This is a genomic window from Kribbella sp. NPDC051770 (assembly GCF_040681455.1).
Classification (GTDB): Bacteria; Actinomycetota; Actinomycetes; order Propionibacteriales; family Kribbellaceae; genus Kribbella.
This window is the reverse complement of record NZ_JBFAYT010000012.1, coordinates 1-57671: the sequence shown is the minus strand read 5'-3', so window position 1 is coordinate 57671 and position 57671 is coordinate 1. Positions and strand designations below refer to the sequence as shown.

General features: G+C 70.1%; 48 protein-coding genes and 2 pseudogenes (1 of these 50 running past the window's edge). 31 read left to right on the top strand and 19 right to left on the bottom strand.

Annotated elements, in window-relative coordinates:
- The 5 genes in view from AB0M01_RS31885 to rodA are tightly spaced (at most 19 nt apart) and all read left to right on the top strand, a layout consistent with a single transcriptional unit that may run on beyond the window.
- On the top strand, window positions 1-494 hold the end of the coding sequence (locus AB0M01_RS31885; protein WP_273481446.1) for a rod shape-determining protein. It extends 535 nt beyond the left edge of the window; 494 of the gene's 1029 nt are visible here — the last part of the coding sequence; its start codon lies beyond the left edge, outside the window; it ends in the stop codon at window positions 492-494.
- A gap of 11 nt (window positions 495-505) precedes the next feature.
- Window positions 506-1426, top strand: a complete 921-nt coding sequence (mreC, locus tag AB0M01_RS31880) for a rod shape-determining protein MreC (RefSeq protein ID WP_363676122.1) — start codon at window positions 506-508, stop codon at window positions 1424-1426.
- Window position 1427: 1 nt separating this feature from the next.
- Window positions 1428-1961 (top strand): rod shape-determining protein MreD, encoded by a 534-nt coding sequence (gene mreD, locus AB0M01_RS31875; RefSeq protein WP_363676120.1) that lies wholly within the window; start codon window positions 1428-1430, stop codon window positions 1959-1961.
- Window positions 1958-4012, top strand: a complete 2055-nt coding sequence (gene mrdA, locus AB0M01_RS31870; protein WP_363676118.1) for a penicillin-binding protein 2 — start codon at window positions 1958-1960, stop codon at window positions 4010-4012. The genes mreD and mrdA overlap by 4 nt, the downstream gene beginning before the upstream one ends.
- A 19-nt stretch (window positions 4013-4031) precedes the next feature.
- Window positions 4032-5198, top strand: coding sequence for a rod shape-determining protein RodA (gene rodA, locus AB0M01_RS31865; protein ID WP_363676116.1), 1167 nt, complete (start codon window positions 4032-4034; stop codon window positions 5196-5198).
- Between the two features lie 343 nt (window positions 5199-5541).
- Here the strand turns inward: rodA and AB0M01_RS31860 are convergent, their stop codons facing one another.
- Together AB0M01_RS31860 and AB0M01_RS31855 are read right to left on the bottom strand one after the other, a co-directional pair.
- On the bottom strand, window positions 5542-6330 hold the full coding sequence (locus tag AB0M01_RS31860; protein ID WP_363676114.1) for a hypothetical protein: 789 nt from the start codon (window positions 6328-6330) through the stop codon (window positions 5542-5544).
- A gap of 352 nt (window positions 6331-6682) precedes the next feature.
- A complete protein-coding gene (locus tag AB0M01_RS31855) occupies window positions 6683-7141 on the bottom strand; it encodes an Lrp/AsnC family transcriptional regulator (RefSeq protein WP_363676112.1) in 459 nt (152 codons plus the stop codon).
- Window positions 7142-7251: 110 nt separating this feature from the next.
- Here AB0M01_RS31855 and AB0M01_RS31850 point away from each other — a divergent pair, with 110 nt between their 5' ends.
- Window positions 7252-7662 carry a DUF2000 domain-containing protein gene (locus AB0M01_RS31850; RefSeq protein ID WP_363676110.1) on the top strand — a complete coding sequence of 137 codons (411 nt, stop codon included), beginning with the start codon at window positions 7252-7254 and terminating at the stop codon, window positions 7660-7662.
- Window positions 7663-7737: 75 nt separating this feature from the next.
- On the opposite strand, the gene AB0M01_RS31845 is transcribed toward AB0M01_RS31850, so the two are convergent.
- Entirely contained in the window at window positions 7738-8709 is a 972-nt protein-coding gene (locus AB0M01_RS31845) for an asparaginase (protein ID WP_363676108.1), read from the bottom strand.
- Between the two features lie 36 nt (window positions 8710-8745).
- Here AB0M01_RS31845 and pcaD point away from each other — a divergent pair, with 36 nt between their 5' ends.
- Complete coding sequence (gene pcaD, locus AB0M01_RS31840; protein WP_363676106.1) at window positions 8746-9504, top strand: 3-oxoadipate enol-lactonase; 759 nt, start codon at window positions 8746-8748, stop codon at window positions 9502-9504.
- A 107-nt stretch (window positions 9505-9611) separates the two neighbouring features.
- Window positions 9612-11543: a TIGR03960 family B12-binding radical SAM protein gene (locus AB0M01_RS31835; RefSeq protein WP_363676104.1), complete on the top strand. Its 1932-nt coding sequence runs from the start codon at window positions 9612-9614 to the stop codon at window positions 11541-11543.
- Here the strand turns inward: AB0M01_RS31835 and AB0M01_RS31830 are convergent.
- From AB0M01_RS31830 to AB0M01_RS31820, 3 genes are all read right to left on the bottom strand, one after another.
- Window positions 11532-12914, bottom strand: coding sequence for an HAD-IA family hydrolase (locus tag AB0M01_RS31830; protein WP_363676102.1), 1383 nt, complete (start codon window positions 12912-12914; stop codon window positions 11532-11534). The genes AB0M01_RS31835 and AB0M01_RS31830 overlap by 12 nt on opposite strands.
- Window positions 12915-12969: 55 nt before the next feature.
- The gene (locus AB0M01_RS31825; RefSeq protein ID WP_363676100.1) at window positions 12970-15045 is read right to left on the bottom strand and encodes a glycoside hydrolase family 36 protein; all 2076 of its coding nucleotides are present in this window, start codon (window positions 15043-15045) and stop codon (window positions 12970-12972) included.
- 84 nt (window positions 15046-15129) lie between these two features.
- On the bottom strand, window positions 15130-15885 hold the full coding sequence (locus tag AB0M01_RS31820) for a DeoR/GlpR family DNA-binding transcription regulator (RefSeq protein ID WP_363676098.1): 756 nt from the start codon (window positions 15883-15885) through the stop codon (window positions 15130-15132).
- Window positions 15886-16052: 167 nt separating this feature from the next.
- On the opposite strand from AB0M01_RS31820, the gene AB0M01_RS31815 reads away from it, so the two are divergent.
- The 6 genes from AB0M01_RS31815 to AB0M01_RS31790 are packed head-to-tail and all read left to right on the top strand — an operon-like array spanning window position 16053 to window position 22711.
- Window positions 16053-17414: a sugar ABC transporter substrate-binding protein gene (locus tag AB0M01_RS31815; protein WP_363676096.1), complete on the top strand. Its 1362-nt coding sequence runs from the start codon at window positions 16053-16055 to the stop codon at window positions 17412-17414.
- Complete coding sequence (locus tag AB0M01_RS31810) at window positions 17411-18370, top strand: sugar ABC transporter permease (RefSeq protein WP_363676094.1); 960 nt, start codon at window positions 17411-17413, stop codon at window positions 18368-18370. Before AB0M01_RS31815 ends, AB0M01_RS31810 begins: the two co-directional genes overlap by 4 nt.
- Entirely contained in the window at window positions 18367-19203 is an 837-nt protein-coding gene (locus AB0M01_RS31805) for a carbohydrate ABC transporter permease (RefSeq protein ID WP_363676092.1), read from the top strand. Before AB0M01_RS31810 ends, AB0M01_RS31805 begins: the two co-directional genes overlap by 4 nt.
- A gap of 21 nt (window positions 19204-19224) precedes the next feature.
- The gene (locus tag AB0M01_RS31800) at window positions 19225-20571 is read left to right on the top strand and encodes a hypothetical protein (protein WP_363676090.1); all 1347 of its coding nucleotides are present in this window, start codon (window positions 19225-19227) and stop codon (window positions 20569-20571) included.
- On the top strand, window positions 20568-21674 hold the full coding sequence (locus AB0M01_RS31795) for an SIS domain-containing protein (protein WP_363676088.1): 1107 nt from the start codon (window positions 20568-20570) through the stop codon (window positions 21672-21674). The genes AB0M01_RS31800 and AB0M01_RS31795 overlap by 4 nt, the downstream gene beginning before the upstream one ends.
- Window positions 21671-22711 carry a BadF/BadG/BcrA/BcrD ATPase family protein gene (locus tag AB0M01_RS31790; protein ID WP_363676086.1) on the top strand — a complete coding sequence of 347 codons (1041 nt, stop codon included), beginning with the start codon at window positions 21671-21673 and terminating at the stop codon, window positions 22709-22711. Before AB0M01_RS31795 ends, AB0M01_RS31790 begins: the two co-directional genes overlap by 4 nt.
- 72 nt (window positions 22712-22783) lie before the next feature.
- Here the strand turns inward: AB0M01_RS31790 and AB0M01_RS31785 are convergent.
- The 3 genes and pseudogenes from AB0M01_RS31785 to AB0M01_RS31775 form a co-directional block, all read right to left on the bottom strand.
- Window positions 22784-23434, bottom strand: a pseudogene (locus tag AB0M01_RS31785) (M28 family metallopeptidase); the annotation flags it as partial.
- Between the two features lie 503 nt (window positions 23435-23937).
- Window positions 23938-24108 (bottom strand): hypothetical protein, encoded by a 171-nt coding sequence (locus AB0M01_RS31780; protein WP_363676084.1) that lies wholly within the window; start codon window positions 24106-24108, stop codon window positions 23938-23940.
- Window positions 24109-24221: 113 nt separating this feature from the next.
- On the bottom strand, window positions 24222-26549 hold the full coding sequence (locus AB0M01_RS31775) for a M43 family zinc metalloprotease (protein WP_363676082.1): 2328 nt from the start codon (window positions 26547-26549) through the stop codon (window positions 24222-24224).
- 299 nt (window positions 26550-26848) lie between these two features.
- On the opposite strand from AB0M01_RS31775, the gene AB0M01_RS31770 reads away from it, so the two are divergent.
- A complete protein-coding gene (locus AB0M01_RS31770) occupies window positions 26849-27397 on the top strand; it encodes a hypothetical protein (RefSeq protein ID WP_363676080.1) in 549 nt (182 codons plus the stop codon).
- Here the strand turns inward: AB0M01_RS31770 and AB0M01_RS31765 are convergent.
- A complete protein-coding gene (locus tag AB0M01_RS31765; RefSeq protein ID WP_363676078.1) occupies window positions 27390-28379 on the bottom strand; it encodes a GNAT family N-acetyltransferase in 990 nt (329 codons plus the stop codon). The genes AB0M01_RS31770 and AB0M01_RS31765 overlap by 8 nt on opposite strands.
- A gap of 117 nt (window positions 28380-28496) precedes the next feature.
- Here AB0M01_RS31765 and AB0M01_RS31760 point away from each other — a divergent pair, with 117 nt between their 5' ends.
- Together AB0M01_RS31760 and AB0M01_RS31755 are read left to right on the top strand one after the other, a co-directional pair.
- Window positions 28497-31055 (top strand): S8 family peptidase, encoded by a 2559-nt coding sequence (locus AB0M01_RS31760; RefSeq protein ID WP_363676076.1) that lies wholly within the window; start codon window positions 28497-28499, stop codon window positions 31053-31055.
- 104 nt (window positions 31056-31159) lie between these two features.
- Complete coding sequence (locus tag AB0M01_RS31755; RefSeq protein WP_363676074.1) at window positions 31160-32287, top strand: glyoxalase superfamily protein; 1128 nt, start codon at window positions 31160-31162, stop codon at window positions 32285-32287.
- A gap of 282 nt (window positions 32288-32569) precedes the next feature.
- Here AB0M01_RS31755 and AB0M01_RS31750 read toward each other — a convergent pair whose 3' ends face one another.
- The gene (locus AB0M01_RS31750) at window positions 32570-33448 is read right to left on the bottom strand and encodes a prephenate dehydratase (RefSeq protein ID WP_363676072.1); all 879 of its coding nucleotides are present in this window, start codon (window positions 33446-33448) and stop codon (window positions 32570-32572) included.
- A 39-nt stretch (window positions 33449-33487) separates the two neighbouring features.
- The gene (locus AB0M01_RS31745) at window positions 33488-34291 is read right to left on the bottom strand and encodes a lysophospholipid acyltransferase family protein (RefSeq protein ID WP_363676070.1); all 804 of its coding nucleotides are present in this window, start codon (window positions 34289-34291) and stop codon (window positions 33488-33490) included.
- Between the two features lie 345 nt (window positions 34292-34636).
- Between AB0M01_RS31745 and AB0M01_RS31740 the strand changes: the two genes are divergently transcribed.
- The 8 genes and pseudogenes from AB0M01_RS31740 (at window position 34637) to proB (ending at window position 45414) form a co-directional block, all read left to right on the top strand.
- On the top strand, window positions 34637-36943 hold the full coding sequence (locus AB0M01_RS31740; RefSeq protein WP_363676068.1) for a M64 family metallopeptidase: 2307 nt from the start codon (window positions 34637-34639) through the stop codon (window positions 36941-36943).
- A 138-nt stretch (window positions 36944-37081) separates the two neighbouring features.
- The gene (locus tag AB0M01_RS31735) at window positions 37082-37579 is read left to right on the top strand and encodes a DUF1772 domain-containing protein (RefSeq protein ID WP_363676066.1); all 498 of its coding nucleotides are present in this window, start codon (window positions 37082-37084) and stop codon (window positions 37577-37579) included.
- Window positions 37580-37637: 58 nt separating this feature from the next.
- Window positions 37638-38465, top strand: coding sequence for a TIGR03936 family radical SAM-associated protein (locus AB0M01_RS31730; protein ID WP_363676064.1), 828 nt, complete (start codon window positions 37638-37640; stop codon window positions 38463-38465).
- A 143-nt stretch (window positions 38466-38608) separates the two neighbouring features.
- Complete coding sequence (locus AB0M01_RS31725) at window positions 38609-41758, top strand: Rne/Rng family ribonuclease (protein WP_363676062.1); 3150 nt, start codon at window positions 38609-38611, stop codon at window positions 41756-41758.
- A gap of 145 nt (window positions 41759-41903) precedes the next feature.
- Window positions 41904-42221, top strand: a complete 318-nt coding sequence (rplU, locus tag AB0M01_RS31720; protein ID WP_344173618.1) for a 50S ribosomal protein L21 — start codon at window positions 41904-41906, stop codon at window positions 42219-42221.
- A 12-nt stretch (window positions 42222-42233) separates the two neighbouring features.
- A complete protein-coding gene (gene rpmA, locus AB0M01_RS31715; RefSeq protein ID WP_363676060.1) occupies window positions 42234-42494 on the top strand; it encodes a 50S ribosomal protein L27 in 261 nt (86 codons plus the stop codon).
- A 111-nt stretch (window positions 42495-42605) separates the two neighbouring features.
- A pseudogene (gene obgE, locus AB0M01_RS31710) lies at window positions 42606-43988 on the top strand (GTPase ObgE); the annotation flags it as partial.
- Window positions 43989-44301: 313 nt separating this feature from the next.
- Window positions 44302-45414, top strand: a complete 1113-nt coding sequence (gene proB, locus AB0M01_RS31705) for a glutamate 5-kinase (RefSeq protein WP_363676058.1) — start codon at window positions 44302-44304, stop codon at window positions 45412-45414.
- 149 nt (window positions 45415-45563) lie between these two features.
- Here proB and AB0M01_RS31700 read toward each other — a convergent pair whose 3' ends face one another.
- From AB0M01_RS31700 to AB0M01_RS31685, 4 genes are read right to left on the bottom strand one after another with little or no spacing between them, the layout of a single operon-like run.
- Complete coding sequence (locus tag AB0M01_RS31700; protein WP_363676056.1) at window positions 45564-45956, bottom strand: universal stress protein; 393 nt, start codon at window positions 45954-45956, stop codon at window positions 45564-45566.
- Window positions 45957-47453 carry a tripartite tricarboxylate transporter permease gene (locus tag AB0M01_RS31695; RefSeq protein ID WP_363676054.1) on the bottom strand — a complete coding sequence of 499 codons (1497 nt, stop codon included), beginning with the start codon at window positions 47451-47453 and terminating at the stop codon, window positions 45957-45959.
- Entirely contained in the window at window positions 47453-47944 is a 492-nt protein-coding gene (locus tag AB0M01_RS31690) for a tripartite tricarboxylate transporter TctB family protein (protein ID WP_363676052.1), read from the bottom strand. Before AB0M01_RS31690 ends, AB0M01_RS31695 begins: the two co-directional genes overlap by 1 nt.
- Window positions 47944-48948 (bottom strand): tripartite tricarboxylate transporter substrate binding protein, encoded by a 1005-nt coding sequence (locus tag AB0M01_RS31685; protein WP_363676050.1) that lies wholly within the window; start codon window positions 48946-48948, stop codon window positions 47944-47946. The genes AB0M01_RS31690 and AB0M01_RS31685 overlap by 1 nt, the downstream gene beginning before the upstream one ends.
- Before the next feature lie 147 nt (window positions 48949-49095).
- On the opposite strand from AB0M01_RS31685, the gene AB0M01_RS31680 reads away from it, so the two are divergent.
- The 5 genes from AB0M01_RS31680 to AB0M01_RS31660 are packed head-to-tail and all read left to right on the top strand — an operon-like array spanning window position 49096 to window position 54007.
- Window positions 49096-50709, top strand: a complete 1614-nt coding sequence (locus AB0M01_RS31680) for an ATP-binding protein (protein ID WP_363676048.1) — start codon at window positions 49096-49098, stop codon at window positions 50707-50709.
- Window positions 50706-51383, top strand: a complete 678-nt coding sequence (locus tag AB0M01_RS31675; protein ID WP_363676046.1) for a response regulator — start codon at window positions 50706-50708, stop codon at window positions 51381-51383. Before AB0M01_RS31680 ends, AB0M01_RS31675 begins: the two co-directional genes overlap by 4 nt.
- A gap of 8 nt (window positions 51384-51391) precedes the next feature.
- The gene (locus AB0M01_RS31670; RefSeq protein WP_363676044.1) at window positions 51392-52429 is read left to right on the top strand and encodes an Ldh family oxidoreductase; all 1038 of its coding nucleotides are present in this window, start codon (window positions 51392-51394) and stop codon (window positions 52427-52429) included.
- Entirely contained in the window at window positions 52426-52719 is a 294-nt protein-coding gene (locus AB0M01_RS31665; RefSeq protein WP_363676042.1) for a putative quinol monooxygenase, read from the top strand. The genes AB0M01_RS31670 and AB0M01_RS31665 overlap by 4 nt, the downstream gene beginning before the upstream one ends.
- A gap of 43 nt (window positions 52720-52762) precedes the next feature.
- Entirely contained in the window at window positions 52763-54007 is a 1245-nt protein-coding gene (locus AB0M01_RS31660) for a glutamate-5-semialdehyde dehydrogenase (protein WP_363676040.1), read from the top strand.
- Here AB0M01_RS31660 and AB0M01_RS31655 read toward each other — a convergent pair.
- Together AB0M01_RS31655 and AB0M01_RS31650 are read right to left on the bottom strand one after the other, a co-directional pair.
- Complete coding sequence (locus AB0M01_RS31655) at window positions 53997-54680, bottom strand: 4'-phosphopantetheinyl transferase superfamily protein (RefSeq protein ID WP_363676038.1); 684 nt, start codon at window positions 54678-54680, stop codon at window positions 53997-53999. The genes AB0M01_RS31660 and AB0M01_RS31655 overlap by 11 nt on opposite strands.
- Entirely contained in the window at window positions 54677-55534 is an 858-nt protein-coding gene (locus tag AB0M01_RS31650) for a winged helix-turn-helix transcriptional regulator (protein ID WP_363676036.1), read from the bottom strand. Before AB0M01_RS31650 ends, AB0M01_RS31655 begins: the two co-directional genes overlap by 4 nt.
- 85 nt (window positions 55535-55619) lie before the next feature.
- Here AB0M01_RS31650 and AB0M01_RS31645 point away from each other — a divergent pair, with 85 nt between their 5' ends.
- Window positions 55620-56816 carry an MFS transporter gene (locus AB0M01_RS31645; RefSeq protein WP_363676034.1) on the top strand — a complete coding sequence of 399 codons (1197 nt, stop codon included), beginning with the start codon at window positions 55620-55622 and terminating at the stop codon, window positions 56814-56816.
- Here the strand turns inward: AB0M01_RS31645 and AB0M01_RS31640 are convergent.
- Window positions 56749-57198, bottom strand: a complete 450-nt coding sequence (locus AB0M01_RS31640; RefSeq protein WP_363676032.1) for an Lrp/AsnC family transcriptional regulator — start codon at window positions 57196-57198, stop codon at window positions 56749-56751. The genes AB0M01_RS31645 and AB0M01_RS31640 overlap by 68 nt on opposite strands.
- Between the last annotated feature and the right edge of the window lie 473 nt (window positions 57199-57671).

The window sequence follows — 57671 nt, the reverse complement described above, 5'->3', positions numbered from 1 at the left end:
CCATCCGGGTCGCCGGGGACGCGATCGACAAGGCGGTCGTGAACTACTGCAAGAAGGAGTACTCGCTGATGCTCGGCGAGGCCACCTCCGAGCAGATCAAGATGACCATCGGCTCGGCCTTCCCGACCGCCGACGGCCCGGACTCGGAGATCCGCGGCCGGGACATGGTCTCCGGCCTGCCGCGCACCGTGAAGGTCTCCTCGGCCAGCATCCGGCAGGCGATCGAGGAGCCGATCACCGCGATCGTCGACGCGGTCAAGGCGACCCTGGACAAGACCCCGCCCGAGCTGGCCGGCGACATCGTCGACCGCGGCATCGTGCTGACCGGCGGCGGTGCGCTGCTCAAGGGCATGGACGAGCGGCTGCGGCACGAGACCGGCATCCCGATCCACGTCGCGGAGAACCCGCTGGACGCCGTCGTGCTCGGCGCCGGCAAGTGCGTGGACAACATCGAGACCCTGAACCGCATCCTCGTCACCGACAACCGCCGCTGAACCCTGGACCCATGCTCAAAGACCTCGGCACCCCCGCGAGAGGCCTGGTCCGCGCCGCCGGGCTGCCCCGCGAGATCCGCCGGCGCCGGACCGTGCTGGTCCTGGTGATCCTGGCCTCGCTGACCCTGATCGTGCTCGACGCGCGCCGGTCGGCCGGTTCCCCGGTCGACCCGCTGCGGCACGCCGCCGCGGCCGTCTTCGGTCCGCTGGAGTCCGGCGCGACGTCGGCCCGGCAGCCTGTGGACGAACTCCGCGACCGGTTCGCCGAAGTGGATACCTTGAAGAGCGAGAACGAAAAACTTCAAGCGGAGAACGAGAAACTCACCGAAGAACTGCGCACCACCGAGTACGCACGCAACCGCGCCGCCGAGCTGGACCGGCTGCTGAAGGTCGCACCGAAGTACACGGTGACCCCGGCCCGGGTGATCGGGATCGGCAGTGCGCAGAGCTTCAACCACACAGTCACCATCGATGCCGGAACGGCGGACGGAGTACGACCGGACATGACAGTACTGAACGGGGACGGGCTGGTGGGCCGCGTCGTGCGGGCGACCGACGCGACCGCCACGGTGCTGCTCATCGGCGACCGCAACTCGACCGTCGGCGGCCGGCTGAACTCGACGCTCGCGCTCGGCTTCCTGTCCGGCCGCGGCGAGACGTCGGGCACGATGGACTACAAGCTGGTCGACCTGCGGGCCCGGCCCAAGGTCGGCGACCGGATCGTCACCTGGGGCTCGAAGGGCAACGCGCCGTACGTGCCGGGAGTCCCGATCGGCACGGTCACGTCCGTCACGCCGAACCAGGGCACCCTCGGGTCGACGGCGACGGTGAAGCCGTTCGTCGACCCGACCCGGATCGACACCGTCGGCGTCGTCACCGGTCCGCCGGCCCGGCCGCCGCGCGGCGTCGTCACGCCCGAGCAGGGGCGCTGACATGATCCCGCTCCGGATCGCGCTCGCGGCCCTGTTCCTGATGGTCGCCGTCACCGTCCAGACCTCGCTGCTGCCGCACATCGCGGTGGCCGGCGTCGTGTGCGACCTGGTGATGATCGTCGTGGTCGGGCTCGCCCTGGCCCGCGGGCCCGAGTGGGGTGCGATCTGCGGCTTCGCCGGCGGCCTGATGCTCGACGTCGTCCCGCCCGCCGACCACACCGCCGGTCGCTGGGCGCTCGCGCTCGCGGTCAGCGGGTACGTCGCCGGCCTGATCCGCCGCGAGACCTCGGCCGGGCCGGTCGGCCCGGTGGGTGTCGCGGGGACGGTCGTGCTCGGCGCCGCGCTGTCGCTGCTGCTGTACAGCGCGACCGGTTCGCTGCTGCACGACCCGGCCGTCGACTGGAACGAGTTCGGCGTCCGCCTCGGCATCGCCGCCGGGTACGACGTGGTCGGCGCGATCGTGGTGATCCCGATCGTGCTCTGGGTGATGCGCCGGGTGCTGCCCGCCCGCGAACGGCGCCGGGTCCTGCCATGAGTTTCGACAGCTTCAACCCCGCGCCGCTGAAGGCCCGGATGCGCCTGTTCGTGATCGGCGTCCTGGTCTTCTCCCTGTTCTGCACGCTGTTCGGCCGCCTGTGGTACCTGCAGGTCATGGTCGGCGACAGCTACGCGAACGCCGCCGACAACAACCGCACCCGCGACGTGCTCACCCCGGCGCCCCGCGGCACGATCGTCGACGCCGCCGGCCGGACACTGGTCGGCAACCGGGTCTCCCTGGTGATCTCGGTCGACCGGTCGGTGCTGGCCAAGCTGCCCGACCAGCAGCAGGAGAGCGTGCTCGGCCGGCTCGCGAAGGTGCTCGGTCAGAAGCCCGCCGACCTGACCGCGCGGACCAAGCTCTGCGGCGAGCCGGGCGCGTCCAAGCCGCCGGCCTGCTGGAACGGTTCGCCGTACCAGCCGATCCCGGTCGCCAAGGACGTCAGCGAGCAGGTCGCGATCGAGGTGATGGAGCGCCGCGAGGACTTCCCGGGGGTGGCCGCCGAGTCGGCCGCGCTGCGCGCTTACCCGGCGCCGTACGGGGTGAACGCGGCGCACATCCTCGGGTACCTGTCGCCGATCACCACCGAGGAGCTCGACAAGATCGACGCCGCCGGGCAGGACCCGGTGCCGCACCGCTCCGACCTGGTCGGCCGGGCCGGCGTCGAGCGCACGTACGACGCGATGCTGCGCGGCGCGCCCGGGCTGAAGACGGTCAGCGTCGACGCCGTCGGGTACACGACCGGCACCGTGAAGCAGACCGCGCCGGTGCCCGGCTCGACGCTGGTGACCAGCATCGACGCGCGGGTCCAGGCGTCGGTCGAGAAGGAGCTGCGCGGCGCGATCATGACCGCGCGCAAGCAGTACGACAAGATCACCAAACGCAACTACGTCGCCGACTCGGGCGCGGCCGTGGTGATGGACACCAAGACCGGGCACATCGTCGGGATGGCCAGCTACCCGTCGTACGACCCGGGCGTCTGGGTCGGCGGGATCTCGCAGCGCGAGCTCGACGCGCTGTACTCGCCGCAGTCGGGGACGCCGCTGCTGTCGCGGGCGTTGCAGGGTCAGCTCGCGCCGGGGTCGACGTTCAAGCCGATCACGACGGCGGCCGCGCTGGGTGCGGGGTACAGCCAGAAGACGCGGCTGGACTGCTCGTCGTTCTTCGAGGTCGGGAACCGCAGGTTCAAGAACTACGAGTCCGCGTCGTACGGGATGATCGGGTTCGACCGCGCGCTCGCGCTGTCCTGCGACACGTTCTTCTACCGGATCGCCTACGCCCTGTGGCTCAAGGAGGGCGGCAACTCCGGCGACATCAACGCGGTCGACCCGCTGGTCGAGATGGCGAAGAAGTTCGGCCTCGGCAAGGCGACCGGGATCGACCTGCCCGGCGAGGCGTCGGGGCGGATCGCGGACCGCAAGTGGAAGAAGTCGTACTACGACGCGCAGAAGGACTACTACTGCAAGCTGGCCGACGCGCCGCCCGCGGGGACGTCGTCGTTCCTGAAGCAGTTCTCCCGCGAGTTCTGCGCCGACGGGTACCGGTACCGCGCGGGTGACGCGGTGAACTTCGCGATCGGCCAGGGCGACACCACGCTGACCCCGATCCAGCTCGCGACCGTCTACTCGGCGCTGTCCAACGGCGGCATCCTGTGGGAGCCGCGGGTCGCGGCGAAGGTGATCGGCCCGAACGGCAAGGCCAAGCCGATCCCGAGCACGATCGCCGCCCGACTCCCGGTCCCAGCCGCGAACCTGCGCTACATCGACAAGGCGCTGCGCGAGACCGTCCGCTCCGGGACGGCGGCCTGGAAGTTCAACGGCTTCCCCCTCGACAAGATCCCGGTCCGCGCCAAGACCGGCACCGCCGAGGTCTACGGCAAGCAGACGACGTCGTGGCTGGCGTCGTACACGGACCGGTACGCCGTGGTGATGATGATCAGCCAGGCCGGCACCGGCTCAGGCGCCTCCGGCGAGGCCGTCCGCCACATCTACGAAACCCTCTACAACATCAAGCCGCCCGCCCCCCCGGCTGCGAAGAAGACCCCATGACCGCGCCGAAGGTGACCGCATGAGCCTCCTCACCATGCGCCCGGTCCGCTCCCGCACCGACCGCCGAGGCGCCCTCTGGCAAGCCGACTGGGTCCTGGTGCTCGGCGTACTGGCCTTGGCGTTCCTGGGTGCCCTCCTCGTCTGGTCGGCCACCTACCAACGCACGTCCCTCACCGACGGCCACCCGAGGGCCTACCTCTTCCGGCACGCCCTCAACTTCGCCATCGGCGCAGTACTAGCAGTAGGCGCCGCAGTAACAGACCACCGCCGCCTACGCATCCTCGCGCCCCTGCTCTACGTAGCGTCCCTCGTCGGCCTCATCCTCGTCCTGGTCCCTGGCGTAGGCGCCGTCATCAACGGCTCCCGCTCCTGGATCCAGCTCCCCGGCATGTCGGTCCAACCCAGCGAGTTCGCCAAGCTGGCGGTCATCGTCGGCATGGCCCTGCTCATCGCCGAAAAAGGCGAAACCAACCACCGCGAAAACGCCCGCACCATCGACGTAGCCCAAGCCATCGCAGTCGCAGCCATCCCAGTCCTCCTGGTCATGCTCCAACCAGACCTGGGCACAGTAATGGTCCTCGGCTCCATCGTCTTCGGCATCATCGCAGTCTCAGGCGTCCCCAAACGCTGGATGCTCGGCCTGGTCACAGCCGCGGTCCTGATCGCGACCCTGGCCATCCAGTTCAACGTCCTGAAGGAATACCAACTAGCCCGCTTCACCGCCTTCGCCGACCCCTCCCAGGACCCGCAAGGCATCGGCTACAACGTCAACCAGGCCCGCATCGCCATCGGCAACGGCGGCGTCTTCGGCCAAGGCCTCTTCCACGGCTCCCAAACCCAGAACGCCTTCGTCCCCGAACAACACACCGACTTCGTCTTCACCGTCGCCGGCGAAGAGTTGGGCCTGATCGGCGCCGGCGCCATCATCGCCCTCTTCGCCCTCATCCTCTGGCGAGGCCTCAGAATCGCCGTCAACGCCCGAGACGCCTTCGACCGCCTGGTAGCCACCGGCATCGTCTGCTGGTTCGCCTTCCAGGCTTTCGAAAACATCGGCATGACCCTAGGCATCATGCCGGTAACGGGCCTACCGCTCCCGTTCGTGTCGTACGGCGGTTCGTCAATGTTCGCAGGCCTACTGGCAGTAGGCCTACTGCAAAACATTCACCTACGAACGCACGAGATCTAACCCCAACCACAACCGGTCAGCCAACAGCCAACCCTAGCCACAGCAGGCCCACCACCGAAGCCAAAGGTGACAAGGGCAATGGCCCACCCCAAGGTGACGCCTGCTGACTTCTCGCCCAAACAGCAAGCCTGTACCTGGTAGTCGGCCGAGGTAGGCGAGAAGTCCACAGGTGGCACCTACCCGCACTCAACAGCAAACCCGCGGCCGGCGCCGCGAGGCCCGAACCACCCGCACCCGCCCTACGTGCGTCAACCCCAGCCGGTCAGCCGACAAGCAACCCCAGCCCCAGCCAGTCACCCGACCAGCAACCCCAGCCCCAGCCGTTCGCCGTACCGCGATCCCTTCAGCGCCGCTTGAACCACCGCCGCCGCGGCTCCGGAACCTCGAGCTCGAACGACCCGGTCAGGAACACATTCGCACTGACGATCGCTCCCGGCAGCGGCGCCGCAACCTCCGCAGGGAAACACACGTCAGCCTCGAACCCAGCAGTCACAACCCGCGCGACCACAAAGTCCTGCCCAGTCAGCATCGTCGTCCGCCGCTCCGCATACCGCACCCTCCCGTTCACAGCAGCCAGCGGCTGCACCTCACCCCCGAACATCCCACTGGGAATGAACGATTCAGCAGCCATCCGAGGCGGCCACACCCAATCAGCCTCGTAATGCTCAGGCCGCGGCCCAGGATCCCCATCCGACAGCAGGCTCGCCTCCGAGCCCGCGAAAGCCTCAGCATCCGGAAAGATCCGCACCTCCGGAGCCAGCCCGACAACACAAGCAAGCCCAGCATGCTTGCCCTCACCCAGCAGTGCCAGCTCCTCAAGCTCGATCGCCAACCGGGTCACCGTCTCCCCACCATCAACCACATCAGCAACCGCAGCCTCCGAACCCGCCCGCTGCAGATCACCCAGCTGAACCACCCGCTCACCACCGAACGAAGGCGTCACCCGCAAGATCCCGCGCTCCCCGACCACCAAAACCAACCGAGCCCCCGAAGGATCCTCCCACCGCCGCACCTCCAGCCCGTCCTCCGCGCGCCCGACCACCGCGGCCCGCGGGCCGATCCGATCGACGAGATCCGCGAACGCTTCCGGCGAATCCACCCCCAGCCCAAGGCAGTCCAAGTTCGAAGCCATGACCACGACCCTGCCAGCCACCACCCACGAACCTCCACCGCGCCACGATCAAACACCCGTTTTTTCCCGGAACTGTCACGTCCAGCCGCGCTGTCTTGTCTTCATCTCGTACGCCGAACCCCCTTCCCGGCGTACGCCGGTACGCCGGTCCCCTCTGGCGTACCCCGGCACGCCGCTCCGCCGGCGAGCCACCCGCCGCCGGTGCTCGGCGAGCTGACCCCGCCGGTGCGGCGGCCCCAGCTCGACCGGCGGCGGGCACCCAAACCCCAACAACCCCCATCCGACGCTGCCCAGCGCCAGGCGGATCACCGCCCGCCCATCACAGCGCGCCGCGACCACCGCCAGGCCCTGCTCACCGCTGCGGCAGCGGCATCACCGTCGTCCGCCGGTGATGCTCGAACACCACCGAGCTCCGGATGTCCCCGATCTCCTGCCGTTTCGCTAGTTGCAGCACCAGGTCGCGCAGCGCCTGCGTGTCCTTCACCGCGACGTGCGCGAGGAAGTCCGACGCCCCCGACACCATGAACATCGCCAGCGTCTGCGGCAGGCTCTGCACATAGTCCTGGAACGCCGTCGCGACCGCCATCGCCTGCGGGCGCAGCTTGATCGAGATGATCGCCTGCGTCGACCGGTCGATCGCCGCCAGGTCGACCGCGGCGTGGTACCCGCTGATCACGCCGCGCTCGCGCAGCCCGCGGATCCGCTCCAGGCAGGTCGACGGCGCGATGCCGAGCTCGGCGGCCATGTCGCGGTTGGTGCGGCGTGCGTCGTTCTGCAGGATCCGCAGCAGCGCCGTATCAAGTTCGTCCATACCGACCAGTGTGCCGCCTGCGCCGAACTTCGTTCGGTTTCCAAGCGAGTACGGCGTACGCCTGGCTAGCGTTGGCGGTGATCTGTTGGGCAGGTGAAAGGAACGACGGCATGCTGGCGAACAAGATGGTGGTCGTACTCGCGGCCGAGGCTCCGGTCGGGGTCGCGCTGAACACAGCGGCGTTGCTCGGCGTCGCGCTCGGCGACCACCACGAGGACGTCGTCGGGGAGCCGGTCACCGACGCCTCAGGGGCGGTGCACGAAGGGATGTGCGCCCACCCGATCCCGGTGCTGCGAGCGTCCGGCGAGCAACTCCGCGACCTCCGGGCCCAGGCGGCCGCGCGCGAGGGCGTCACGGTGCACGACATGAACCAGGTCGCCCAGCGGTCGCGCACGTACGAGGAGTACGCGGCAACGCTCAGCGGAACGAAGCCGGACGACGTGGAGTACCTCGGCCTCGGCCTCTACGGCCCACGCGCGGCAGTCGACTCGCTGACGGGCGCCCTCGCGCTCTACCGCTAGTCAAGAGCCGACTTTGAGCACCGCTCAGGTACCAAACGAGCGCGGCGACGGCTGAGCCGTGCTCAAAGTCGCGAGTCAGATGGCCGGGTGAATCTTGCCGACCGGCTGCCCGCCGCCGAGGACGGGCACGTGGCGCAGCTCTTCCGCGGCTGACACGTCGGCGCCGCACTTCTCCAGCAGGGTCAGGGCGAGGGCGGTGGTCGCGCGCGGGTTGCCGTCGATGACCTTCACGGCGACCGCGTGGCCGTCGGGGGTGGACATGCCGATGACGCCTTCGGCTCCGCCCTTGGCCAGTACGCCGGGCAGCAGCCGCATCGTGTCGGTGTTCAGGTGGCCGCGGCCGCCGACGTACTCGGGGTGCTCGCGCATCGCGGCGGCGACCTGGTGGTCGGGGGTGCCCGGGGCGGCGGTGGCCAGCAGGCTGAAGGCGCGGGCGAGGCCGGTCAGGGGCATGCCGAGCAGGGGAGCGCCGCAGCCGTCGACGGTGACGATGCCGGTGGTTGCCTCGGTCAACCGTTCGATCTCGCGTTGGATGATCTGCTGGACGGGGGAGGCGGGGTCGAGATAGGTGCTCGCCACAGTGTCGCCGCCCAGCGCGACCGCACCGAGCAGCATCGCCGCGTGCTTGCCCGAGCAGTTCATCCGTACGGCGTCCGGCGCGACCCCCTCGGCGATCAGCCGGAAGCGCGTCTCCTCGTCCTCCGGCCGATCCACTGGGCAGCCCAACGCCGACCGATCGAGCCCAGCCGCCGCCAGGATGCGATCGACCACCGCAACATGCCGGTCCTCACCCGTGTGGCTTCCCGCAGCGATCGCCGTCGCAGGCCCGTCCAGCACAGCCCCGGCGACCAGCGTGCCGACCGCCTGCAGCGGCTTGGCGGTCGACCGCGGCAGGATCACCGCATCGACATCGCCCGCGGCGAACAGCGTCGTACCAGCTGGTGACAGCGCGACCGCCATCCCGAAATGCCGGCTCTCGACGAACCCGTTGCGAACGACAGTGGCGAGCTCGACGACACCGTTCAGACCTGGGACACCCTCAGACATGCCGCGAAAGCTAGCACCGCCCGTAGGGTGAACAGCATGCGGCTCAACCACCAGACGACCGGCCCCGACGACGCGCCCGTGGTACTGCTGGCCTCGTCGCTGGGCACCGACCACACGATGTGGGCGCCTCAGGCCGACGCCCTCTCCAGGACCCACAAAGTGATCGCCTTCGACCACCGCGGCCACGGCGCCTCCGACGCGCCGCCCGGCCCGTACACGATCGACGACCTCGGCAACGACGTGCTCGAGCTGCTCGACGCGACGCAGACCGAGCAGGCGTCGTACGTCGGAATCTCGCTCGGCGGCGCGGTCGGGCTCTGGCTGGCCCAGAATGCCCCCGACCGCTTCCACCGCTTCGCGCTGCTCTGCCCACCGGTCAACCCGGCCGCGAACGCCCAGACCTGGATCGACCGCGCGGCGCAGGTCCGCAAGGACGGCACCCAGGCGATCACCGAGGCGACCCTCGGCCGCTGGTTCCTGCCCGAGTACGCCGAGGCGCACGCCGACGAGGTGGAGACGATCCGCGGCCAGCTGCTCAACACCAGCGACGAGGGCTACGCCGCCTGCTGCGAGGCCCTCAGCACCCTCGACCTGACCCCGAAACTGGCCGACATCACCGCGCCGACCCTGATCGTCACCGCCGAGCAGGACGCGTCCGTCCCGCCGGAGACCGTCATCCCGCTCGCGAGCACGATCCCCGGCGCCCACCTCGAGATCCTCGAGAACGCCGCGCACCTGGTCACCTACTCGCACCCAGAGAGGATCAACTCCCTCCTCCTCACGCACCTGACCTGAGCGCTGCCTCCACGCTCGATATCCACAGCCTCCGGCCGCCGGATGCGGGCTCAACCGGCCCCCGGCGTTAGGCTGGACGTGTTCTGTTCCCGTACGGAAGTGTCCTGATGACTGTCGAGTCGTTGTTCCCGCGCCTGGAGCCGGTGCTGCCGGGTGTGCAGAAGCCGATCCAGTACGTCGGTGGTGAGCTGAACTCGGTCAGTAAGGACTGGGACACGGCGAGTGTGCGCTGGGCGCTGATGTACCCGGACGCCTACGAGGTCGCGCTGCCGAACCAGGGCGTGCAGATCCTGTACGAGGTGCTGAACGAGCGCGAGCACATCCTCGCTGAGCGGACCTACTCGGTCTGGCCGGACATGGAAGCGGTGATGCGGGAGCACCAGATCCCTCAGTTCACGCTGGACAGCCACCGGCCGGTGCGGGCGTTCGACGTGTTCGGGCTGTCGTTCTCCACCGAGCTCGGGTACACGAACATGCTGACCGCGCTCGACCTGGCCGGCATCCCCCTGTACGCCGTCGACCGCACCGAGGACGACCCGATCGTGCTGGCCGGCGGCCACGCCGCGTTCAACCCCGAGCCGATCGCGGACTTCATCGACGCGGCGGTGCTCGGCGACGGTGAGGAGATCGTGCTCGCGGTCTCCGAGGTGATCCGGGAGTGGAAGGACGAGGGCAGGCCGGGCGGCCGCGACGAGGTGCTGCTGCGGCTGGCCAAGTCCGGCGGCGTCTACATCCCGAAGTTCTTCACCGTCGAGTACCTGCCCGACGGCCGGATCCAGCGCGTCGCCCCGAACAAGCCGGGCGTGCCGTGGCGGACGGCGAAGCACACGGTGATGGACCTCGACGCCTGGCCGTACCCGAAGAAGCCGCTGGTCCCGCTCGCCGAGACCGTGCACGAGCGCTACTCGGTGGAGATCTTCCGCGGCTGCACGCGCGGCTGCCGATTCTGCCAGGCCGGGATGATCACCCGCCCGGTCCGCGAACGCAGCATCACCACGATCGGCGACATGGTCGAGAACGGGCTCAAGCAGTCCGGGTTCGAGGAGGTCGGGCTGCTCAGCCTGAGCTCGGCCGACCACAGCGAGATCGCGGACGTCGCCAAGGGTCTCGGCGACCGGTACGAGGGCTCGAACGTCTCGCTGTCGTTGCCTTCGACAAGGGTCGACGCGTTCAACATCACGCTGGCCAACGAGTTCTCCCGCAACGGCCGGCGCAGCGGTCTGACCTTCGCCCCCGAGGGCGGCTCGGACCGGATGCGCAAGGTGATCAACAAGATGGTCAGCGAGGAGGACCTGATCCGCACTGTCGCGGCGGCGTACAGCCACGGCTGGCGGCAGGTGAAGCTGTACTTCATGTGCGGCCTCCCGACCGAGACCGACGAGGACGTCCTCGCGATCGCGGACCTGGCCAAGCGGGTGATCGCGACCGGCCGCGAGGTCTCCGGGCGCAACGACATCCGCTGCACGGTGTCGATCGGCGGGTTCGTGCCGAAGCCGCACACCCCGTTCCAGTGGGCCTCGCAGCTCGGCGTCGAGGAGACCGACGCCCGGCTGGCCAAGCTCGGCGCGGCGATCCGGTCGGACAAGAAGTACGCGAAGGCGATCGGTTTCCGGTACCACGACGGCAAGCCCGGCATCATCGAGGGCCTGCTGTCGCGCGGCGACCGCCGGGTCGGCCGGATCATCGAGGCGGTCTGGCGCGACGGCGGCCGCTTCGACGGGTGGAGCGAGCACTTCTCGTACGAGCGCTGGCTGGACTGCGCCGACAAGGCGCTGGCCGGCGAGCCGGTCGACCTGGCCTGGTTCACCACGCGTGAACGCGAGTACGCCGAGGTGCTGCCCTGGGACCACCTGGACTCCGGCCTGGACCGCGACTGGCTGTGGGAGGACTGGCAGGACGCGCTCGAGGAGGACGGCGCGATCGAGGTCGAGGACTGCCGCTGGACCCCGTGCTTCGACTGCGGCGTCTGCCCGCAGATGGGTACCGAGATCCAGATCGGCCCCACGGGCAAGAAGCTGCTCCCGCTGTCAGTCGTGTAGGCGGTAGATCGTCTCGCTGAGCGTCAGCTGCTCGGCGCTCGCCAGCACCAACCCGTCGATGGTCGCAGGATCCACGTACGGGTTGGGGATCCCGACCGTCCGCATCCCGGCCGCGGCCGCCGCCGCGACCCCGTGCGGGGTGTCCTCAACGGCCAGCGCAGCGCGGCCGGCCAGCGGCGCCCCCTCACCCACCCCCTCGCCGAGCCGGGCCAGCGCGAGCTCGTACACCGCCGGATCCGGCTTGTGCGCCTCGACCTCGTCCCCGGTCGCCACCACATCGAACAGCTCCACCGCGTCCACCCGCTCCAGGTGCCCCACCACCCACGGCCGCGCCGAGCTGCTCGCGATCCCAACGCGCAACCCCAGTTCCCGGGCCTCCAGCAACCACTCCCGAATCCCCGGCCGGAAATCCATCGACGCATGCAGCCGATCCCGATGCGCGGTCCGCCGCGCATGACTCGCCGTACGGTCGAACCCCGGCACCAGCGCCGCCAGCCGCTCGTACCGCGACTCGCTCATGTCACCTCCGTGCCCCGGCCAGAAATCGTCCGCGAGATCGAGCGACAACCCGTGGTACGCCCACTCCGCCTGCCAGCTCTCGACCATCGTCGTCTCGGTGTCCATCAGCAGCCCGTCGAAGTCGAACACCACCGCCTCGATGTCGACGTCGGTCAGCAACCGCAGCCCCAACCGATGGATCTCGCGCGCCGTCAGCCCACACTGCGCCAGATAAGCCCGTACCCCGCCGTACCGCGAATCCACATGCTCCAGCGTCGCCAGAATCGTCGAAGGCAACGACCGCCACACCACCCCCGCCGCCTCCCGCTCGTCAGCAGGCAGCGCCGCGATCCGCTCCAACGTCCCCAACTTCGCCTCACTCAATGCGAAGTCAGCAGCGATGACCTCCCGCGGTACGCCGGCCAACTCCTGCAGCAACGCGACCAGCAACCCGGTCCGATCCTTCCCCGACCGGCAGTGCACCACCACCGGCACCCCCAAAGACACCGCCGCGACAGCCCGACAGACCTGCAGGATCTGCCCCACGTTCCGATCGAGACTCCCGCGATAGATGTCGGCCATCAACGGCTCGTCCTCAGCCACCCGCAGCTTGTCCGCCACCGGATCGATCCAGGGAATCCGCCGATACATCGCGGACCCGTCCAGCGGGTGCGGCTCGGTCATCTCCCAGTCCGACCGCAGATCCAGCACCAACCCAGCACCAACCGCCCGAAACGCCGCCCACCCGTCCGCATCCAACCGATGCAACGAGTCGCTCCGAATCAGCCCCGCCACAGTCGTCCCGCCGTACCGCGTCGGCAACCCGGCGAGATCCCGGGTGTTGAGGCATCCGCTCCAGCTGAGATCTGTCACCCCTCAAAGGCTATGACACCGCCGAGAGGACCCCTCTCTCGGCGGTGCGGCAGGATCACCGGCGTTCGGCGATCACCAGTTGGAACTTCTCGAACGTCAGGTGGACCGTGTTGTGCGAAGCGTCGACCGTGCCCAACGACGCCCCGGTGAACGGGTCGGTCAGGCGATACCGCCCCCGCCCGAGCCCACGCAGCTCGACCGTGCCGTCCCAGGTGTCGGCGTAGAAGGCGTAGTGGAGCGTCGAGTCCTTGGACACGACATGCGCTTCGGGCTTGTCGAAGCCGATGTCGTACAGGTCGCCGCGGTACTCACCTGTGGGCAGCATGTGCTCCTTGTAGAGTGCGACCCATTTCTTCCAGAGGACCTCCTTCTCCGGCGTGAGCACGTTTCCGCGTCCGGGTCGTGTGCCCTCGGGGTCGCTCGGGTAGGTGAACTTGGTCGAGAGGACCGCGCCGACGCCGTAGCTGGAGGCGAAGTCGTTGCGGCCGTCGCTGAGCTCGACGTGGTCGCCGGCGTAGCTGCTGCCGTGGCCCATCAGGGCCTTCATCGTCTTGCCCTTGTGCCGGACCTGGTACGACGACGTCGGGTCGGAGGCCGGGTACTGGTCGACACCGGGCAGGTTGTGGAACGCGAACGCCGTACCGCACGGGCAGAGCTCGACGACGGCGTTGCGGTTCACCCGGTGCACGGCCTCGTGGATCGCCTTCCAGAACGTCGCGACCCCCTCGACCGACTCCTCCGGGCGCGCGTGCTTGTGCGCCGGGTTGTAGCAGGGCGCGACGGCGTTCAGGTGCTGGCCGTCGATCTTGAGACCTTCGTAGCCCCAGCTGCCGATGAAGCGCTTAGCCTGAGAAACGAAGTAGTCGACGGTCGGCCGGTACGCCGGGCAGAGCGTCCAGGCATCCCACCACGTCACCTGCTGCTTGTTGCCCTCGGCATCGAGTAGCAGCATGTCCGGGCGCTCGGCGAAGAGGTTGCTGTCCGGGTCGGCGGCCAGCGGCGCCCACCACAGCCTCGGCCGCAGCCCGGCGTCCCGGATCTCCCGGGTGAACGCCCGCATGTCCGCCTCACCGCGCGGGAACTTGGCCAGGTTGATGTCCCAGTCGCCCTCGTTGGTCTGCCAGCCGTCGTCGAGACCGGCCCACTTCAGCCCGACCTCGCGGACCTTCGGCAGCGTCCCGAGCACCTGCTCCACGGTGAAGTTGCGCTCGTAACCCCACGCGCACCAGATCGGCTCGTACGCCGTGCCGGCGACCTTCGGCGCCCGCAACCCGACGTCGCTCATGTAGTCCCGGTACCGCTGCAGCGGCACGAAGTGGTCGCGCCGGTGCGCGGTCAGGAACGTCGTGTCGGTGGTCAGGTGCTGCCCCGGCCGCAGCGTCCGCGGGGTGTCGCCCTCGATCGCGAGGCTCGCGCCGTCGGTGGTCTTGCGGACCGGCATCCGCAGGATCCGCGCCCGCGGCTCCAGGTGACCCACCGACAGCCCGGCGCCGAGCCGCCACACCGAGGCCATCGGCGTACCGCCGCCGTAGTCGGAGGCGTCCATGCCGAGCGAGTTCGCCTGGAAGAAGTCGTCGGTGACCGGCTGCACCCAGTCGCGCCGGTCTTCGTGCGTGCTGCCGGAGAAGGTGTAGAACCCACCGGGCTTCTGCAGCAACTCGTGCGCGCCGCTGCGCCAGCCGGCGACGTCAACCGAGCGGTGGGACTTGTTGGTGTACGTCACCTGCATCACGGTCATCCCGGGCAACCGTTCGTACGACGTCAGCTCGACCGTCTTCCGGACGCCTTGCGCGGAGTCGCCGTCGACGGTGACCTGGAGGCCGGCGCCGTGCCGCGGATGGCGGATCTTGCGGGTCTTCCGCCCGCGGTAGCGGAAGTCCTCGACGGCCGTTCCGTCCTTCAGCAGCAGGGATTCGCTGGCGTCGAAGCGGGTGACGGTGGACCCCAGGACGGTGACCCGGCTGTGCAGCCGGTCGTCGAGCTCCAGGGTGATGGACGGGTCGCCGACGCCGAGGAAGCCGGGGCCGGGGTGGTGGGGCGCGGGCGTCGCGCTCGCGCTCTCGGTCAGGGTCGGAAGGGCTGCCAGTCCGGCGCCCCCCAGGGCTATTTTCAGTACTGTTCGCCGCAACATGACCAGAAAAGTATGAATGCAAACAACTCTGGTCAAGAGCGAGCATCAAGTGCGCAACACATTGCGCACTCGTGCACCCCCTGCTCAGACAGCGAAAACCTGGACTCCGGCCTGCCGCAGCGCGGCCAGCTGCTCGGGCTGAGCGCCCCGATCGGTCACCACGTCGGTGACGCCCGAGAGCAGGCTGATCCGCGCGAACGTGACCCTCCCGATTTTGGTGCTATCGGCAACTACCACGCTGCGCCGGGCCCTGCTCAGGAAGGCCAGATCGGTCTGCGCCTCCATCTCGTCGTACGTCGTGCAGCCCTCCTCCGGTGTCAGCCCGTCGACGCCGATGAAGGCCAGATCGAGGTGGTAGTTCGACAGCATCGCCTCGGCCGCCGGCCCGACCAGCTCGTACGAAGGCCGCGCGATCCCACCGACCACCACGAGCCGGATTCCCGCGTGCCCAGCCAGCTCGGCGGCGATGTTGATCGCGTTCGTCACCACGGTGATCCCGCGCCGTTCGGACAGCGCGCGGGCGAGCTCGAGCACCGTGGTGCCGCCGGTCATCCCGACCACCGCGCCGTCGGCGATCAGCGCCGCCGCGGCCCGGCCGATGGTGCGTTTCTCGCGCTGGTGCAGCGCCGCCTTGACCCGCGTCGGCACCTCGTCGCCGGCCGAGTTGGCGGTGGCGCCGCCGTGGGTCCGGACCAGCAGCTGGCTGCGGCTCAGCGACTGCAGGTCGCGACGGATCGTCGCTCCCGAGACGCCCAGGGCGGCGGCCAGTTCCGCGACGTCCACCCGGCCCCGTTCCCCGACCTGGTCGAGGATCGAGCTCAATCGTTCTGCCTTGCGCACGACCGGCACTGTAGCAACCTCCGCTTGAGCAACTTTTGCGCACTTGATCATTTTTCTGCGCATGCATTCGAATTCCTTGACCATTTTTGATCACGGAACTACGTTCTCGTCAAATTCAAGCGCTGGGATGCGCAGATGCGCGTCGGCCGCTACCCCGTGGAGAAACCATGCTGAGGATCAAACGCCGGACCGGAACACCGATCGGCACGTCGCGACGGACTGCTCTGGTGGCGGGTCTCACCGGGTTGGCCGTCGTACTCGCGGCCTGTGGTGGCGGTGGCGGCGACAGCAAGGCCAGTGGCGGCTCGACCGAGACCAGCGGCGTGACGATCACCGTCGCGCTCGCCTCGGACCCGCCGCCGAAGGCCGCGCTCGCCGACTTCACCCAGCAGACCGGCATCACGGTGAACTGGGTGAACCTCGACTGGGACAGCCTGCAGAACAAGATCTCCGCGGCCGCCACCGCGAACACCTACTTCGCCGACGCCACCAACGTGGACTGGTCGCGGGTCGGGCAGCTCGGCAAGCTCGGCTGGTACTACCCGATGGGCGACTACGTAGACACCAAGTCGATGGAGGCCGACGTCCCGCAGCTCGCGTCGTTCGTCAGCGACGGCAAGGTGGTCGGCATCCCGTACGACGCCTCGTTCATGGTGACCACGGTGAACACCGAGATGTTCACCAAGGCCGGCGCGAACCCGGCGCCGAAGACCATCGACGAGTACACCGCGGCGCTGAAGGCGATCAAGGCCAAGGGCATCGTGGAGCACCCGCTGAACATCCCGTTCGCCGCGGCCGAGGGGCTGTCGACGTACTGGTACGAGACCACCGGCGCGTTCGGCGGATCGGTGCTGGACAAGGACGGCAAGCCGCAGTTCACCACGCCCGACTCGGCCGGCTGGAAGGCCGCCCAGTGGATGGTGGACGCGCTGAAGACCGGCCTGGTCCCGCCGGGCAACATCAACGTCACCGACTCCCAGGGCCAGCAGACGCTGATGGCCAAGGGCGTCGTCGCGAGCACCTTCTCCGACTACTCCGGAACCGTCGGGACCCTCTACGGCATCAAGGACTCGTCCTCGGTGGTCGGCAAGGTCAAGTACATCCCGACCCCCGGAGCCACCGGCCCGGCCGCGAACCTGAGCAACCCCGACGGGATCGGCATCCCGAAGAAGGCCAAGTACCCGAACGCGGCCGCGAAGTTCATCGAGTGGTTCACCGCCACCGAGCAGCAGGCCGACTTCTCCGGCGTGAACGGCCCGGACAAGACGATGCCGGGCTACCCGATGCCGTCGCACCTGTCCGCGGTGAAACAGCTGACCGCCAAGGGCAGCCTGATCGGCGGCTCCGACCTCGAGCCGATGCTGCAGGGGTCGAAGCCGGTCTTCGAGGGCGGTGCGCCGTCGTGGTACCCGAAGTTCTCCAACGCCGTCTACACCAACCTGCACGCCGCCGCGACCGGTTCGCTGTCGGTCGAGCAAGCGATGAAGGCGATCGGTGACACCGCGACCGAGCTGGCGTCCGGGTCGTGAGCTCGCCGACCACGCACCCGGAGGCGACAGCGGACCGGCCGCCGTCGCCTCCGGGCCGGCCCGCGCCGGGCGTGACCCCGGTACGCCGCTCGCGCGTCGACCTGCTGCCGTACCTGCTGATCGCGCCGGTGATGGTCTTCATCGCGCTGCTGGCGCTGGTCCCGGCGGTGACGACGGTCGTGCAGTCGTTCTTCCGGGTCGACGCGCTCGACCCGCCGACCCGCTTCGACGGGTTCGGCAACTTCGTCCGGCTGGCCGGTGACAAGGCCGTCCAGGGCAGCATCGGCAACACCGTGTTCTACGTCGTGGTCGGCGTCGTGCTGTCGACGCTGATCGGGATCGGCGCGGCCGTCGTGCTGCAGAAGCCGTTCCGCGGCCGCAGCCTGGTGATCGCCGTACTGATCCTGCCGTGGGCGCTGCCCGGGGCGGTCGGTGGCGTGCTGTGGACCGGGATCTTCGACCCGAACGCCGGGCTGATCAACAGCGTGTTGTCGTCGCTGCACCTCGGCGACGGCGACGCCGTCCTGCTCGGGCAGAACCGGCTGCTCACGATCACGCTGATCGAGCTCGTCCAGGTCTGGCAGATCGCGCCGTTGTCGGTGCTGCTGATCCTGGCCGTGCTGCAGCTGATCCCGGACGAGCTCTACGAGGCCGCGCAGATCGACGGCTGTACGCCGTGGACGGCGTTCCTGCGGATCACGCTCCCGCTGGCCCGGCCAGGGATCGCGGTGACCATGGTGCAGGCCGTGATCGCGACGCTGAACGTCTTCGACCAGCCGTACGTCCTGAACGGCGCGGCGAACACCGGAGCCTCGATCACCATGCAGACCTACTTCATCAGTTTCCAGGATCTCGACTTCGGTGGAGGCTACGCGTTGTCGCTGCTGATCACGATCGTCACGCTGGTCATCTCGCTGCTGGTGATCCGCCTGGTCTACCGCCGGGTGGAGCTGTGAAGCGCCGGACCCGCGGCCTGCGCGGGTTCGGGGTCGCGATGATCCTGCTCTGGTCGCTGGTGCCGATCTACTGGGCGATCAAGACCAGCCTGCAGACCGAGGCCGACGCCCGGGCGAAGCCGGCGCACTACCTGCCGACCGGCGCGACGCTGAAGAACTACACCGCGCTGCTCGGTGGCGACGGCGACGTACCGGCGCAGATCAGGCGGTCCGCGGTCAACATCGTCGTCGAGTGCGGTGCGGCGACCGTCCTGACCGTGCTGCTGGCGACGCTGGCGGCGTACGCGTTCGCGCGGATGCACTTCCGCGGCAAGACGGTGCTGTTCTACGCCGTGATAGCGACGATGGCGTTCCCGGCGTACACGACGCTGATCCCGCTGTACCGGATCATGAGCACCTTCGGCCTGGTCAACACCTACACCGGGATCGTGCTCGTCTACGTCTCCGGATTCCTGCCGTTGGCCACGTGGATCCTGCACAACTACTTCGCGAGCCTGCCGAGCGGGATCGAGGAGGCCGGTCTGGTCGACGGCGCGCACCGGCTCCAGGTGCTCTGGCATCTGCTGCTGCCGCTGGCGCGGCCGGGCATCATCTCGACCGCGCTGATCACGTTCCTGTTCGCCTGGGGACAGTTCCTGTTCCCGCTGGTCCTGTCCAGCGACCTGTCCACCCAGCCGCTGACCGTGGTGATCGCCTCGCTGCAGGGCCGGCACGTGGTGCCGTCGACGCTGCTGAACGCCGCCGGCGTGCTGGCGATCGTCGTACCGGCGGTGCTGGCGCTCGCCTTCAACCGCTACATCGTCAACGGCCTGCTGGCCGGCAGCACCAAGTGACTTGTCTGAGAGGAACCCTGAGTGAGTGAGAACTCGATCGTCCTGATCGGCGCGGGGAGCACGGTGTTCACACCGGGGCTGATGACCGATCTGGCGTCGTGCCGTACGTTCGGCGGCTGGACCGTGCACCTGGTCGACCTGAACGGTGAAGCCGCCGAGACGATGGCCCGGGTCGGCCGCCGGATCGCGGCCGAACGCGGTGCCGACCTGCGGTTCGTTCCGCACGTCGACCGCCGCGAGGCGCTGCCCGGGGCCCGGTTCGTGACCACCACGATCGCGGTCGGTGCCGCGGCGGGCTGGCGGGCCGACGTGGAGGTGCCGGCCCGGTACGGGATCGCGCAGACGGTCGGCGACAGCGTCGGTCCGGGCGGCGTGCTGCGAGCGCTGCGGCACGTCCCGGAGCTGGTCGCGATCGCCGAGGACGTCGCCGACCTGGCGCCGGAGGCGCAGCTGATCAACTACTCGAACCCGTTGACCGCCAACGTCCGCGCGATCACGGCGCGGACCGGAGTCAAGGCGGTCGGGCTCTGCCACGGCACCATGCACACGTTGTCGAAGCTGACCGCCGATCTCGCCGTACCGGCGGGGGAGGTGCACGCCGTCTTCGCGGGACTGAACCACCTCTGCTGGCTGCTCGACCTGCGCCGCGGTGCCGAGGACCTGTACCCGCTGCTGCGCAAGACCGTCGCCGAGCGCGCCGGCGGCGCGGACGCTCCGTCCACGCGGGAGGAGGGTGTGCACCTGCCGGTCTCGGCGGACCTGATGAACACCTTCGGCCTGTACGCCGCCCCGGGGGACCGGCACGTCGCCGAGTTCTTCGGGCACTACCTCCGAGCGCGCGACGGCGGACCCGCCGACGAGAAGGACCTGCCGTGGGGTCTGCAGGGCGGGCGCGACGCGACGATGGAGTACATCGGCGAGAAGGACGATCTCTGGGAGCTGCTGCACGCGCAGGCGGACGGTACGGCGCCGCTGCCGCAGACCGACAACCAGGAGGCCGAGCGGCTGGTGGCGATCGCCGAGGCGCTGGTCACCGGCCGGGATCACGTCGAACTGGCCGTGAACCTGCCGAACCAGGGCAAGATCAGCAACCTGCCGCCAGATGCCGTCGTGGAGGTCCCGGCCGTCGTGGGGGCCGCGGGGATCACGGGGCTCGGCGTCGGCGCGTTGCCTGACGGCATCGCCGCCGTACTGACCGCGCGGGCGCAGCAGCAGGAGATCACCGTGCAGGCCGCGCTGACGGGGGACCGGGCGCTCGCCGTACAGGCGCTGGTGCTCGACCCGCTGGTCAACGGGCTGGAGATCGCGACGAACATCCTCGACGACGCGATCGAGGCGCACGGCGGCACGATGGAGCGCTTCGCATGACCGTCGACGAGCTCGCCACCCATCGTGAAGTGTTCCAGCAGCCAGGTGTCTGGCGAGAAGCTGCCGCACTGCTGGCCGATCGCCGCGACGAAGTGGACGCGTTCCTCGCGCCGCTGCTGGCCCGGCCCGATCTTCGGATCGTGCTGACCGGTGCCGGTACGTCGGCCTTCGCCGGTGAGGTTCTGGCCCCTGCCTTGACCCGAGCGCTGCGGCGGCGGGTGGACGCGGTCGCGACCACTGACATCGTCTCGAACCCGCGTGAGGTGTTCGCCGAGCAGGTGCCGACGCTGCTGGTCTCGTTCGCGCGCTCCGGTGACAGCCCGGAGAGCGTCGCTGCGACGCAGTTGGCGACGACCTGTCTGGAATCGGTGCACCAGCTGGTGATCACTTGCAACGCCGACGGACGGCTCGCTCGGGAGCACGACGAGTCGGCCACGTCGTTCGTCCTGCTGATGCCTCCGGCAACGAACGACCGGGGGTTCGCGATGACGTCGAGCTTCACCTCGATGCTGCTCACCGCCTGGCTCGCGCTCGCGCCAGGGCAGGACGCCGATCTCGCCGACCGCCTCGCGGTGGGCGCCGAGCAGGTGCTGAGCCGGGCCGACGACGTCGCCAAGCTGACTGCCGGCGGGTACGACCGGGTGGTCTATCTCGGCAGCGGTCCGTTGGGCGGTCTGGCGCGGGAGTCCGCGCTCAAGCTGCTCGAACTCACCGCGGGGGAGGTGGTCAGCTACTACGACACCGCGCTCGGGTTCCGGCACGGGCCGAAGGCGGTGCTGCGGGCGGGCACGCTCGCCGTCGTCTACCTGTCCAACGACGCGTACACGCGGCAGTACGACCTCGACATCGCTGCCGAGCTGCGGACCGCGATCGGGGCCGAGAACGTGCTGGTGGTCAGCGCCGGCGAGTCACCCGACGCGTGGCAGCTCGACGGGCTGGCCGGTGTCGACGACGCAGCGCTGGCCCTGCCGTTCGTGGTGATCGCGCAGCTGCTCGCGCTGCGGTTCTCGCTGAGGCTGGGGCGGACGCCGGACAACCCGTTCCCGGACGGCGAGGTGAACCGCGTCGTCGAGGGCGTAACGATCCACCCGCTGCCGCGATGACGGTCTACCTCGGAGTCGACGGTGGTGGTTCCGGTACGGCGCTGTGCCTGCTCTCCGGCGACGGCGAGCTGCTCGCGTCGACGGAGGCACCCAGCTGCTACTACCTGGACGCCGCCGACGGCGAAGGTGTCGGGCTCGTCCGCCGGGTGCTGGTCGAAGCGGTCCCGACGGTCTGCGCGGCCGCGGGGATCGAGCCGGGCGACATCACTTCGGCGTTCTTCGGGCTTCCGGCGTACGGCGAAGTGAGCGCGGACCTCCCCGAGCTCGACGCGGCACCGCGCGCCGCGCTCGGGCACGACCGGTACAGCTGCGGCAACGACATGATCTGCGGCTGGGCGGGTTCGCTCGCGCTGGCCGACGGGATCAACGTGATCAGCGGTACCGGCTCGATGACCTACGGCCGGCGCGGTGACCACGGGATCCGGGTCGGCGGTTGGGGCGAGCTGTTCGGCGACGAAGGATCGGGCTACTGGATCGGGATCGAGGGCCTGCGGGCGTTCGCGCAGATGAGCGACGGGCGACGGCCGGCCGGCCCGCTGCTCGGCGTACTGCGGGAGCACCTCGGGCTCACCGCCGACCTCGACCTGGTCGACGTCGTGCTGAACCGGTGGCGGGGGAGCCGGCGGGCGATCGCGGCGCTGTCGCGTCCCGTCGTCCAGGCGGCGCGGCTCGGCGACGAGGCCGCGGCCGGGATCGTCCGGACCGCGGCGGCCGAGCTCGTCCGCCTGGTCGAGGCCACGCGGACGGGTCTCGGGTTTCCTGTTGACGCGAAGGTGCCGGTGTCCTACTCGGGCGGCGTGCTGACCGCGCCGGAGGTGCTCGGCCAGTTCACCCGGGCGCTCGGCGACGGCTACGACCTCCGGACGCCGGTGCACAGCCCGGTGATCGGCGCCGCCCTGTACGCCGCGCTAGCTGACCACGCCGCCGAGGGACTCGTAGTCGCGCCAGCTCGTCCCGTCCCAGGCTCGGTGGTACATCGCGTGATCAGTCCCGACGACGAACACGTCGAGCAACCCAGGCCCGCGCGACACCACTGAACCCGCCGGCCGCGGACGCGCGACGGGCGCCTCGACCTCCACCAACCACCCAGCCAACGCCGCAGCATTCATCCGCAGGATTTCCGCCGCCAGCGGCCAGTTGAGTGTGCTCAGCGTGTCCGCGGCCGAGTGGATGTTCCCGTTGGCGCTGTCCGCGCCCTCGATCGTCAGCAGGGCGGGCATCCCGGCGTTGATGAACGGCACGTGGTCGCTCGCGAACGGGTTGAGCGAGGTCTCCACCTTCAACCCGGTGTACGTCGCCGCGGCGGTGGTCAGGTCGGTCATCAGCGCCGACGACACGGACGCGCCCTCGAGCAGCACCGTCGGTGTCGCGGTGTTCTTGGACGCGATCATGTCCATGTTGAGCACCGCGCGCACCCGCGCCCGCTCGGCGGCGGGCAGCGCGGCGACGTACTGCTTGCTGCCGTGCAGCCCCTGCTCCTCGCCGCCGAACAGGATCAGCCGTACGTCGTGCTGCCAGGTCCGCGTCGCCAGCACGCGTCCCAGCTCCAGTACGCCGGCCGAGCCGCTGCCGTTGTCGTCGGCGCCGGGCGCTGACGCGGCCGGGCCGCCGGACTGGTTGATCGAGTCCAGGTGCGCCGTGATCAGCACCAGCGAGCGCGGGCCCGGGCCGGCGCCTGGACGGTCGCCGACCAGGTTCTCCGAGTGGCCGGCGCCGACCGTGATCGGCAGCCGGGTCGTCGTGTAGCCGAGGGCAACCATCTTCGCGGCGGCGAAGTCGACGGCCTGCGTGTACGTCGTACTCAGCGATTGCCGGGTCGGCAGGTTCGCGAGCCAGGTCAGGTCGGTCTGGTACGCCGCGAGGGAGAGGTCGGCGAGCAGGTCGGTGACGGTCCGCTCGACCCGTTGCGCCCCGAGGGGAGGGACGTCGACGACGACCCCGGGACGCAACGGTTCGACGCGCCAGTGGTGGTTCGACCTCCGGCGCGGCTTGTCGGCGGCGGAGATCACCAGCTGACGGCCGTGATCGAGCAGCGGCACCACGTCGGGGTGGTCGTCCTGGAACGACCGCCCGACCTGGGTCACCAGCAGCAGGCCGGGTACGGTCCGCGAGGCGCGGCCGAGCCGCTGCGCGGCGGCGCACCACAGGATGGTGCGGTCGCCGAGCCGGGCGGCCCGCTGCGCGTCCGCGGCCTCGGCCGCCGGTACGACGAGGTAACGCACGGGTTCACTCACGACATCCCCCCAAAACAACAGTGACCAACTCACTGCCAGACGAGTTCGAGCCGGTCGGCGGTGACCTCGACGACGAGCGCCGAGCCGGTCGCACCCCGGGCGACCACGCCCGACGGCTCCCACTGGCCCAGGTGCTCCTCGGGCGCGTCCCCGCGACCGATCAGGCGCTCGACGAAGGTCCCGTCGGCGCGGAACTCCACCCCCCGCCGGCCACGGGCCGGCGGGAAGGCGAAGTCGTCGCGGCGGTAGACGCTGATCCCGTCGTGGTCCTCCTCGAAGGAGTGCGTCCACCGCCCGAGCAGCGGCTCGGTGCTCAGGTCGGCACCACCTCCGCGATCGTTGCCTTCGGCATCATCGCGGGCGCGGCGTCCGGTGCCGGGGCGGGCAGCGTCACCTTGAAGTCGCTGATGATCCCGCCGAGCGGTTCGTACCCGGTGACCGACGGTCTCCAGGCCGATCCGTCCCACCACTTGTGGTAGAGCCCGCCGTCGGTGCCGACCACGAACACGTCCAGCCGGTCGCTGTCCCACGCGGTCACCCGCGGGTCGTCGACGCAGATCCCGCCCAGGTACTCGAAACCGGACCACGCCGTCCCGTCGTACCACTGGTGGTAGAGCGCCGAGTCCGTGCCGAGCACGAACACGTCCAGCCGGTCCTCGCCCCACGAGACCGCCGTCGGGGCGCTGGCGCAGATCCCGCCGAGCGACGCCCAGCCCGACCACGCCGTACCGTTCCAGGACTGGTGGTAGAGCGCGGAATCGGTGCCGAGCACGAACAGGTCGATCCGGTCCGGGCCCCACGAGACCACGGTCGGTGGGCTGGTGCAGATCCCGCCGAGCGACTCGAAGCCCGACCAGGCCGAGCCGTCCCACCACTTGTGCCAGACCGCGTTGTCGGTGCCGAGCACGAAGACGTCGAGCCGGTTCTCACCCCAGGACACGACCTGCGGCGGGCTCATGCAGATGCCGCCGAGGTACTCGTAGCCGGTGACCGACGGTCCCCAGGCCGATCCGTCCCACCACTTGTGGTAGATCGCGCGGTCGGTGCCGAGCACGAACAGGTCCAGCCGGTCCGGTCCCCAGGTGGCGACCCGCGGCGGGCTCATGCAGATCCCGCCGAGCGCCTCGTACCCGGTGGCCGACGGTCCCCAGGCCGACCCGTTCCACCACTTGTGGTAGACGCCGTGGTCCGTGCCGAGGACGAACGCGTCCAGCCGGTCGGGTCCCCAGGACGCCACTTCCGGAGCACTCATGCAGACACCACCCATGTACTCGTACCCGCCGACCGACGGTCCCCAGGCCGATCCGTCCCACCACTTGTGGTACATCGCCCGGTCGGTGCCGAGCACGAACGCGTCCAGCCGGTCGCTGCCCCACGACACCACCGGCCCGGCCGGCGTCGGCGCGCCGGCTTCGGCGTACGACGAGATCAGGTCGGTCCGGACGGTGTCCAGGCAGGCCTCCATCCGGGCCACCTGGTCGTTGCTGAACATCACCATGCCGCGGTCGTCGGTGTAGTCCATGTAGTTCACGAACAGGTCGCCGTTCGGCCCGTTGCTGCACGACACCTTCGGGAACGCCGGTACGCCGAAGTTCGGGCCGCCCTGGTTCGGGGTGTCGGCGACCTCGTCGCTGCCGGAGCAGCCCGAGCCGTCGTCGCCCCAGATGTGGAACAGGTTCAGGTAGTGGCCGATCTCGTGCGTCGTGGTCCGGCCGAGGTCGAACGGCGCCGCCGCCGTACCGGTGGTGCCGAACCCGCTGTGCAGGATGACGACGCCGTCGGTGTCGGCCGGTCCGCCCGGGAACTGGGCGTAGCCGAGCAGGCCGCCGCTGAGCTGCGCGACCCAGACGTTCAGGTACCGGTCGGTCGGCCACGGGTCGACACCGCCGGTCGCCGACGACTTGATCTGGTCGTCGTGGGTGAACGAGGTCTTGCTGGTCTGCGTCCGGGTGACGCCGGTGGTCGGGTTGCCGCTCGGGTCCTCGGTGGCCAGGAAGAACTCGATCCGCGCGTCGGCGACGAGCCCGGTGAACGGCGCCGGGACGAACCCGAGATCGGTGTTGGTCGCGCGGAAGTCGCGGTTCAGGACGTCGATCTGGCTGTCGATCTGGGCCTGCGAGACGTTCTGCACCGGCGTGTTCCAGACCACGTGCACGACCACCGGGATCTTCGCGACGCCCGTGAAACGGTGCTGGCGGGCCACGTACTGCGTCGTCGCGTTCTCCAGGGCCGACCGTGCGGCGGCGTACGACGGATCGCTGGACAGCAGCCGTCGGTGCACGTCCATGACGCCGCAGTTGCGCCGCGAAGGCCGCTCGACGTCACCGCCGGACCCGCTGTTGGTACCGCCCATCCCGCCGCTTCCGCTGGGCCCGCTCGACATGCCGCCGGGCATCCCACCGGCTCCGCCGGAGCTGGATGCTCCCGGCATCCCCGGTCCGGACGCGGGCCCGCTCGTGCTGCCGGGGCCGGCCGCCCCAGGCATCCCGGCACCGCCACCCTCACCCGCGACCTCGCCCGGCATGCTCATCCGCGCGGCGCCGGTGGTCCCGTTGTGGTGCGGCTCGCCGGGCATCCCCGGCATCCGGTCGGGATCGTTCCCGTGGATCTTGTCCGCTCTCCCGTTGGCCTTTCTCGGCATTGCTCCCCCTAGGTGCACAGGGGCGACAGGCAGGACGGCACCCGCCACCGCGCTCCCCGAGCGCGCACCGACGGTCCCGGACCAACGACGCTTCCCAGATCCCCCAGACCCACGCATCAGCTGAAGCCGGGCTCTGACCCGGCCTCCCCTACGGACAGGCGGCCCCCACGTCACTGTCCGTTTCTCACCATGCGCCGTACGCCCGTACAGCACAAGACCTCAGCGCCTGGTAACCAGATTCACCGAAACCCCAGCAAACGTTGGAGAATTGCTTGAAACCTCAAGGGGGAGGTCGCCCGATGCGCCGTGAACTGTCCGTCCCGTTCGAGACCCGTGGTGAGCGTGGCCTGGTCAACGTCCGCGTCGTGGCCAACGACGACCCGTGGGCGTCGGGGCACCAGCTGGTCGTGCCCGACCTGGACGCCGAGACGTTCCGCGGCTTCCCGATCTGTACGGCGACGCTGCGGTACCACGGTCAGGGCCTGAACGCGGTGATGGGCTGGATCCAGGTGGTCACCCGCAGCTTCGACGCGTCCACGACCGTCGACGCTCTCCCGTACTTCGCCGGCGCCGCGCCGTTCTCCGGCTACGGCCACCTGCCGACGTTCTTCGACGCCCCCGCGAACCCCGACCACCCAGACGGTGTCTGGACCGCGACCACGTTCCTCACCGTCGTGCCCGACGTGATCCGCACCCACCACGTCGTCCCGGTCGCCGCGTTCACCTGGGGCTACCGCCTGGTCGGCGGCCACCCGTCGACCCTCGACCCCGAACGCCGCGACCACACCGACTGGTCCGGGCACCGCGGGGTTCTCGAACGCGACTACCCCAACTGGACGTTCAGCTGAGTTCGCGCTCGAACGCGACGCGGTGATCGCTGGCCCGGAACCCGAGTTTCGCGTTCACCGCGATCATCGGCGCGTTCTCCGGCGCGTTCCAGGTATGCACCACCGCCGGCTGCTCCAACGACGCCTGCAAGGCCTTCAAGTTAGGAATCTTGACCGCAATCCCCAACCCACGCCCACGATGCTCACGCCGTACGAAGGTGTCGTTCTGGAACAACCGCTCCGGCGCCGCCCGGTTCCCACTCATCTGCGTGTACGCCGCCAGCCGCCCGTCCGCGTCGACCGCCACGGTCGTCTGCGTGAACCGCCCCTGCTCGACCCGCCACGCCTCCCGCGCGGCGAGCCGCTCCGGCGTCCACACCTGCACCTCGACGCTCCGATCGCCGTGCGGCACGTCGCGGCTCATCGTCGTGTACGCGTCGGCGAACTCCGCCAGCCACGCGTCCGGCGTCAGGTCCGTCCACTGCACCAGCTCGTACCCCGGGACCGCGCGCTCGAGCCCGACGATCACCGACTCGTCCAGCGGCAGCTCGATCACCTGATGCAGCTCGGTGTGCTTCTGCACGAACCCGCGCGCCTCCGCGAACGCCGTACCGGAGCTCGCACCCGTCGCTGCCTTCGCGATCACCGAGCCGGTCAGCAACGTCCGCCCGTCGGCGTGCGCCCGCTTGATGACCTCCTCCAGCAGGCGTGAGGCGACGCCCTGCCGGCGGAACCGCGGATCGACCGCGATCTCGACGTCGAGGGCGTGCGTGTTCTCGCTGAGCCACCAGTCGAGCCAGACCATCCCGAGCCAGGTGTCGCCGTCGACGAGGCCGAGCCCGTTCGACCGCTCGTCCGGGCTGTCCGCGGTGAACAATCCGCGCGCCTCGGGCATCGCGAGCCCGACCGGGAACTCCTGCTCGGTACGGCGTACCTGGTCCCGGACGGCGAAGAACTTCTCGAACACGACCGGGTCGCGCCCGTCCACCTCGACGATCTGCATCCGCCGACCTTATGCGGGTCGGTTGGCGGCCCGCGCATGCTTTTTCGCCGCGGACGAAACGAATGCGGTCCAGGCCGGACATGTGTGGGATGTAGGCCGACCCCGAAGGAGCACCGCGTGCGCAAGAGACCCTGGACGATCCTGCTGGCCGCTCTGATGCTGCTGACCCTCACTCCGATCGCGGCCGAATCTGCTCCGCCCCCGGAGCGGTCGATCACTCTGATCACCGGCGACAAGGTCGTGCTCAGGGCCGGCGACCAGCTCTCGGTCGTGCGGGCGTCCGGCCGGGAGAAGATCGGCTACGAGAGCCGCCGCACCGCCGGCGGCTGGACAGTCATCCCGTACGACGTCCGCTCAGCCGTCGAGTCGGGCCGCTTGGATCGGCGCCTGTTCGACATCGACCTGCTCCTCCGCGACGGCTACGACGACGCGGCCCGCGCCGACATCCCGCTGATCATCACCGGCGCTTCCCGTCAGGCGACGAGCTCCGGCACCGCACTGTCCGTCCTGAAGGAGAACGCCGCAGACTTCCTCGAGCGGCACCTCAGCCGCGACAGCCGTCCCCCTCGATCGGTTGACGATCCGAGCGGCCTCCGGGCGGGCGGCGTGAAGATCTGGCTGGACGGCAAACTCCACCCCTCGCTCGACCACAGCGTCCCGCAGATCGGCGCCCCCGCCGCCTGGCAGGCCGGCTACACCGGCAAGGGCATCACCGTCGCCGTCCTCGACACCGGCATCGACGCCACCCACCCCGACCTCACCGGTCAGGTCGTCGCCGCCAAGAACTTCACCACCGACCCATCCGCCGACGTCGTAGGCCACGGCACCCACGTCGCCTCGACCATCGCCGGCAAGGGCGCGGCTCCGGTCGCCGACCTCCGAGCCGGCAAGGGTGCCGCTCCGATCGCCGACCTCCCGGCCGCGAAGGGGGTCGCCCCCGATGCCAAGCTGCTCGACGGCAAGGTCTGCGACGACTTCGGCGGCTGCGCCGAGTCCGACGTCCTGGCCGGCATCGACTGGGCGGTCGCCCAGAAAGCCAAGGTCGTCAACCTCAGCCTCGGCGGCTCCAGCCTGGAAGGCGGCCTCCTCGACCAGGCCGTCAACCGCCTCACCCAGCAGACCGGCATCCTCTTCGTAGTTACTGCAGGCAACAACGGCCGCACCGTCGAGTCACCCGGTACGGCGGCCGCCGCCCTCACCGTCGGCGCCGTCGACCGCGACGAGAACCTCGCCGGTTTCTCCGCCCCCGGCCCGGTCGCCGCCGGCGCGGTCAAGCCCGACGTCACCGCCCCCGGCGTCGGCATCGTCGCCGCCCGCTCGTCCGCTTCCCACCCGCAGGACCCGGTCGGCGACCGCCACGCCCGGATGTCCGGCACCTCCATGGCCACCCCGCACGTGTCCGGCGCCGCCGCTCTGCTCGCTCAGCAACACCCCACCTGGAAAGCGGCAGAGCTCAAGGCGACCCTGACCTCGACCGCCCGCGCCAACCCCGCGCTCACGCCGTACCAGCAGGGTTCCGGCCGCATCGACGTCACCCGAGCGATCACCCAAACCGTCGTCGCGACAACGACAAGCGTCTCCTTCGGCACCACCGCCTGGCCCCACACCGACGACAAGCCAGTCACCAAGCAAGTCAGCTTCCAGAACCTCAGCGCCATCCCGGTGACCCTTGACCTGACCGCCACCCTCAAGCAGGGCACCGCCCCAGCCCCACTGACCCTGAGCACCAACCACCTGACCCTTCCCGCCAACGGCCAAGCCGCAGTCCAACTCACCTCCAACACCAACCACCAAGGCCCCGACGGCCTCTACACCGGAACCCTCACCGCCACCACAGGCACCCAGAAGCTCACTGTCCCCCTGGTCGCCGACAAGGAAGTCGAGAGCTACAACCTCACCCTCACCACCCTCGGCCCCGACGGCAAACCTCTCCCCGCCGCCCAGGTCTACGCAGGCCTCGTTGACCTGAACACTCTCGAAAGCCGCGACCCAGGCCGAGTCCCCAAGGGCAGCTACGCCCTCGACGTCACCGCCTTCGGACCGGCCGGCGAGCACTACCGCATGGTCCAGCCCGCGCTCACCGTCGACCGCGACCTGCACCTCACGGTCGACCTCCGCAAAGCCAAGCCGGTCAAGCTCACCGTCCCGCGCGCCGACGCCCGCACCTTCGTCGTCTTCTTCGGCTACGAGATCCGCAGCCCATCAGGCGCCAAGGCCCTCACCTTCAACCTCCAACCCGAAGGCGACAAGCTCTACCTCGGCCGCCTGGGCAATCCCACGGCACCCGACCGCTTCCAGAGCTTCGTCTCCTCGTACGTCGGCAAGCTCGCCGCCGATGGCTCACTCACCGGTACGCCGTACTTGTACGGCCTGGTCGACACCCGCCGAGGCCAGTTCTTCGACGGCCTCCAGCGCCGTATCTTCACCGACCGCCAACTGGCCCACGTCGTCACCCGCTACCAGGGCACGGGGGAGTCGAACTGGGCCCTCGTCGGCCGCCGCCCAGGCGTCGACACCCTCCCGATCGCCGCGCCGGTGCAGCTGCCGTCGACCGTTCACCAGTTCCTCGAACCCGACACCGACTGGCAACAGATGCTCGGCGAAACCCAGCGCGATCCCCGCCAGTACAAGGCCGGTACGACGACGTACGAGACCCTGACGACCGGGGAGCGGTGATAACCTCGAAACCGCAGGCGCGGGTTCCGACCCGGTCGTAGGGCGCAACGGCAGATCCGCCGAAAGGGCAAGGCCCACCTACGTCACCACCGAGAGGGAGCGCCATGCCCAAGCTGGAAACCTACAAGAAGCAGGCCAAACTGCTCGTCCGCCGGCACCGCGAGGGAAACCACTCGATCGGCGGCCGAATCCGCCAGCTCGACCGTTACCGCGAGTTGCCGGACCGCGAGGCCCTCGCGCTGAAGTTTCCGCTCACCGAAGCCCAGGAGATCATCGCCCTCGAAGCAGGCTTCGCCACCTGGGCCGAACTCAAGGCAAGCACCGAGACGGCATCGCCCGCCGGTAAGCGGACTGGATCGCCGGACTCGACCGGGGCGCCGCGCCGGCAGGCAATGGCCCCGCCGACCAGCGCGCCGCCAGCGGCTCCGGCTGCCGGCGAGCGAATGGCTGCCACACCCACGGGCGAGCGAATGGCTGCCACACCCACGGGCAAGCGAATGGCTGCCACACCCACGGGCGAGCGGGTGGCTGGCATACCCTCCAGCGAGCGGCTCGCCGCCGCACCGTCCAGTGAGCGGCTGGCTGCCTCGCCGACCAGTGAGCGGCTGGCTGCCGTACTCTCCAGTAAGCAGCCGATGGCCTCGCTCGCCGGTGAGCAGCCAGCGGCTCCGCCCACCGGGAAGCAGCCCGAGGATCGGCCTGCCGGCGAGCAGTCGGAGGATCGGCCTGCCGGCAAGCAGGGGGCGGATCGGCCCACGGCCGAGCAGCCAGCGGTCCCGCCCGCCAGCGAGCAGCCGGAGGATCCGCCCGCCGCCCAGAAGCCGGCGGCTCCGCACACGGCAGCCGCAAGTGCCAACCCGGTGCTGTTCGTCGCCGACGTCGAGGCGTCGGCGACGTACTACCGAGACCTACTCGGCTTCCGGATCGACTTCCTGCACGGCAAGCCGCCGTTCTACGGCTCGGTCTCCCGCGACGGCGCGACGCTGCACCTGAAGTTCGTACACGAACCGGTGTTCGCGCCCGGTGTCGCGGAGCGGGAGGGGCTGATCATGGCGTTCGTCGAGACACCGTCCGTCCGCGACCTCTACGCCGAGTACCTGGCCGCCGGTGCTGAGATCGTGCAGAAGCTGACCAAGCAGCTCTGGGGCGGCACCGACTTCATCGTGCGCGACCCGGACGGGAACGCGATCGCGTTCGTCGGCCTTGCCCGCCCCCTGCCTCTTCCTTGTTGAGTTTACAAGCGGAGGCGGCGGGATCGGCGGGGTTGTCCACAGGTTCAGTGGTGCGGTCGCAGGGCCCGGTTGGCGGCGGGTTCTGCGATGGCGGCATCCGCACACACTTGAAGCGCACCTCTGCACACGGAACGGGTGTGCGGGGTAGACCCCGAGCAGCCGGACCTCGACCGAGGCGGTGGGATCGGTGGGTTGTCCACAGGATCTTCGACCTCGGTGCCTCCGACGCCGAGGTCGGCCTGCTCAGCGCCGCGCTGGCTCTGCTCGGTCTGCCGGCCGGTTTCAGTGGTGCGGTCGCAGGGCCCGGTTGGCCGCTGGCTCTGCGATCTGCGCCCGGAACGGATGCGCGGGGTAGACCCCGAGCAGCCGGACCTCGACCGAGAAGAAGGCGAGCTCCTCCAGCGCGAGCGCCACGTTCGGGTCCTCGGGGTGGCCTTCGACGTCGGCGTAGAACTGGGTGGCGAAGAAGGTGCCGCCGAGTTGGTAGCTCTCCAGCTTGGTCATGTTGACGCCGTTGGTCGCGAAGCCGCCGAGGGCCTTGTAGAGCGCGGCCGAGACGTTGCGGACGCGGTAGATGAAGCTCGTGATCACCGGGCCCGAGCCGACCGGCGGGACCTCCGGCTCGCGGGACAGGACCAGGAAGCGCGTCGTGTTGTGGTGCTCGTCCTCGACGTCCGTGGCGAGCACGTCCAGCCCGTACAGGCCCGCGGCGGCTCGCGGCGACAGGGCGGCGACGGTCGGGTCGCCGAGCTCGGCGACCTCGCGGGCGGCGCCGGCGGTGTCGTCGGCGACGACCGTGGACCAGCCGTGCTCGCGGATGATCTTGCGGCACTGGCCGAGCGCGTGGACGTGGCTGCGGACGGTCGTGATCGTGTCCACGGTGGCGCCGGGCACGGCCATCAGCTGGAAGTGGATCGGCAGGAAGTGCTCGCCGATGATGTGCAGCCCGGACTCCGGGAGCAGGTGGTGGATGTCGGCGACCCGGCCGGCGATCGAGTTGTCGACCGGGATCATCGCGAGCGCGGCGCGCCCGGTGCTGACCGCCTCCAGCGCGTCCTCGAACGTGGTGCAGGGCAGCTGCTCCCGGCCGGGGAACATCTCGGTGCACGCCATCGCCGAGTTGGCGCCTGGCTCACCCTGATAAGCGATCGGTCCGTCCACGACATCCCAGCGTACGCCTAGGTTGTCTCAGCCTGCGGATCAGGTGTCCGACTTGCGGACCTTCTTCGGCGCGCCGGTGGTCGCCCGGCCCTCCAGCTGCTTGGCCTTGGTCGCGTACATGTCGACGTACTCCTGGCCGGACAGCTCCATGATCTTGTACATGATCTCGTCGGTGACCGCGCGCAGGATCAGCCGGTCGCCCTCCATCCCGTCGTACCGGGAGAAGTCCAGCGGCTCGCCGAACCGGACCGTCGGGGAGGCCAGCGACGCCACCACCTTGCCGGGCGGGGCGACCACGTCGGTGCCGATCACGCCGACCGGGATCACCGGGACCTTGGCCTCCAGCGCCAGCCGGGCGACGCCGGTGCGGCCCTTGTAGAGCTTGCCGTCGTGCGAGCGGGTGCCCTCGGGGTAGATGCCGAACAGCTCGCCGCGCTCCAGCACCTTCATCCCGGCCCGGATCGCGCCCTCGGACGCCGACCCGCCGGAGCGGTCTATCGGGACCTGGCCGGTGCCCTTGAAGAAGCCGCGCTGGAACCGGCCCTTGATCCCGGCGCCGGTGAAGTAGTCGGACTTGGCGACGAAGGTGATCCGGCGGCGGACCGCCAGCGGCATGAAGATCCAGTCGGCGTACGACAGGTGGTTGCTGGCGATGATCGCCGCGCCGACGTCCGGGATGTTGTCCGCGCCCTCGACCTTGGGCCGGAAGATCCGCTTCACCGGTGGCCCGAGCAGGACGTTCTTCAGGACCCAGTAGATGCCCTTGCCGTCACCGTCGCCAGTGTCGTCGACCTGCTGGTCACGACCCGGTTCGGGCCGCGGCGACTGTGCCGGTTGCGTCATCGATGTCCTCTCCTCACGATCCCCGAGCCCTCATGATGCCGTACGACGCCTGAACATGCGGTACGACGCCGTCGCGCAGCGTCGTCGCGGCGGTGAAATCCGGCGGACGGCGCGCGGCAACCAATGACAAGGCGGTCCGACGCCCACCACCCACCAACTTCGCCGCTGCGCCGGGTCGCGCGCTCGGCGCAGCGTCGGCCGTCGGCCTTCGCGAAGGTTGGTGGGTGGTGGGCGTCGGCCCGCGGCGCGCGGCAACCAATGACAAGCCCGCCCGCTGCTTCGTAGGCTTCTCACGGCGGGCTCGGCACGGGCCGCCGGGGGCGCCCGAGCAGGAGGGCAGCGGTTGTGAGGACTGCTTCAAAGGTTCGCCGGCTGACGGCGGTGGTGGGAGTGGCGGCGGCGGTGTTCGCCGGGCTGCCGCTCGCGGCGGCGACTGCGTCGGAGAGCACGACAGCCGCCCGGACGGCGGTCGAGGCGAAGGTGGTGCCGCTGCAGGTCACCGGGCCGGCCGCGTCCCGGTTCAACCTGGTGGTGATGGGCGACGGCTACACCGCCGCCGAGCTGCCGAAGTTCCGCGAGCAGGTCGACAAGCACCTGAACATCCTGTGGAGCATCGAGCCGTTCAAGTCGTACCGCAACTACCTGAACGTCTACGCGATCGAGATCCCGTCCCCGCAGAGCGGCGTCGACTGCGACCCGAACCTGACCTCGCCGAAGGTCGACACCCCGCTCAGCATGGGCTTCTGGGGCGGCTGCAACCCGGCCAGCGTCCAGCGGCTGCTCACGGTCAGCTCCAGCGCCGCCGCCCAGTACGCCGACCTGGTCGCCGGCACCACCTCCGCGAACCGCCAGATCCTTGCCATCGGCAACAGCGACACGTACGGCGGCGCCGGCGGCAGCTACGCGACCGCGTCCGGCGGCAACGCGCTCTCGGCGCTGATCACGCCGCACGAGCTCGGCCACTCGCTCGGCGGGCTGCAGGACGAGTACGACTACTACGCCCGCGGTGAGCGCGGCGCGCCGTACGAGGGTGGTGAGCCGAGCTCGATCCACCACACGCTGCTGACCGAGCAGCAGATGCTGGCCGAGCAGAAGAAGTGGTGGCGCTGGCTCGGTGACGACTCCGAGAGCGGCGGCAAGATCGGCCGCTTCGAGGCCGGCCAGTACGCCGGGTCGGGGATCTGGCGGCCGAGCAAGCACTCGATGATGAAGGTGCTCGGCTACTACTTCGACCAGGTCTCCCGGGAGCGGATGACGCAGCGGATCTCCTCGCGCGCGACGCTCTTCCAGGCCAGTACGCCGGCCGGCACGGTCGCCGGCGACCAGGTCGTCTGGCTGCAGACGCTGCACCCGGCCAGCCACGAGCTGGACGTCACCTGGACGCTCGACGGCACCGAACTGGAGACGGACAACGCCCGCGCGCTCGACCTCGGCACGCTCGACCTGGCGCCGGGTACGCACGCGCTGACCGCGAAGATCGTCGATCCGACCGACTTCGTCCGCGACCCGGCCGTCCGGGCGTCGTCCGCGTTGACTGCGACCAGGACCTGGACGGTCGACACCACGAAATCTGTCGTTGGTTCTTCCGTTGACCACACATTCACGACCTCCACCTCCACCGACCACCCCGTGAACGCCAATGAGGTCGTCTACGTCGAGACCACCCAGTCCGACACCGCGCAGCCTCCGGTCAGTTGGCAGCTCGACGGCGCCGACGTACCGAATCCGGGCAACGAGCGCGACTTCGCCCTCTCCGGACTGCAGCTGTCGGGCCGCCACACCTTGAGCGCGACCGTCGGCACCGACACGCTGACCTGGACCGTCGACGCGGCCCAGGCCGAGGTCACCTCGACGCTGTCCAAGCCGCTGCTCACGGTGCAGAAGCCGACCGGCCCGGAGTACGTGTACAACGACGCGTTCACGATGAAGCTGACCGCGGCCGACGACAGCCCCGGGTACGTCGTACCGGAGTTCCGGGTCGACGGCGACGGTTGGTACAACTACTACGGCTGGCCGACCGACGCGAACGCGCCGTTCCGGTTCACCGCCGAGGGCACCGAGATCGACCAGCTCGTCTACGGCAAGCTCGGCGTCCCGCGGGTGGTGCCGTGGGACGACGTCCCGCCCGGCTACGGCCGGCACCAGGTCGAGTACCGCGCGATCGATGCCTCCGGCAACATCGGTACGGCGAACCGCTTCGCGGTCACGCTGCTCAAGCCCGCTCCCGCCTGTACGACGACGATCACCGGCGTCCGGAACGGCCCGCTGACGGTCGCGAACGGCGTCACCTGCTTGCAGGGGGCAACGATCAACGGGCCGGTCAGCGTCGCCGCTGGGGCGTCGCTGGTCGCCACCGACAGCCGGATCTCGGGTCCGGTCCGCGGCGTTCGCGTGGCGCAGGTCCACCTGCTCCGCACGACGGTGAACGGCCCGGTCGCGCTCGAGGGGACCACCGGCGCCGCGGTCGTCGTCGGCAGCACGGTCAGCGGCCCGGTCTCGGTGACCGGTGCGCGGACCGCCGACCCCGTCGTACTGGCGGGCAACACGGTCAACGGTCCGCTGAGCTGCTCCGGCAACGCCGCGTCGCCGAGCAACCTGCAGGCCCCGAACAAGGTCGTCGGCCCCCGATCGGGGCAGTGCTCGGCGCTCTGATGCGAGGGGGAGGGGCGAGCGGCCCACCGGCTCGGGCGGACCGGCTCGCCCTTCTCCACCCCCGATGACAGGTCGATGGCAGCCCCGCACCGGTACGTTGCCGGTGCGGGGCTCACTGTCGAGCTGGGGAGGTCTGGGATGGACGGACTACGGGTGGCGGCGCTGCTGGCTGCCACGCTCACCACGGGGATGGTCGCCGGCGTGTTCGGGATCTACGCGAACGCGATCATGCCGGGGCTGGCCAAGACCGACGACAGGACCTTCGTCGGCGCCTTCCAGGCGATGGACCGGGCGATCATCAACCCGATCTTCCTCGGCCTCGGCTTCGTCGGCTCGCTGGTCCTCACGCTGCTGGCGGGCATCCTGCACCTCGGCGAGGACGCCTTCGCCTGGATCGCGGCCGCCTTCGTGCTCTACCTGATCACCTTCGTCGTCACGATCGCGGTCAACGTCCCGATGAACGACGCCCTCAAGGCGGCCGGTGACCCGGACACGATCGACGTCGCCGCCGCCCGGGCCGCCTTCGACGAGGCCCGCTGGCGCTCGTTCAACCTGCTCCGGGTCGCCCTGAACACCGTCGCGTTCGGCTTGCTCGCCTGGGCGCTGTACCTGACCGGGAAGAGTCACGCACCGTAGTACCGGCCACGGACCGTGAGGATGTGAGTCTGCGGCGCCGGGCTGTCAGAATGCGGTCGTGGCACCTGTACAAGCTCCGCCGTCCCAGCAGCTCCCCGCGGTCCAGAAGCTGCGCGTGCGCTTCGCCAAGCGCGGGCGCCTGCGGTTCACCTCGCACCGCGACTTCCAGCGCGCCTTCGAGCGGGCGGTCCGGCGCGCGGAGCTGCCGGTCGCGTTCTCGCACGGCTTCAGCCCGCACCCCAAGATCTCGTACGCCGGAGCCGCGCCGACCGGCGCCGCCTCCGAGGCGGAGTACTTGGAGATCTCGCTCACACACGAGCGCGAGCCGGACGCCGTCCGGGCGGCCCTCGACGCGGCGCTCCCGCCGGGGCTGGACGTGCTCGACGTGGTGACGGCCACCGGCGGGTCGCTGGCCGAGCAGCTGGAGGCCAGCGAGTGGGTGATCGCGTTGCCCGGCGTGGATCCGGCCGAGGCGGCCACCGCGGTCGAGGCGTTCCTGGCCCGGGAGGAAATTCTGGTCGAGCGCATGACCAAACGGGGGCTTCGCTCGTTCGACTGTCGGGAGGCCGTTCTCCGACTCACCGTCGGTAGTGAACCGGTTGCGGTTGCCACGTGTGCGATACTGCAAGTGGTGTTACGGCACGGAACCCCGGCCGTGAGACCCGACGACGTTCTCGCCGGTGTGCTCGAAGTAGCGACGCTCCAGGTGACGGGCCCAGCTCTGCTGACCAGGCTCGCCCAGGGCCCGCTCATCGCGGCCAGCGGCACAGTGGACGATCCGCTCGCTCGAGACCGCGACGCCAACCAGGCGACCGCGACCGGCCAGGCGGTAGACCATGAGACGCATCCAGCGGAGGGCGACGTCGCCGCTCCGACTGCGCCCTGAAGCGTGGGGGAGCGGGACCCAGCAGGCTTCCGCCGTGCCGGCCACCCGCCGGAAACGGCGAGACCGTGACCGCCTTCTGGGCGCGCCGGACCCGTGACAGGGGTCGCAGGATGCGCCGGAGGGCCTGAGGAGACCCGCACTGCATGCTCGACAACGAGCCGAACACCACTGAGGCCGACGCGTCGGCCGCGACCCCGCCGGCCCGCAAGGCCGCCGCCCGCAAGACCGCTGCGAAGAAGACAGCGGCCAAGACCACCACCACCCGCAAGCGCACGGTCAAGAAGACCGCCGCGCCCGCCGAGGTGAGCACCCAGTCCGACGCCGAGAGCGCGGACCCGGCCCCGGCGCCGGTCAAGAAGACCGCGGCCCGCAAGACCGCCGCCAAGAAGGCCACCGCCAAGCGCACGGTCAAGAAGGCCGCCGCAGCCGAGCCGGCCGCCGACGAGGCCACCCCGACCGCCGACGGCGGCCCGGTCGTCGAGACCCCGGCCCCGGCGAAGAAGACCACCCGCCGCCGCACCACGAAGAAGGCAGCGGCCCCCGAGCCCGACCTGCTCACCCCGGAGTCCCCGCTCACCGACGGCCCGGTCGCCGACGCGGAGGAGGACGAGGAGGCGCTCGCCGCGGCGGAAGCCGCCGCTGCTGAGTCCACGTCTGCTCCGAAGTCGGTGACCACCACCGGTACGTCGTACGTGACGGTCGGCGGCAGCGCACCTGCTGCTGAGCCTGAGCCTGTTGTTGCCGAGGAGCCGGAGGAGGCTCCCCGCCGTACCCGCCGTCGGGCGCCCGCCGCCGCGCCGCTGTTCCAGGCGCCGGTCGAGGTCGCCCCGCAGGCCGCCGCGACCAGCCCGGTCGAGGCGACCCCGGAGGCCGAGGCGCCGCGCAAGCGGACCCGCAGCCGCCGTGGCGCGGCCGCTGAGGTCGCTCCCGAAACAACGGTCGACGAGCAGGTCGACGTACCGACCGAGGACACCGACGAGCCCGGTACGACGCGCCGCCGCCGCTCGCGCCGTGGACGCGACGCCGAAGAGGTCGCCGCCGACCGCGCCGAGCCGGTGCTCGAGGCCGCGCAGGACGTCAGCGCCGAGGACGCCGCGGCCGACGCCGACGACGACGGTGACGACGAGAACGGTGAGGGCACCCGCCGGCGCCGCCGCCGTCGCGGTGGCCGTCGCCGCCGCAAGTCGGGCGAGGGTGCGGACGACAGCGCCGACGACTCCTCCGACGAGGACGACAGCGACGACGACACCTCCGCCGAGACCGAGGCCGAGGACGACACCGAGCAGTCCGACGACGAGGGCTCCGGCAGCTCGTCGCGGCGCCGCCGTCGCCGCCGTCGCCGTAAGGGCGAGGAAGGCTCCGGTTCGGCCGACGACCCCGACGAGACCGTCGTCCGGGTCCGGGAGCCGCGCAGCAAGAACACCGCGAACGAGATCACCGCGGTCGAGGGCTCGACCCGCCTGGAGGCGAAGAAGCAGCGCCGCCGCGAGGGTCGCGCCGCCGGCCGCCGCCGCGCGCCGATCGTCACCGAGGCCGAGTTCCTGGCCCGCCGCGAGTCGGTCGAGCGGGCGATGGTGATCCGCGCCCGCGGTGACCTGACCCAGATCGCGGTCAGCGAGGACAACGTCCTGGTCGAGCACTACGTCGCCCAGGAGGAGCAGGTCTCGCTGATCGGCAACGTGTACCTCGGCCGGGTGCAGAACGTGCTGCCCAGCATGGAGGCCGCGTTCATCGACATCGGCAAGGGCCGCAACGCCGTCCTGTACGCCGGTGAGGTCGACTGGAACACGCTCGGCGCCGGCAACGGCCCGCGCAAGATCGAGTCGGTGCTCAAGTCCGGTCAGGCGGTCCTGGTCCAGGTGACCAAGGACCCGATCGGCCACAAGGGCGCCCGCCTCACCAACCAGATCAGCCTGCCCGGCCGGTACGTCGTGTACGTGCCGCGCGGCGGCAACGGCGGCATCAGCCGCAAGCTGCCCGACACCGAGCGGAACCGGCTCAAGTCGATCCTCAAGGACATCGTCCCCGACGAGGCCGGCGTGATCGTCCGGACCGCGGCCGAGGGCGCGACCGAGGAGGAGTTGACCGCCGACGTCAGCCGCCTGCAGTCGTACTGGACCGAGATCGACAAGAAGTCGAAGTCGGGCCAGGCGCCGCAGCTGCTGCACGGCGAGCCGGACCTGCTGATCCGGGTCGTCCGCGACCTGTTCACCGAGGACTTCACCAAGCTGGTGATCTCCGGTGACGACGCCTACGACCAGGTTCGCGAGTACGTCGAGCACGTCGCGCCGCACCTGGCCGACCGGGTCGAGAAGTGGAGCGGCGACGGCGACGTCTTCGCGAACTTCCGGATCGACGAGCAGATCAAGAAGGCGCTCGACCGCAAGGTCTGGCTGCCCTCGGGCGGCTCGCTGATCATCGACCGGACCGAGGCGATGACGGTCGTCGACGTCAACACCGGCAAGTTCACCGGCTCCGGGGGCAACCTCGAGGAGACCGTCACCAAGAACAACCTGGAAGCGGCCGAGGAGATCGTCCGTCAGCTCCGGCTGCGCGACATCGGCGGCATCATCGTGATCGACTTCATCGACATGGTGCTGGAGTCCAACCGCGACCTGGTACTCCGCCGCCTGGTGGAGTGCCTGGGCCGCGACCGGACCAAGCACCAGGTCGCCGAGGTGACCTCGCTGGGGCTGGTCCAGATGACGCGCAAGCGGATCGGGACCGGGCTGCTCGAGGCGTTCAGCGAGAACTGCGACCACTGCGGTGGGCGCGGGCTGATCCTGCACGACGAGCCGAAGGAGTCCCGCCGCGGCGGGGGCCGCGGCCAGCAGCAGAACGGTCACGACCACGGCGCCAAGGCGTCGTCCACGTCCGACGGTGAGGGCCGCAAGAGCTCGCGCCGGAACCGGGGCAAGGGCCGGCGCGACGACGAGTCGGCGGAGGCTGCCGAGGCGGCGCCGCACAACGGCGACGCGGCGCAGCGGCTGGCCCAGATCGCGGCCGCTTCGGCGGGGGCGAACGGGCACGGCGAGGATCAGGCGGCGTCGCAGGACGCCGCCCCGGCGGCTCAGGTCGACGCGCAGGCTCCCGCCGCGGAGCAGGCGGCAGACGGCGTACCGGCGGACGGCGTACCGGCCGAGGCGGGCGTGGATGCGGCTCCGGCTGCCGACGCGGACGCCGAGTCGAACGGCTCCACCCGGAGCCGGCGGCGGCGCAGCAGCCGGAGCCGGTCGAAGGCGGCCGAATCCGACGCGGACAGCGCTCCGGAGCTGGTCACGACTGCTCCCTAGGCCGTTTTGAAGTTTGCGACGCTCGCGTAGTAAACTTCCCTTTCGGCGCGCATCCTGCGTGCCTCCTTTGTGTGGGCCGGTCGCTTGACTCCATCAGCGGCCCGGCTCGGTAAGTCTTCCGAACAAACAGAGAGTGAGATCCACGGTGTACGCGATCGTGCGCAGTGGCGGCACCCAGCAGAAGGTCGCCGTCGGCGATGTCATCGAGATCGACAGCCTGACGGACCAGGTCGGCGACACGGTTTCGCTGCCCGCAGTCCTCGTCGTCGATGGCGACACCGTGACGACCGACGCTGCCGCTTTGTCCAAGGTGGCCGTGTCGGCCGAGGTGCTGGGCCGCAGCAAGGGCCCGAAGATCACCATCCTCAAGTACAAGAACAAGACCGGTTACCGCAAGCGCCAGGGGCACCGCCAGCACTACACCCAGGTCAAGGTCACCGCGATCGACGCGAAGAAGAAGTGAGCTGATCTAGACATGGCACACAAGAAGGGCGCGGCGTCCACCCGTAACGGGCGCGACTCGAACGCGCAGCGGCTCGGCGTCAAGCGGTACGGCGGCCAGCTGGTCAACGCCGGCGAGATCATCGTCCGGCAGCGCGGCACGCACTTCCACCCGGGCACGCTGGTCGGCCGCGGTGGCGACGACACGCTGTTCGCGCTGGCCGAGGGGCGGGTCGAGTTCGGCACCCGTCGCGGCCGTCGCGTCGTCAACATCGTCCCGGCCCCGGCGGAGTAACACCGCCACCCGGCACGATTGCAAGCTCTGAGAAGGGCGGGTCGCGGAATACCGCGAGCCGCCCTTTTCGCTGTTCATGGAACCACCCCCTGCAGGAAGTAGAGAACACCGATGGCGATCCCCAGCTTTGTCGACCGGGTCACGGTGCACGTCACCGGTGGCAACGGCGGAAACGGCTGCGCCTCGGTGCACAGCGAGAAGTTCAAGCCGCTCGGCGGCCCGGACGGCGGCAACGGCGGTGACGGCGGCAGCATCATCCTGCGCGTCGACCCCGACCAGACCACCCTCGTGGACTACCACCGCGCCAGCCACCGCTCCGCGACGAACGGTGCCCAGGGCAAGGGTGACCACCAGAACGGCAGCAAGGGCGGCGACGTCGTCCTGCCGGTGCCCGACGGCACCGTGATCAGTACGCCGGACGGCGAGCAGCTCGCCGACCTGGTCGGGCCGGGCGCGGAGTACGTCGCCGCCGCCGGCGGCAAGGGCGGTCTGGGCAACGCGGCGCTGGCCAGCTCCACCCGCAAGGCTCCCGGATTCGCCCTGCTCGGTGAGGACGGCGAAGAGCGCACCATCGTGCTCGAGCTCAAGGTCGTCGCCGACATCGGTCTGGTCGGCTTCCCGAGCGCGGGCAAGTCGTCGCTGATCGCCTCGATCAGCCGGGCCCGCCCGAAGATCGCGGACTACCCGTTCACGACCCTGATTCCCAACCTGGGTGTCGTCGTCGCCGGGGAGAACATCTTCACCGTGGCCGACGTACCGGGTCTGATCGAGGGCGCCAGCGAGGGCCGCGGGCTCGGTCACGACTTCCTGCGGCACGTCGAGCGCTGCGCGGCGCTGGTGCACGTGATCGACTGTGCGACGTACGAGCCGGGTCGTGACCCGCTCAGTGATCTCGACACGATCGAGGCCGAGCTGACCGCGCACGGTGGCCTGGAGGACCGGCCGCGGCTGGTCGCGCTGAACAAGATCGACGTCCCGGACGCCCGCGAGATCGCGGAGATGGTGACCGCGGAGCTCGAGGAGCGCGGGATGCCGGTGTTCTCGATCTCCACCGCCAGCCACGAGGGGCTGGACGCGCTGAAGTTCGCGATGGCCGAGATCGTCACCAAGCGCCGGGCCGAGGCCGAGAAGCCGAGCGCGAACCGGATCATCATCCGGCCGCAGGCGACCGGCGGGGTCGAGTTCAAGGTGAAGAAGCTGCCGGACGGCGGCTGGCTGGTGCAGGGTGACAAGCCCGAGCGCTGGGTCCGGCAGACCGACTTCGCCAACGCCGAAGCGACCGGGTACCTGGCCGACCGGCTGAACCGGCTGGGCGTCGAGAAGACGCTGCTCGAGCGCGGCGCGCTCGCGGGCGACGCGGTGATCATCGGTGACGGGCCGAACGCGGTCGTCTTCGACTTCGCGCCCGAGGTACAGGCCGGGGCCGAGATCCTGGCCCGCCGCGGCGAGGACCACCGCCTCGAGGAGGACCGCCCGGCGGCCCAGCGCAAGAAGGCGAAGGACGAGCTGTACCACGCTCGCCGTTCCGGCGAGGTCCCGGCGTCGCCCGACCTTTCGGAGTACGGTGCGGGCTGGACCGACGACGAGGTCGACCTGTCCCCGGCCGAGGCGAAGGCGGCCCAGAAGGCCGCCGAGAAGCTGGCCCGCAAGCAGGCCCGCGAGCTGGAGGCCGAGCAGGAACTGCAGGCCGAGCTCGCGTTCGCCGCCGGCCAGGACATCGACGTCGAAGCGGAAGACCGTTTGAAGTAGTTGCCCTGAGCCCGCAATGGCGCGGGCCGGGGCCGCTGCACCCCTGGTGGGAGAGCTGATGAAGCGCCGCGCGGAGGTCGTCCAGGCGACCCGAATCGTCGTGAAGGTCGGATCGTCGTCCCTGACCCAGCGAGGCCGGATCGACCTGGACCGGGTCCGCCAGCTCGTCGACGCCCTCGCGGCCCGGCGCGTCGGCGGCACCGAGGTCGTACTCGTGTCTTCGGGCGCGATCGCCGCCGGCTTGGCACCGATGGGCCTACGCTCGCGCCCCCGCGACCTCGCCACCCAGCAGGCCGCGGCGTCGGTCGGCCAGGGCCTCCTGATGGCCCGCTACAACGACGCCTTCGCCGCCCACGGACTTCGCGTCGGGCAAGTGTTGCTGACAGTCGACGACGTCACCCGCCGATCCCACTACCGCAACGCGTACCGCACCTTCGCGCGGCTGCTGGAGCTCGGCGTCGTACCGATCGTCAACGAGAACGACACGGTGGCCACCACCGAAATCCGCTTCGGCGACAACGACCGCCTGGCCGCGCTCACCAGCCATCTCGTCCACACGGATCTGCTGGTCCTCCTCTCGGACGTAGACGGCCTCTACAACGGCGACCCCCGCAAGCCCGGCACCGTCATGCTCCCCGACGTCCGAGGCCCCGAAGACCTCGCTTCCCTCCAGATCGGCCGCACCGGCTCCTCCGGCGTAGGCACCGGCGGCATGCAAACCAAGGTCGAAGCCGCCGCCATCGCCACCGCCGCAGGCATCCCGGTCGTCCTCACCTCAGCCGCCCGAGTCGCAGAGGCCCTCCAAGGCGACCCGGTAGGCACCCTCTTCCACCCCACCGGCCGCCGCCGCAAGACCCGCCTGCTCTGGCTCCAACACGCGACGTCAGGCCAAGGCCGCCTCCAGCTCGACGAGGGCGCCGTCCGAGCCGTCACCGAACGCCGGACGTCGCTCCTCCCCGCCGGAATCCTCACGGTAGAAGGCACATTCTCAGCGGGCGACCCGGTAGACCTGGTCAGCCCTTCAGGCACGGTGATCGCCCGAGGCCTGGTCAACTACGACGCCGCGGAACTCCCTGACCTACTGGGCCGCAGCACCCGAGACCTCGCCAAGGAACTGGGCCCGACGTACGAACGAGAGGTAGTCCACCGAGACGACCTCGTGCTCCTCTAGCAGGCCGACGCCCACCACCGGTGCTGCACGTCGGGGCCTGGCGGACGTGCAGCACTCACTAACTGCTTGTCCAAGTCACTCGACGGACGCCCGCACGCCTGGGCGCGGGTCTCGACGGCAGGTTAGTGAGTGGTGCAGGTCCGGGAAGCTCAGTGGCTCTTCACCGCCAGTACCGGGCAGTTGGCCTCCAGCAGGATGGACTGCGCCTGACTTCCGAGCAGGAGTTTGCCCACCGGAGTGCGCCGGCGCAGGCCTATCACGATGAGCTCGGCGTTGAGCTCGTCGGCGAGCCGCAGGATCTGGTCGGCGGCGTCCTTGCTCTCGACGAGCTGGGTCAGCTCATGCGGTACGCCGGAGTCGGTGAGGCGCTCTTCCACCGACTGCCAGGTCTGCGCCGACGCGTAACGGGTGTCGACCAGGGACTCACCCCGGGTGGAGTTGATGACGACGAGCCGCTGCGACCGGAGCCGGGCTTCGGCGATGGCGGCTTCCAGGGCCGCGACGCCTTCGGGGGTCGGGACGTAGCCGACGATGATGGGCATTCAGACTCCTACGGGAGTGCGGGTGCGGCGGCGGGCTACCAACGGTGGGACGATCAGGACGAGCAGGATGACGGCGTAGACGAGCTTGGCGAACCAGGTGTTCCAGAGGCCGCTGATGTGGCCGTCGCTGATCTGGAGGGCTCGGCGGAGTTGTTCCTCGGCGGTGGGGCCGAGGATGATGCCGATGATGGCCGGTACGACGGGGAGGCCGAAGCGGCGCATCGCGAAGCCCAACGCGCCGAGCAGGAGCAGAAGCCACAGGTCGAAGGTCGACAGGTTGGCGGCGTAGGCGCCGATGCTGGCGAAGAAGAGGATGCCGGCGTAGAGGTACGGGCGGGGGATGCGCAGGAGCTTCGCCCACATCGGGGCCAGTGGCAGGTTCAGGGCGAGCAGGATGATGTTGCCGATGAAGAGGCTGGCGACGAGGCCCCAGACGAGCTCTGGCTGAGTTTCCAGCAGGCGCGGGCCGGGCTGGATGCCGTAGCCCTGGAAGGCGCCGAGCATCACCGCGGCGGTCGCGGTGGTCGGGATCCCCAGCGTGAGCAGCGGAACCAGACCACCGGCGGCCGACGCGTTGTTCGTCGCCTCGGGACCGGCGACGCCCTCGATCGCACCCTGGCCGAACTCCTCGGGGTGCTTGCTCAGCTTCTTCTCGGTCACGTACGACAGGAACGTCGGGATCTCCGCGCCGCCGGCCGGGATCGCGCCGAACGGGAAGCCGATCGCGGTGCCGCGCAGCCACGGTTTCCACGACCGGCGCCAGTCCTCCCGCGTCATCCGGGCCGCCCCGACGCCGATGATCTCGGCCGGCGTACGGCGTAGGTGAGCGGCGATCCACAACGCCTCGCCGACAGCGAAGAGGCCGACGGCAACCACCACGACGTCGATGCCGTCGGCAAGTTCCGGCAGGCCGAGGGTGAGGCGTTGCTGCCCGGACGTCGGGTCGATGCCGATCAGGCCGATCAGCAGCCCGATGCCGAGCGCGGCCAGGCCGCGGACCTTCGACGAGCCGAGCACGGTGGTGACGGCGATGAACGCGAGCACCATCACCGCGAAGTAGTCCGGGGCGCCCATCTTCACGGCCAGCTGGACGATGCTCGGGGCAAGTAACGCCAGGCACAGCGTCCCGATCGTGCCCGCGATGAACGAGCCGATCGCCGCCGTCGCCAGCGCAGCGGCGGCGCGACCGCGCCGGGCCATCTTGTTGCCCTCGATCGCGGTCACCACCGACGCGCTCTCGCCGGGGGTGTTGAGCAGGATCGACGTGGTCGACCCGCCGTACATACCGCCGTAGTAGATCCCGGCGAACATGATGAACGCCTGCGTCGGTTCGAGCGAGTAGGTGATCGGCAGCAGCAGCGCGATCGTCATCGCCGGGCCGATCCCGGGCAGGACGCCGATCGCGGTCCCGAGCAGTACGCCGACGAACGCGTACAGCAGGTTGGTCGGGTGCGCGGCGGTGGCGAAGCCGTTGAGCAGTTCGGTGAGCGCGTCCATCACAGGATTCCCTTGAGGATCCCGACCGGCAGCGCGATGCCGAGGCCGAGGTTGAACAGGTACCAGGTGCCGACCGACAGCGCGACCGAGATCACCGCGTTGCGGACCAGGTGCCGGCTGCCGAGCGCGTACGTCGTACCGAAGAACAGCACCGCTCCGGAGACCGGCCAGCCGAGCCGCTCGATCAGCAGGATGTTGGCGACGAACGCGATCACCAGCAGCCCGAGCGTCTTCCAGTCGCTGCCGTGGGTCAGGTCGACGTCTTCGCCGGCCTCCTGCTCGCCGCGGCCGCCGCGGAGCACGTCGACGGCGAGCAGCACCGCCGTACCGATCAGCAGTACGCCGACCCCGATCGGCACCGTGCGCGCGTCGACCGGCCCGCGGGTCTGCAGGGTCTGCAGCTGCAGCGCGTCGATCACCGCCCAGCCGCCGAGGAGCAGGAGGAGGAGGGCCACTCCGAGCTCGGAGCGGCCCTGCTTCACGGTGCTCATCAGGCGACGAGCCCCAGCTCGCGCAGTACGCCGGCCACCCGGTCGTTCTCCGAGGTGAGGAAGGTCTTGAACTCGTCACCGGTCTGGAACGCGTCGGTCCAGCCCTGGTCGGCCAGCGTCTTCTTCCACTCCGGCGAGTCGTGCATCTTGGTCAGCAGCTCGACGTACTGCTGCTTCTTGGCGTCCGACAGCCCGGGCGGGCCGACGATGCCGCGCCAGTTGGTGAAGACCAGGTCCACGTTCAGGCTCTTCAGCGTCGGCGCGTCGACCTCGGCGACCGGTTGCTCGGTCGTGACCGCGAGGATCTTCACGTCACCGGACTTGGCCTGCTCGACGACCTCGCCGATCCCGGTCGCGGCGAAGGCCAGCTTCTTGCCGAGGATCGCGGTCAGCAGCTCGCCGCCACCGTCGTACGGGACGTAGTTGACGTCGGTCGGCTTCACGCCGACGGCCTTGGCCAGCAGCATCGGGGTCAGGTGGTCCGGCCCGCCGGCGTTGGACGCGCCGCCGACCGGGACCTTGCCCGGGTCGGCCTTCCAGGCCGCGACCAGCTGGTCCAGGGTCGTGTACGGCGAACCCTTCGGTACGACGATGGCCTCGGCCTCCTCGATCATCTTCGCGATCGGGACGGTGTCGTTCAGCGTCGCCTTCGACTTGTTGGTGAAGACGGCCCCGACGACGCCGAGGCCCATCTGCATCAGGAGGTCGTCCTTGCCCTTCTCGTTGACCAGACGCTGCAGGCCGACCGTGCCACCGGCGCCGGCGGTGTTGAACACCTCGACGGTGTCGGTCAGCTTGGCGTCCTGCATCGCCTTGGCCGCGGCCCGGGCGGTGGTGTCGTAGCCGGAGCCGGGCGAGTTCGGGACGAGGATGCGCAGGCCCTTGACCGGGCCGTCGGAGGCGCCGCCGGAAGCGTTGTCGTCGGCGCTGACGCCGCACGCGGACGCCGTCAGAGCGACCGCGAGTACGGCGGTGATGCTGGTGAACCAGGTCCGTGCTCTCACGGCGGTCTCCTTCGTCGGTGGTGCGGGTTGCCCGTCAGCGTGGCCGGGCGGCGTACCGCTGTCACCGTTACGAACGCAAACTCAGTTGTGTTCATTGTGCTCACGCGACCATGGCCAGATCCGGGCGCGGCAAGCACAATCAGTCCCGTGAAGGCTAGATGGCGGGTTCTCCTGGGCAGGCGTCGGTGGACGCTCGCCGGGCGGATGCTGGCCGTCCAGCTGCTGATCGTGCTGGTCGTCCTGGTCGGGGTCGCGGCGGCGTCGGTGGCCCAGTCGAACTCGCGGTTCCGCGAGACCGAGGGGCGGCGAGCGCTCGCCATCGCCGAGAACCTGGCCGTGACCACCGGCGTACGGCAGGCGGCGGCGACGAAGTCCCCGGCGCTGATCGGTCAGGCGCAGTCGCAGGTCGAGTCGGGCCGGACGTGGTCGGGTTCGACGTACATCAAGGTCGCGATCGCGGACCGGCGGATCATCGTGTCGACCGATCCGTTGCCGGTGACATCGGTCGTGTACGCGCAGGCGACCGACGCGTTCCTCGGCCGTGGCTGGGTCGGCCGCGACGACGAGACCGGCGCCGCGCTGGCGATGGCGCCGATCATCAACGTCGAGACCCGGCAGACCGACGGCGTGGTGATGGTCGGGCGCCAGTACCCGTCGCTGCTCGCCAACCTGGCCGCCGCGCGGCCGAACCTGCTCACCTACCTCGGGATCGCCAGCCTGCTGGGCGTGCTCGGGTCGTTGCTGCTGGCAAGGACGGTGAAGCGGCAGACGCTCGGGCTGGAGCCGCGTGAGATCACCGGCCTGGTCGAGCAGCGGGAGGCGTTGCTGCACGGCATCAAGGAGGGCGTGCTCGCGGTCGACCTGGAGCGGCGCGTGACGATGGTGAACGACGAGGCGGCGCACCTGCTCGGCGTACCGCTGACTGCGGCCGGGCAGGCGTTGTCGGCGGTCGACGACACCGGGCGGCTGGTCGAGATCTTCGACGGGACCGACACCGCGACCGACCGGATCCTGCCGCTGCACGGGCGCGTCCTGACGCTGAACCGGATGCCGGTAAGGAGTCACGGCCGGCACATCGGCTGGGTCGCGACGTTCCGGGACCGGACCGAGCTGCTGGAGCTGCAGCGCGAGCTCGATCTGACCCGGAACACGACCGACACGCTCCGGGCGCAGGCGCACGAGTTCAGCAACCGGATGCACATCGTCAGCGGGCTGATCGAGCTCGGCGAGTACGACGACGTCCGCCGCTACATCCAGCAGGTCGCCGCCGATCAGACCGAGCTGACCGCCGGGATCACCGCGCGGGTCGCGGATCCGGCCGTCGCGGCGCTGCTGATCGCGAAATCCAGTCAGGCGGCCGAGCGCGGGGTCAGCTTTGTGGTCAGCGTGGCCACGTGGTTGCCGCGGCTGGACGAGCGGCTGGCGACGGATGTGTCGACGGTGCTGGGGAATCTGGTCGACAACGCGCTGGATGCCGCGACGGGTTCGCCGGATCCGGCGGTGACGGTCGAGGTGCTGGAGGCTTCGGGCGCCGTACGGATCGAGGTCCGGGACTCGGGGCCGGGGGTGGACAGCGCGATGCAGCACCGGGTGTTCGCGCACGGGTTCAGCACGAAGGACGGCGCCGGGGACGACCGGGGGATCGGGCTGGCGCTGGTGCGGGTGATCTGCCGGAAGCGTGGTGGGGACGTGACGGTGCACAACGACGCGGGCGCGGTGTTCGTGGCGACGTTGCCGGTTCAAGCCCGGGTTCGCGCATGATCAGGGTGCTGGTGGTGGACGACGACTTCATGGTGGCGCGGCTGCACTCGAGCGTGGTCGCTTCGCAGCCCGGCTTCGAGGTCGTCGGGGCGGCCCGGACCGGCGCGGACGCGCTGTCCGCCGTACGGACGTTGCGTCCTGAGCTCGTACTGCTCGACATCTACCTGCCCGACATGAGCGGTCTCGAAGTCCTCCGCCGTTTCCGCGAGTCCGCGGCCGACTACCCGGTCGACGTGATCGTGATCAGCGCCGCGCGTGACCTGGAGACGCTGCGGCAATCGCTGCGCAGCGGCGTCTTCCAGTACCTCGTGAAGCCCTTCGAGGTCGAGTCGCTGCGCGCCCGTCTGGAGGACTACGCCGCGCACCAGGCCGAGCTGCGCCGACTGACCGAGGTCGGGCAGGAGGAGGCCGACCGCGTCTTCCGCACCGCGAGCGGCCGGATCCCGGCGCCCAAGGGCATCAGCCCCGAGACCACCGACCTCGTCCTGCAGGCGCTCGGTGACGCGCCCGACGCGGACCTGTCGGCGACCGAGTGCGCCGAGGCGACCGGCCTCTCGCGCAGCAGCACCCGCCGGTACCTGGAGCACCTGGTCACCATCGGCCGCGCCGAGATGCGACCCCGGTACGGCGTCGCCGGGCGGCCCGAGCGCCGCTACAAGATCGTTCCCAGATAGGAGACCGTATGGATCGGGCTGCCGCTCCAGCCGCATTGCTCGGCTTCGCCGAGGGGGTGTTGCGGGCCGAAGGAGTTCCGGCCGATCACGCGCACCTGCTCGCCGACACACTCGTCAAGGCCGAGCTGTGGGGGCACGCGTCGCACGGTCTGCTCCGCCTGCCCTGGTACGTCGAACGGCTGCGCAGCGGCGCGATGCAGCGGGTGACGTCGGCGAAGGTCGTTCGCGACGGCGGCGCGCTCGTCGTACTGGACGGATGCGACGGGATCGGGCAGGTGATCGCCGACCAGGCGACGACGCTCGGGATCGAGCGCGCGAAGGTGCACGGGGTGAGCGCGGTCGGGATCCGCCGGTCGGGGCACTTCGGGACGGCGGCGTACTACACGCGGCGGGCTGCCGAGGCGGGCTGCGTCGCGTTCCTGTGCACGAACGCGAGCCCGGCGATGGCGCCGTGGGGTGGGCGGGAGAAGAGCATCGGGACCAACCCGTGGTCGATCGCCGCGCCGGCCGGGCGGCACGGCGTACTGGTGATGGATCTGGCCAACACGGCCGTTGCCCGCGGCAAGGTGTATCTCGCGGCCGAACACGGGACGCCGATCCCGGCGGACTGGGCGGCCGATGCCGCGGGCAACCCGACCACGGATCCGCGGGCGGCGATCGAGGGGCTGATCCTGCCGATGGCCGGGCCCAAGGGGTACGTGATGTCGTTCATGATGGACGTGCTGGCGGGGGTGCTGACGGGGAGCGCGTTCGGCGACGCGGTCGGTGGGCCGTACCAGGCTGACGCCGCGAGTGGGGCTGGGCATTTCCTGCTCGTCGTGGATGTGGCGGCGATGGCGGATTCCGGTGAGTACGCCGAGCGGGTCGAGGCGCTGGTCGACGCGACGCGGGCGGCGCCGAAGGCCGCCTGGGCGGACGAGATCCTGGTGCCGGGGGAGCTGGAGGATCGCAACGCCGTACGGAACGCTGCGGGAATCGTTCTGGCCGCGGCGACCTGGGCGAGCCTCGGCAAGCTCGCCGCGGAGACCGGGGTGGAGCTGCCGTGATCACGCTGACGGTGTCGTTGCAGGTCGTGCCGGGTGAGCTGGCGGGGTTCGTGGAGGCGATCCGGGTCAACGCGGAGGCGTCGGCGCGCGAGCCAGGCTGCCGGTTCTTCGACGTGTGCCAGGGGCTGGAGGACGATCACCACTTCGTACTGCACGAGCACTACGTCGACGAGGCCGCGGTGGAGGCGCACCGGAGTGCGCCGCACTTCAAGGTGTGGCGCGCGGCGGTCGCGGCGTACGTCGTACCGGGGAGTCAGGTGAACACGCTGGGTCGGCAGTTGTTCACGTGAGACGGGGAAGCGGCCGTGTGGGCGGGCGCCCTACGATTGGTGGATGAGCGAGATCATCCAGTTGTGCCGGCAGGCGCGCGAGGCGTCGTACGCGCTGGCGGCGGCCTCCCGGGCGGCCAAGGACGCGGCGCTGCACGCGATGGCCGCGGCGCTGCGGGCGAACACCGAGCGGATCGTGGCGGCGAACGCGAAGGACGTCGCGGCGGCCCGTGAGGCCGGTACGGCGGAGTCGACCGTCGACCGGCTCGCGCTCGACCCGGGTCGCGTGGACGCGATGGCGGCCGGGCTCGAGCAGTTGGCCGGGCTGGTGGACCCGGTGGGCGAGGTCGTCCGGGGGTACAACCTGCCGAACGGGCTGGAGCTCAAGCAGGTCCGGGTGCCGTTCGGTGTCGTCGGGATCATCTACGAGGCGCGGCCGAACGTGACCGCCGACGCGGCCGGGATCTGCCTGAAGTCGGGCAACGCGGTGCTGCTGCGCGGCTCGTCCTCGGCGGCCTCCTCGAACGCGGAGATCATCGCCGTACTGCGTGATGCCGTCGTCGAGGCCGGGCTGCCGGCCGACGTGATCCAGGGCGTGCCGGGGGACCGGGCCGCGGTCAAGGAGCTGATGCAGGCGCGCGGGCTGGTCGACGTACTGATTCCGCGAGGTGGGGCCGGGCTGATCCAGACGGTCGTGACGGAGTCCACGGTGCCGGTGATCGAGACCGGCGTCGGGAACTGTCACGTGTACGTCGATGCGGACGCCGATCTGGATCTGGCGCTGACGATCCTGCTGAACGCGAAGACGCAGCGGCCGAGCGTGTGCAACGCGGCGGAGTCGTTGCTGGTGCATGCCGCGGTGGCTGACGAGTTCCTGGCTCGCGCTTTGCCGGCGCTGGCCGCGGCCGGGGTGACGGTGCACGGGGATCCTGCAGTTGTTGCGCTGGGCAAGGACATTCAGCCGGCGACCGAGGAGGACTACGCGGCGGAGTACCACGGGCTGGAGCTTTCGGCGGCGGTGGTGGACTCGCTGGAGGCTGCGGTCGGGCACATCCGGAAGTACAGCTCGAGTCACACGGATGCGATCATCACGCGGTCGCAGGCGGCGTCGCGGCGGTTCGTGCAGGCGGTGGATTCGGCGGCGGTGGTGGTGAACGCGAGCACTCGGTTCACCGATGGTGGTGAGTACGGGTTCGGTGCCGAGATCGGGATCTCGACGCAGAAGCTGCACGCGCGGGGGCCGATGGGGCTGCCGGAGATGACGTCGACGAAGTACGTGGTGATCGGCGAGGGGCAGATCAGGACCTGAGCAGCTCTGCGGCTTCCCGGTTGACCGCTTCGATTTCCTTGTCGGTGAGGGCTGCGAGGGCGGCTCTGTGGTTGGGCGCTGACTCGATGTCGAGGAGCTGGATCGGGCCGTCGTGGCCCGGCCAGCTGAGGAGTGCGGCAGGTTGGTCCGGCGGGCTGACCTCGAGCTTCGTGAGGTCTGCGCCGATGCCGTCGCCGGTCGCCTTCACGACGGCTTCCTTGCGGGTCCAGTACGTCGTGAACGCGGCGGCCTGATCGTCGGCTTTGAGCAGTTCCTCGGTTTCTGCCGGGGCGAGGCTTACCCGCGCCAGGGCCACGGCGTCGAGGCCAGGGTTGATCAGCTCGACGTCCAGGCCGACCGGGGTCGTCGGGTGGAACGCGACGCCGACCAGATCGCCCGAGTGACTGATCGACAGCTCGGCGCCTTGCGCGCGGACTTTGCCGTGCGGGCGCCCGCAGTCCGCGCAGGTGCGATCGATGGCGATCCTTGCCGGAGGCAACTGCTGCCGGCCGGCCAGGAGCCGCCGTACGATCGTGCAGCCGAGCAGGAAGCGGTCCTGGTCCTCGACCCGCTGGTACGCCGCCAGGCGCTCGCGCTCGACGCTGTTCAGGTCGTCGATCCACGCCCGGTCGATCGGCTGCGTGCTGAGGCGCGCCCACCAGATCTCGATCATCGCAGCGCCCATTCGACGGCCTCGGGGATGTCGGTGACCGGGTAGCGGACGGCGCGCACGACACGGTCGGCGCCGATGACGAGCACGAAGCGCTTGAGGCGTTCGAGGCCGCCCGAGCGGAACGTCGGCAGGCGGAGCGCGGCGGTCAGCCGGAGGTCGGTGTCGGAGAGCAGCGGGTGCTTGATCTGCTCCAGCTCGGCGAAGGTGCGTTGCTCGTCGGGTCGTTGGGTGCTCACGCCGTGGACGGCGATGCCGGCGGCACGGAAGTCGTCGTACCGCTCGGTGAAGAGTTTGTTCTCGAGGGTGCAGCCGACGGTGCCGGCGATGTCGGCCCACTCGTCGGGCAGGCGGGTCGGGCGGCCGGTTGCGGGGAAGCCGAAGAGCACTGTGAGTCGAGCCTCAGAGATGACATCTAGCGGTTCTCCCGTGGTCGACGGCAGCCGCAAGGCCTCCGGAACCCGCCGCCCGACCAGCTCGTGCACACGCTGCGCAGGCGCCTCCGCCGGCGCGTTCGTCCCGGTCAGCTCCCCGTCGCCGAGCACCCACCGGTCGCCCCAGTCCTGCAGCGCGACCAGCACCGGCAGCAGCGCCTGGCCGCGCGCCGTCAGCCGGTACGCGTACCGCGTCGGCCGCTCCTGGTACGCCGTACGCTCCACAACCCCGCTGTCCATCAACCCGACCAGCCGCTCGGTCAGCACCTTGCGCGAGATCCGCAGCGAATCCGCGAGCAGGTCGAACCGGTCCAGCCCGCGCGCGAGGTCCCGGACGATCAGCAGCTCCCACGGGTCGCCCACGACCGCGAGGGACTGCGCCACCGCGCAGTCCGGGTCGGGCGAGAAGCTGCTCCGCCGCACCTGTCGTCCTCCTCGAAACTGGTTGCGCCCAACCTAGCCGGGCCATTAAGTTCCCGCCAGGAACTCTATCCATCTGGGGGACTCGATGGGCTTCTGGCGCCGGATCGCCGACCTCCCGGGCTGGCTCAAGGCCGTGATGGCGGGGCAGCTCGTCAGCTCCGCGGGCGCGCTGGCCTGGATCTACCTGACCCTCTACCTGGTCGACGACCGCGGCATGAGCGCGCAGCAGGCCGGGTTCGCGGCAGCGGCGTACGGCGTGGGGCTGCTCGGGGGCAATCTCGGCGGCGGCTGGATCGGCGACCGCTTCGGCCTGCGGACCGCTGCGATCGGTAGCCAGCTCACCTGGGCTGTGGCCTGCCTGGCGATGCCGGTGGTCCCCACTGCCGGGCTGGCGGCGCTGGCTGCTGTCGCTGGGCTGTGCGGGGGAGCGAGCCGGCCCAACCTGAGCGCACTGGTCGCTACCGCGATGCCTGCCGACCGCCGCCGGGAGGGGATCGCGCTGTCGCGCACTGCGAGCAACGCCGGGTTCACCATCGGGCCGCCGCTGGGTGGGCTGCTGGCGGCGTACGACTTCTCGCTGGTGTTCGTGGTTGATGCGGTGAGCAGCCTGGTGCTGGCTGCTGTGGTCTGGCGGTGGGTGCCTGCAGCGAAGCGTGCTGTGGTGCAGCAGGCACATGGCGTCTGGGCTGCGCTCCGGAAGGATCGCGCGACGCTGGTGCTGCTCGGTGCGATCGTGGTGGTCGATACGGCGTACCGGCAGCTGTTCGCGACCATGCCGCTGCTGCTGCGCGACGCTGGTTCACCAGCGGTGGCGTACGGCGTACTGATCGGGTTGAGCTCGGTAGTGATCGTGCTGCTGGAGGCGCCGATCGCCGTACGGCTGGCTGGGCACCATGCGCTCCGGGTGGTTGCAGTGGGCTTCGTGCTCGTTGGAGTGGGGCTGGGCGTGTTGGGCGTGTGGCCGGCGGTTGCTGGTGCCGCTGTGGCGGTAGCGGTGATCACTGTGGGGGAGATGCTCTACAAGCCGACCGCTACCGCTCACGTCGCCGACGCGGCGCCTGAGGGGATGGTGGGGCGCTACAGCAGCCTCTACGCGGCTGCGTCGATCAGCGGGATGTTCCTGGCGCCGGCACTCGGCGGTACGGCGTACGAGCATGTGCCGGCGCTCCTGTACCCAGCGGCCGCCGTACTGGCGCTGGCAGCCGCTGCTGCGCTCACTGCGGCAGGGGAGCGGGCCGCGCTTCCCAGCGAGTCGACAGGACGACCGTCGTCCGGGTCCTGACCACGCCGTTCACACGGCGGAGTTGGCCGACCACTGCCTCCAGTTGCGTCACGTCAGCGACCCGGACCTTCACCACCAGCTCCTGGTCGCCAGCGACGAACCAGCAGTCCTCCACCGCCTCGATCTCGCGGACGCCGTCGACGATGTCGTCGGTCTCCACGTCGTCGCGCTGGAACAGGCCGATCAGCGCGCTGGTGCCCAGCCCGACCTGGTCCGGCGCCACCACCGCGCGGTAGCCGAGCAGCACGCCACGCTCCTCCAGCCGCTTCACCCGCTCCTGGACGCTCGGTCCGGACAGCCCGACGACCCGGCCGAGCTCGGCCCAGCTGGACCGTCCGTTCGCCCGCAGCGCCTCGACCAGCTGTCGATCGATAACGTCCATGAATCCTCCCGTTCACCGCAGATTCGTAGGGAGATCGTCTGATCTGCCTTTAATTCGTTTGTGTTCGCCCAGCGTACGACGTACAATTTCAACTAGCTGGAGATGCCCCTCCAGCTACACCACAACCCTGTGAAGGAATCATGATCACCCCCGAAGTCGCCCGTGCCCACATCTACGAGCTGCGTCGCGTCGCCGAGCTGCACAACCGTGCCGCGAGCCGCCCGTCGGCTCTGCGCCGGCTGCTGACCCGCAAGCGCTGACCCTTGGGGGTGTCTGACCACTCCCCGCCTACTGCGCGGCACTCGGCACGGCATCTCGCTGCACGGGAGCCAAGCTCACGATGCTTCGCATCGCCACGCTCGTCTCCCGTGCAGCGAGCTACCGCACCGAGCACCTGCTCGCTACGGCGCGGAGTGGTCAGACACCCCCACCGCGGGGGCGGGGGGGCGGGGACGGGGCAGCCGGGGCCGGGG

Excerpts from the sequence above, each read along its gene's own strand:
- pcaD (WP_363676106.1), top strand. The coding sequence starts at position 8,746 with ATGCGGCTCAACCACCAGACGACCGGCCCCGACGACGCGCCCGTGGTA.
- mrdA (WP_363676118.1), top strand. The coding sequence starts at position 1,958 with ATGAGTTTCGACAGCTTCAACCCCGCGCCGCTGAAGGCCCGGATGCGC.
- AB0M01_RS31700 (WP_363676056.1), bottom strand. The coding sequence starts at position 45,956 with ATGCCCATCATCGTCGGCTACGTCCCGACCCCCGAAGGCGTCGCGGCC.
- AB0M01_RS31655 (WP_363676038.1), bottom strand. The coding sequence starts at position 54,680 with ATGATCGAGATCTGGTGGGCGCGCCTCAGCACGCAGCCGATCGACCGG.
- AB0M01_RS31835 (WP_363676104.1), top strand. The coding sequence starts at position 9,612 with ATGACTGTCGAGTCGTTGTTCCCGCGCCTGGAGCCGGTGCTGCCGGGT.
- AB0M01_RS31795 (WP_363676088.1), top strand. The coding sequence starts at position 20,568 with ATGACCGTCGACGAGCTCGCCACCCATCGTGAAGTGTTCCAGCAGCCA.
- AB0M01_RS31845 (WP_363676108.1), bottom strand. The coding sequence starts at position 8,709 with ATGTCTGAGGGTGTCCCAGGTCTGAACGGTGTCGTCGAGCTCGCCACT.
- mreC (WP_363676122.1), top strand. The coding sequence starts at position 506 with ATGCTCAAAGACCTCGGCACCCCCGCGAGAGGCCTGGTCCGCGCCGCC.
- AB0M01_RS31755 (WP_363676074.1), top strand. The coding sequence starts at position 31,160 with ATGCCCAAGCTGGAAACCTACAAGAAGCAGGCCAAACTGCTCGTCCGC.
- AB0M01_RS31860 (WP_363676114.1), bottom strand. The coding sequence starts at position 6,330 with ATGGCTTCGAACTTGGACTGCCTTGGGCTGGGGGTGGATTCGCCGGAA.
- AB0M01_RS31695 (WP_363676054.1), bottom strand. The coding sequence starts at position 47,453 with ATGGACGCGCTCACCGAACTGCTCAACGGCTTCGCCACCGCCGCGCAC.
- AB0M01_RS31660 (WP_363676040.1), top strand. The coding sequence starts at position 52,763 with ATGAGCGAGATCATCCAGTTGTGCCGGCAGGCGCGCGAGGCGTCGTAC.
- AB0M01_RS31770 (WP_363676080.1), top strand. The coding sequence starts at position 26,849 with ATGCGCCGTGAACTGTCCGTCCCGTTCGAGACCCGTGGTGAGCGTGGC.
- AB0M01_RS31850 (WP_363676110.1), top strand. The coding sequence starts at position 7,252 with ATGCTGGCGAACAAGATGGTGGTCGTACTCGCGGCCGAGGCTCCGGTC.
- AB0M01_RS31735 (WP_363676066.1), top strand. The coding sequence starts at position 37,082 with ATGGACGGACTACGGGTGGCGGCGCTGCTGGCTGCCACGCTCACCACG.
- AB0M01_RS31790 (WP_363676086.1), top strand. The coding sequence starts at position 21,671 with ATGACGGTCTACCTCGGAGTCGACGGTGGTGGTTCCGGTACGGCGCTG.
- AB0M01_RS31690 (WP_363676052.1), bottom strand. The coding sequence starts at position 47,944 with ATGAGCACCGTGAAGCAGGGCCGCTCCGAGCTCGGAGTGGCCCTCCTC.
- AB0M01_RS31815 (WP_363676096.1), top strand. The coding sequence starts at position 16,053 with ATGCTGAGGATCAAACGCCGGACCGGAACACCGATCGGCACGTCGCGA.
- AB0M01_RS31675 (WP_363676046.1), top strand. The coding sequence starts at position 50,706 with ATGATCAGGGTGCTGGTGGTGGACGACGACTTCATGGTGGCGCGGCTG.
- AB0M01_RS31775 (WP_363676082.1), bottom strand. The coding sequence starts at position 26,549 with ATGCCGAGAAAGGCCAACGGGAGAGCGGACAAGATCCACGGGAACGAT.
- AB0M01_RS31825 (WP_363676100.1), bottom strand. The coding sequence starts at position 15,045 with ATGTTGCGGCGAACAGTACTGAAAATAGCCCTGGGGGGCGCCGGACTG.
- proB (WP_363676058.1), top strand. The coding sequence starts at position 44,302 with ATGAAGCGCCGCGCGGAGGTCGTCCAGGCGACCCGAATCGTCGTGAAG.
- AB0M01_RS31855 (WP_363676112.1), bottom strand. The coding sequence starts at position 7,141 with ATGGACGAACTTGATACGGCGCTGCTGCGGATCCTGCAGAACGACGCA.
- AB0M01_RS31670 (WP_363676044.1), top strand. The coding sequence starts at position 51,392 with ATGGATCGGGCTGCCGCTCCAGCCGCATTGCTCGGCTTCGCCGAGGGG.
- AB0M01_RS31745 (WP_363676070.1), bottom strand. The coding sequence starts at position 34,291 with ATGACGCAACCGGCACAGTCGCCGCGGCCCGAACCGGGTCGTGACCAG.
- AB0M01_RS31640 (WP_363676032.1), bottom strand. The coding sequence starts at position 57,198 with ATGGACGTTATCGATCGACAGCTGGTCGAGGCGCTGCGGGCGAACGGA.
- AB0M01_RS31645 (WP_363676034.1), top strand. The coding sequence starts at position 55,620 with ATGGGCTTCTGGCGCCGGATCGCCGACCTCCCGGGCTGGCTCAAGGCC.
- AB0M01_RS31725 (WP_363676062.1), top strand. The coding sequence starts at position 38,609 with ATGCTCGACAACGAGCCGAACACCACTGAGGCCGACGCGTCGGCCGCG.
- rpmA (WP_363676060.1), top strand. The coding sequence starts at position 42,234 with ATGGCACACAAGAAGGGCGCGGCGTCCACCCGTAACGGGCGCGACTCG.
- AB0M01_RS31765 (WP_363676078.1), bottom strand. The coding sequence starts at position 28,379 with ATGCAGATCGTCGAGGTGGACGGGCGCGACCCGGTCGTGTTCGAGAAG.
- mreD (WP_363676120.1), top strand. The coding sequence starts at position 1,428 with ATGATCCCGCTCCGGATCGCGCTCGCGGCCCTGTTCCTGATGGTCGCC.
- rodA (WP_363676116.1), top strand. The coding sequence starts at position 4,032 with ATGAGCCTCCTCACCATGCGCCCGGTCCGCTCCCGCACCGACCGCCGA.